Consider the following 55,279-nt stretch of genomic DNA (forward strand, 5'->3'; position numbering starts at 1 on the left):
GCATTCCTCCGCACCACACCGGGACGCCCGCATCCCGCGCGAGATCGTGGATGCGGACGGCCTCGAGATACCCGCCGACGCGACCCGCCTTGATGTTGATGATGCGGCACGAGCCGAGCGCCAAGGCGTCGGCGGCGGCCTTCGCGGAGACGATCGACTCGTCGAGGCACACCGGTGTCGACAGGCGCTTGGCGAGTGTCGCGTGGTCGACGAGGTCGTCCTCCTGCAGCGGCTGCTCGATCAGCAGCAGGTCGAACCGATCGAGCTCGGCAAGGGTGTCGGCATCCGCCAGCGTGTAGGCGGAGTTCGCGTCTACCTGCAGCGGGATGGCGCCGAAGGCGTCGCGCACGGCGGCGGTGTCGTCGACGTCGCGCCCAGGCTTGATCTTGATCTTGATCCGCACGTACCCCTCGTCGAGGTACTCGCGCACCGCGTCGACGAGGGCGGCGGGGTCGCGCTGGATGCCGACCGAGACGCCGGACGGCACCCGGTCGCGCGCGGCTCCGAGGTGCGCTCCGAGCGGCGTGCCGTCGCGGCGGAGCGCCGCATCCAGGACCGCCAGCTCAAGACCCGCCTTGACCATGCGGTGCCCCTTGAACGGCTCAAGGACCTCGGCCACGTCGGAAGGCGTCAGGATGCGGCGGTCCAGCAGCGCGGGGATCAGGAAGCGCTGCGCGACATCCCACGCTCCCTGCGTGTACTCGCTCGAGTAGAGGGGGTCGGCTCCTGTGACGATCTCGCCCCAGCCGTCGCCGTCGGACGTGAGCGCCCGCACGACGATGACCTCGCGCACCGTCTCCGTGCCGAACGACGTCGTGAACGGCGACACGAGCGGCACGTGGAGGACCCTCAGCTCGAAGCCGTCGAGGGTCACCGGGTCTGTGGGCGTCATGCCCCTCACGCTACGCGCGGCGGGCGGGAGACTCCACGAGCGGGATGAAGGTCGCGCGACGGCGCGGGCGCGAATGGCGGCGCTTCCACTCGTTCAGCGAGCGTGACAGCGAGGTGATGGTGCGGGTCATGGCGTCTCCCTTCTAGGCCTTCACCCATAGAGAGTCGGGATGACGCGTCCTATGACGCCGTTCCGGTCACGGTTGCGTAACGCTGCGGTGGAAGACCCGCCCGTCGGGGTCGTCGTGGCGGCGCGGGCGCAGGTGCGCCGGTGCCGGCCACGGCAGTTCGAAGCGCTCGACGGGCGCGTCGATCGCCCCGTAGTCGTCGGTCTGCACGACGATGCGCTCGGGGGTGACCTCCACGAGGCGCACGCGGAGGGCGCCCGCATCCGTCTCCAGCATCCAGATGTCCGCGAGCCACGAGATCCCGCGATCCTCGAGCACCGCCTCCGCGTCGAGCCAGTCCATGGGGGCGGAGACCTCGTGCCCGAACAGATCGATGGCGATCCAGTCATCACCGTCGGGTCGGATCCAGCCGACCAGTTCTCCGTCGTCGCGGCGGTGCGGGGTCCAGTCGGGGCCGATCACGCCGGGACCTCGGCGAACGCGCGCACGGGGAACGTCCCGAAGCCCTCGACGGCGGGCGGCGCCGCGGTGAAGCGCGCACCGCGCGGGGGAAGGGCCGCGAGGTTCGTCAGATGCTCGACGACGTGGACACCGGCCCCGAGAAGCAGGGTGTGCGCCGGGCGCTCTCCGCCGGATTCCGTGTCGTCGATGTTGAGCGAGTCGATGCCGACGAGGACGGCGCCCGCGTCGATGAGGTGCTGCGCGCCTTCGCGGATGAGGTACGGGGCACCGGAGGCATACGCCGGCGTGCCGAAGTGGCGGTCCCACCCGGTGTGCAGGAGGACGGCCGCGCCGCGGACATCGCGATCGGCGAGCGTCTCCGCACGGATGCCGCGTGCCCGCACGTCCTCGAGGTGGAACACCTCTGCGCGCAGTCCGACGAGCGACGAGAGCTCGAGCCCGGCGAGGTCCCGCCCGTCGGCGTAGCGGTGGAACGGCGAGTCGAGGTACGTGCCCGTATTGCCGATCATCGTGATGACGTCCATCGCGAACTCGGTGCCCGGCGCATAGCGCGCCCGCGAGTCCTCGCGGGTGAGGTGCGGTGTGATCACCGGCTCCGGAAGGCCCGGATAGGTGACGAGGCCCGCCCGGATGGGGTGACTGAGGTCGACCACGCGGGACGTCGTCCCGGCCGGTGCCACCTCGATGCCACGGCTGCCCCGATGGGGCTCCTCGACGATGCGCAGTCCATGCAGCTCGACCTCGTCGACGAGCGCGAGGCCGAGGTGCTGCACCAGCAGCCGCGCCACGGCCGCTTCGTCGAGGTCGGCGGACGGAAGATCCAGCCGGAAGCCGACACCGGTGAGTCCGCCGCCGTTCGCGAACGAGATGTCGAAGTCGACGTGTGCGCGGTATTCGGGCATCTGGTCAGCGTAACGGCCTCCCCACGCGCTCGAGGCGTCGGGAGGCCGTTCGCAGACAGGGTTCAGCGCGGCGTGCTGTCGCCGCGCGCGTCCGTGCTCGCCGACGACGCCGCCCATGCGGCGCCGTTGGACACGGTCTCCATCCCCACGACGCCGGAGAGATCGGCGAACGTGGCGGACGAGCCCACGGCGATGAACGGCATCGGAACCTCCGATCTGATCCGGCCCCACACCGGATCTTCCCCAGAACCCGCTGCCTGTCCCCACGAGCAGCGGGCGCGGACCGCCCCCAGTGACGATCCACCATTCATGATGGCCCTCCTCGCACAATTAATCAAGAGGAAAGACAAATTTCCTGGAGACACCACCTATGGGCGAACGAAGAGATACCCCTGCTCGTCATCGAATCCGTCCACGATCAGGCCTTCGCCGAGGCGTGCCCGCATCGCGTCGCGGACCCGGCGGCGCCAGGCCGCCGCATCCTGCGGTTGCGCGAGACGGATCGCCTCGATGTCGTGCGGCACTGCGACCGACGCGACCACGTCGCCGCGCGCAGGCCGCGGGGCTTTCAGATCCCACGTGACGAGGATGCGGTCGGACTCGTCGCCGCGGTTGACGCCATCATCCATCGGTCCGTAGTAGTCGACGAGGTACTCCGTGACGCGCGCGCCGAGCGACTCGAGGTTGAAGTGCGCGTTGCGCGCGACGAGCGGGTCGAATGTCCACGTGATGCGCTCAGCGCCACGCTCGAGCGCCCACTCGCGCTGATGCTCCTTAAGAGCGCGTCCGACCCCGTGCGCTCGATGCTCGGGGAGGATCCCGGTGATGTGCGAGTGCAGGACGCGGTCGGCCGGCGGACCGAAGAAGGCGACGGATGCGCCGACCATCCGCTCGCCGTCATAGACCCCGAACGCGTAGCTGCCGACGTGCTCGAGGGCTCGGAGGAGGTTCGCCGGCATCCCCGTGCGATCGCCGCCCCACACATCCGACAGGACCTGCGACGCCTCGTGCACGCTCGCGACCGTGTCGAGGGGACGGATGCTGAGTCCTGCCGCGAGCTGCACGACAGCCACGATACGCCGGGGACATGGTCGCCCAGGCGGGCATGGATCGTTCGCCCAGCGAGTGCTGATAGCGTGGAGGCGGCGGCGCGCCCGAACGCCCGCCTGCGTCGACGTCACACCGGCCTCTGGCCGCGTCAGGTCCCTGAACCTGTCGAAGGGTCGATCGGCGATGTCCGCGGGGCCCCCCGCATCCGCCATTCCCGCCGCGCATCCGCGGCCCCTTTCAGAAAGCACACCCATGCCTTCCTTCCTCGACCTCGGCGTGCCCGCACGCCTCGCCGCCGTCCTCGCTGCCGACGGCAAGACGGAGCCGTTCGCCATCCAGCGCGACACGCTGCCCGACGCACTCGCCGGCCGCGACGTGCTCGGTCGCGGCCGCACCGGCTCCGGCAAGACCATCGCGTTCTCGCTCCCGCTGGTCGCGCGCCTGTCCGACGGCGTCCGCAGCACGTCCGGCCGCCCGCGCGGTCTCGTCCTCGCGCCCACGCGCGAGCTCGCGACGCAGATCGCGGCGACCATCAAGCCGCTGGCGGATGCCTCCGGCCTCACCGTCACGACCGTCTTCGGCGGTGTCAGCCAGCGCCCGCAGGAGCAGGCGCTCAAGGCCGGCGTCGACATCGTCGTGGCCTGCCCCGGCCGCCTCGAAGACCTCATGAAGCAGGGCGTCGTCAAGCTCGACCGCGTCGAGATCACGGTCCTGGACGAGGCGGACCACATGGCCGACCTCGGCTTCCTCCCCGGGGTCACCCGCATCCTCGCGGCGACCCCGCAGGGCGGGCAGCGGATGCTGTTCAGCGCGACGCTCGACCGGGGCGTCGACACCCTCGTCAAGCGCTTCCTGCAGAACGAGGTGCTGCACGAGGTCGACGAGGCGAGCGTCCCGCAGGGCGTCATGACGCACCGCGTCTTCCTCGTCCCGACGACCGAGGAGAAGACCGAGCTGGTGCGCCACCTCGCGTCCGGCCACGGTCGCCGCATCCTCTTCACCCGCACGAAGCACCAGGCGAAGAAGCTCGCGAAGCAGCTGACCGCCTCCGGCATCCCGGCCGTCGACCTGCACGGCAACCTCGGTCAGAACGCCCGTGAGCGGAACCTCGCAGCGTTCGGCGCGGAGCCTTCGAAGGGCGGCGTGCGCGTGCTCGTGGCGACGGATGTCGCAGCCCGCGGCGTGCACGTCGACGAGGTGGAGCTCGTGGTCCACGTCGACCCGCCGATGGAGCACAAGGCGTACCTGCACCGCTCCGGCCGCACCGCACGCGCCGGCGCCGAGGGCACGGTCGTCACGGTCGCACTCGACGCTCAGCGCCGCGACGTGACGGACCTGCTGCGTCAGGCTCGCATCACCGCGCCCCTCGAGCAGGTGTCCGCGGCGTCGGCCACGGTCATCGAGCTCGTCGGCGAGCCCGCGCCGAAGGTCAAGCCGGTCGTGGTCGCTCAGCCGGCCCGCGGTGGCTCGGGTTCGCAGGGCGGTCGCGGCGGTTCGTCGCGCGGTGGCGCTTCGGGTGACTCCGGCTCTGGCGGCCGTTCCGGTTCGGCGAGCCGCTCTGGTGCTGCCGGCGGCTCAGGTTCTGCGGGCCGTTCCGGTTCTGCCGGCGGCCGTGCAGGCGCCCAGGGTGGTTCGCAGGGCGGCCGCGCCGGCGCGCCGGTCAAGGCCGGGACTCCGGCCGGTCAGACTTCCCGCGGTGGCGCGGCGAACGGCTCGAACGGGCAGAAGACGGACGGGGGCGCCCCCGCGCGTCGCCGTCGGGGCGGGCGCGGGCGCGGGGGCGCCGCATCCGGCCCCCGTCCTGCCGCGCGCTGACGCACCCGCTGCCCCTGCTGACCGGCACGGATGGCGAGACACTGAACGGATGGCGAGAGATTCCGCACGGAATCTCTCGCCATCCGTGTTTCCGCTCGCCATCCGTGCGGCGAGCGAGCGCGGCGAGTCGGAACGTGCAGAAGATGTCGGAGGCCCGTGGTTGCATCGCACGTATGAGCACTGCAACCTCTGCCGATGGCACTCCGATCGCCTTCCACGTGACAGGCGAGGGTCGCACGGTCGTCATCGTGAACGGTGCACTGTCCACCGCTGCCGACGCGAGCCCGATCGCCGAGGGGCTGGCAGCAGCAGGCTTCCGAGCCGTCACCTGGGATCGCCGCGCCCGTGGCGGCAGCGGTGACCGGCCGGGCTCGACGCCGGACGACGAGGTCGCCGACCTCGCCGCGGTGATCGACGCCGTCGGTGGCGCGGACGCGACCCTCGGCCACTCGTCCGGCGCGATCCTCGCGCTGTATGCGGCGTCACAGGGCGTGGCGACGGGCGCCCTGTTCCTCTCCGAGCCGCCGATCCTGTTCGACGACGAGGGCTACGGAGACGAGCTCGCCGGCCGGCTCCAGGCGCTCGTCGACGACGGACATCCGGAGGAGGCGGTGGCGACGTTCCAGATCGACGCAGTCGGTCTTCCTCGCGAGATGGTCGAGGCGGGCCGCGAGAACGGGATGCTGGCAGCCCTCGCCCCGCTCGGGCAGTCGACCGTCTACGACACGGCGCTGACGCTGCGTGCAAAGCGGCCGACCGCGGATCTCCTGAGCGTCGATCCTCCCGTGACCGTGCTCCGCGGGGAGCAGACATTCCCGTTCCTCATCGGCTCCTCCGACCGCCTTGCACGCGAGACCCCGGGCGCCGACCTGGTCGTGGTCCCCGAGTCCGTCATGCACCGGCCCGATCCGGCCGCCACCGCCAGGGTCATCGCCGACCGACTCTGAGCAAGCAGCGGATCCCGCTAGACCCTCACCCGCCTGTTGTCGCCGGGTACGGGATCGTGACGGTCGAATTGGGATTGAGGCCCAGCGTGGGAGCCGACCCGGTGCACTCGGGGCAGTCGTACAGGTGACCGGCTCCACGGCCGTCGGTCGAGTAGGTGACGAGAGGAGCGCCGTTCGGCCACGCGACGTAGGTGCGCGAGACTCCGGAGACCTCGTCCGTGATGACGACACCCGTTCCCGCCGCCGTCAGCGCCGCCGTCGCGTCGCACGAACTGCTCTGGTTCCCGCCGTCGTCGACGATGACGCACGTCATCTGTCCGGTCGTCCCGCCTCCCCAGACGAGCGCGCCCTGGATGTCGGCCAGCAGGCGGGGCGAGCCCGCATCCCAGTGATAGTGGTCGCTGGCAGCCTGCCAGCTCGCGAGGTACTGCGCGGGGATCGTCGCTTGCGGAGCGGGCGCTCCGGCCTCCGCGGCCACCGACGTCCCGATGCCGACGCCGACCGCGAGCGCGAGGACGACGGCCGGGATGCCGAAGCCCAGAACCGCCCGGCGCGACCACCTGCGTCCCGTCGACCGCGGAGGGTCGACCGGCTCAGGATTCGCGGCGTCGATGACAGTCGCGCCGACCGCATCGATCGTGTCGACGGCCTCCTGCCTCGACTCGACGTCCACGTCAGGTGGGGGCGGCCCCGCCGCATCCATCGACGCACGTTCGTCGCCCCCACGCGCTTTGTTCTCGAGGACCTCGAGCCGTGCCAACCCCGTCGGATCGTCGCCGAGATCCGCATCCATGCCGTACGCCCGCACGCGCAGCGCGGCGAGCTCCGCGGCCTCATCGTCGGTGAGCATGCGCCCATTCTCGCCCCGGATCGACCGCACGCAGCGGCCGCGGCCGAACGTGCGGGAGCGCTCAGGGCTCGAGCGTGAGGGATGCCGGGATCGGCACGATCTCCTCGCGAAGACGGATGATCCGCTGCGCGTGATCGGCGAGGCGCAGATCCTCGTCGGTCTCGGGGATCCAGGCCGGCACCGGCAGCGCGATCCCGTCGTCGCTCGGCACGACGAAGACGCTCATGCACCGGGTCGTCACGGTGGAGTCGTGCGGCGTGCGCGGGTCGGCGGTCGACACGCGGATGCTGATGTGCATGCTCCGCTCGGTCGTGTAGATGATGCGCGCGTCCACTTCGGCGAGGTCGCCGATCCGCGCGGGGGCGAGGAAGTGGATGCCTCCCGAGTAGACGCCGATGGCCGCGGCATCCTGGGTCCATGCCGTCGCGGCCGCCGAGGCGGCCTCGTCGATCCACCGCATCACGGTGCCGCCGTGCGCCTTGCCGCCGAAGTTCACGACGCTCGGCGGGACGGGGAACCGCAGAGTCGTATGGGGTGCGAGCGATGCCGTCGTGTAGTCCTCGTCGAGCATCAGGGTCTTGATCGCGGCGCGCGACGTGATGCGGTCGAGCGCAGCGGCGGACAGCTTGCGGTCGGAACGAGACCCTGGCTCCCATACCGGAACTTCGGCCGGGTGTCCGTCCGCGCCCTTCGCGACGAAGACGAGGATGCAGGTCGTCGCCGGCGTCATCGTCTGCCCGCTGACCTCGCCCGACGAGACGGTCGCGATGATGTGCATGCTCGTGCGGCCCGTGTGGACGATGCGCGCGCGCACCTCCACGAGACTGCCGGGCGGGATGGGGCGGCGGTGGCGGACGTTGCCGACGTACGCGGTGACGCAGTAGGCGCCGGACCAGCCCACCGCGCACGCGAATCCGGCCTTGTCGATCCACTCCATGACGCTGCCCGCCGCGACCGAACGGCCGCCCGCGGCCGTGTCCGACGGGGCGGCGAGGAACCGCAGGGTGATGCGGTCATCCCGGCCGATCAGGGGCGTCGTCGTCACCGCCCCAGCATAGGGCCGCGCTCTCGCCAGGCTCAGGGTGAAGGATGGGGGCACCCGAGGAACAGGAGCGCAGGATGCTGGCCATCGATCTCGCAGGGAAGACCGCCGTCGTCACGGGTTCGACCGGAGGCATCGGCTTCGCGATCGCACGGGGACTCGCCGAGGCCGGTGCGCGGGTCGTCGTGAACGGACGATCCGAGGACTCGGTGGACGCCGCGCTCGCGCGGCTGCGCGACGAGGTCCCCGGCGCAGATGCCGTCGGCGTAGCTGCCGACGTCACGACCGAGGTCGGGGCCGATCTGCTCGCCGCATCCGTCGACGCGGTCGACATCCTCGTCAACAACCTCGGTGTCTTCGGAGCAGAGGAGCCGCTCGCGATCTCGGACGACGAGTGGCGCCGCTACTTCGAGGTCAACGTGCTGAGCGCGGTGCGCCTCATCCGTCTGCTCCTGCCGTCGATGACCGAACGCGGCTGGGGACGCGTGCTCAACATCGCGAGCGATTCCGCCATCGTGACGCCCTCGGAGATGATCCACTACGGCGTCTCGAAGACCGCCCTCCTCGGCGTCTCGCGCGGGTTCGCGAAGGCGGCGGCCGGCACGGGAGTGACCGTCAACTCCGTGATCGCCGGTCCGACGCACACCGGCGGCGTCGAGGACTTCGTCTATCAGCTCGTCGACGAGAACCTGCCGTGGGATCAGGCGCAGCGCGAGTTCATGCGCCTGCATCGCCCGCAGTCGCTGCTCCAGCGGCTCATCGAGCCCGAAGAGATCGCCCACATGGTGGTGTACCTCGCCTCACCGCTCGCGTCCGCGACGACGGGCGGCGCCGTGCGGGTCGACGGCGGCTACGTCGACGCCATCCTGCCCTGACGGGACCTCGCAGACCTTCATCCATACGATAAGTTGTTGACCCCGACGAATACCTTGCCATCGATTCGCGCCGGGGGTATCATGCCTGTCGAAACCAGCGCCGTGGGAGCGCTGGCAGACACGGCGGACCAGCCACGGACTAAGTTCCGGATGTCGCCACCCGAAGCTCGCGATGCCTCGCGACCGCCTCCGCCGAGACTGGGGACACACACGCATCCGGGCGATCCTGCTCGATCATCCACCTTCTTGACATCCGTTTCTCCTGCGCGGGGACCTCTCCGTGCCGTCGTTCGTTGCGCTCGTTTTCCGGTCACCGACATATCCGCATGCCGGCAATGGAGCCGGTGCGCAGGGCGCACGGCGCCCGGAAAGCGAGTCACTGATGTCCAAGCAATCCCCCCTGCCGGCGCGCCGGCGGGGGCTCATCGCGATAGGCGCCGTCGGCGCATGTATCGTCGCGCTCGTCACGGCGGGCGCCGCGCACGCGAACACTACGACGCCTCTGCCCGGCAGCACGTTCGAAGGCGGCGACGGCAACATGATCGTCGACAACCCCGGCGACACCGACTGGGCCAATGCCGCAGGCGTCAACTTCAAGGACGACCTGCAGTCAGGGTCGGGCGACAACGCGTTCGGCCAAGGCACGAAGGAGGATGCGACCAACCCGACCGTCGTCTTCGGTTCGATCCCGCCCAACAAGAACGACCTGACGCGCTTCTACGAGGCGTCCGAACAGGTCTCCGGCGGGGACATCTTCCTCTACCTTGCGTGGGAGCGCGCCGTCAACATCGGTAGCGCGAACCTCGACTTCGAGATCAACCAGGCGAAGCAGACGCTGACGGACAAGTCGAGCGGGCCGGTGACGCTCAACCGGACAGCCGGCGACCTGCTGGTCTCGTACGACTTCAGTGGAAGTGGGACTCCGACTATCTCGCTCAGCACATGGATCACCACAGGGTCCGCATCGAGCTGCAACGCCAGCTCGACCCTGCCCTGTTGGGGCGGCGCGCACAACGTTCCGGCCGCCGATTACCAGGCCGCAGTGAACACCGTTGCCATCTCCGACCCGATCAAGGGCGTCAATCTGGGCGCTGGCCTGTTCGGCGAGGCGGCGATCAACCTCACCGGCGCCGGGGTGTTCAAGCCGGGCGTGTGCCAGGCCTTCGGGTCCGCGTTCATCAAGAGCCGTTCCTCGACGTCGTTCACAGCCGAGCTGAAGGACTTCATCGCGCCGACGCCCGTGAACATCACGAACTGCGGCAGCATCACGGTCAAGAAGGTCACGCAGAACGCACCCGCGAACGACGTGACGCCGTTCCCGTTCACGACGAGCAATCTGACACCGGCATCGTTCTCGCTCATGGGCGGCGGGCAGACCGTGTACAACAAGCTCGGCGCGGGCACGTACGGCGTGACCGAAGGAACCGAACCGACGGGCTGGAACCCGACCGGCGTCGCCTGCGCCGACAACGCGACCAATGCGACGGTGGGTTCGATCAGCGGGGAGACCGCAACGATCACCCTCGGTGCCGGACAGAACGTGACGTGCACGTACACGAACCACTTCACGAACAGTCCGACGATCACCACGATGCTGCCGGGAGCGGATGCGAACGGAGCGGCGACGGTGGATGTGGGCTCGAGCGTGTCGGACACGGCGACGCTGCACGGCGCGACGACGACTCCGAGCGGCACCGTGTCATACACGGTGTACTCGGACGCTCAATGCCAGAACCCGCTGCCGGGCGTGGATGCGGGTACCAAGCTCCCGCTGAACAACGGAACCGTTCCAGCATCCAACTCGGTCGCATTCAACACGGTCGGAAAGTTCTACTGGGTCGTGAGCTACTCGGGCGACGCGGACAACAACGCGGCGACGAGCACCTGCGGGTCCGAGGTCCTGACGGTCGCTCCGAAGCAACCGACGGCGTCGACGGCGCAGAACCTGGTGCCGAACGACTCGTTCACGCTTGCGGGCGGATTCAACCCGACCGGGACGATCACGTTCAACCTTTACGGGCCCGGTGACCTGACCTGCTCGAAGGCACCGGTGATCGGGCCGCTGACAGTGACGGTCAACCAAGGGAACAACACGTACACCACGAGCAACACCGCCTCGGTGAGCGCTCAAGGCACGTACCGGTGGATGTCCACCTACAGCGGTGACGGCACGAACAACCTGCCAGTCACGTCCGCGTGCGGTGTGGAGCAGTTCACGATCAACGACAACTACCCGACACCTGTCCCGTAAGGGCTGAATGACAGGCGAAGGCCGGCACGTGTCCTCCCCGTGCCGGCCTTCGCCATGCCCAGCTGTCAGGCGATGCCGCCCCCGTCGACGACGAGGGCCGAGCCCGTCACGTAGGAGGAGTCGTCGCTCGCGAGCCACAGGACCGCGGCCGCGATCTCGCTCGGCTGCCCCATGCGCTGCAGCGGACGGTCGGCGGCCTCGGCGAGGAAGCCGGCCTGGTCCTGGCCGAGCTGACGGGCCTCGTCGCGCAGCATCCCGGTGTCGACGTCGCCCGGGTTGACCGAGTTCACGCGGATGCCCTGCGGCCCGTGGTCGATCGCGAGCGCGCGGGTCATGTTGACGACGGCGCCCTTCGAGGCGCAGTACGAGATCGCCTGACCGCCGCCCTTCAGACCCCAGCCGGAACCCGTGTTGACGATCGAGCCGCCGCCGGCGGCCGCCATGATCGGCACGACGTGCTTGCACATGAGGAAGATCGCTCGGACGTTCACGCCGAACACGCGGTCCCACTCCTCGACGGAGGTCTCGACGGCCGTCGTGCGGCGGATGATGCCGGCGTTGTTGAAGACGACATCGACCCCTCCGAACTGCTCGACCGCGGTCTGCACGACGCGCTCGATGTCCGGCTCGCTCGACACATCGGCGGCGACGGCGATCGCGGTGCCGCCGGCGGCGCGGATCTCCTCGGCGACGGCCTCGGCCGCATCCCCGTTCAGGTCGACGACGGCGACCGCCGCGCCCTCCGCTGCGAATGCGAGCGACGTGGCGCGGCCGATGCCGCCCGCGCCGCCGGTGACGATGGCCTTCTTGCCTTCAAGACGCATGGTTCTCCTCCATGAGTTCGGGTGCGTGGACAGGATAAAGACTGGATGCGGCGGCCCCGGTGACGACGCGGACGAACCCCGCGAGCGCCGCATCCACCGCCAGGTCGCCGGTGTCGACGAGGAGCGCGCGTCCGCGCAGGTCGACGAGTTTCGATTCGGGGGCGACGACGAGGAGAGGCCCACGTCCGTCGGGCCCGTCGCCGAGCGCGCGCAGGACGCGCGCCGACAGCTGCTGGTTGCCGCGGCCGAGGAGGAACCCCTGGCCGCCGATCACGGAGACGACGGCCTGTGCGGGGCCCTCCGCGATCTCATCGAGGAGCTGCTGCTCCGAGGCAGCGGACAGGACCAGCTCGCCATCGAGCACGACGTCGACGCCGAGCGGGGTCTTCTCGACACCGAGCGCACGGGCGAGCTCCGCCATCGTGCCGCCGGGGCCGAGAAGGTAGCGCACGCCGGGCCGGAGCATGGATGCGGCTCCCCGCGCGGCAGCGGCGACCGCATCCTTCTCGTCCGTGGGTGTCGGGGCCTTGCGGGCCTGCGTCCGTCCCGCACGATAGGGGACGTTCATAAGCGCGTACAGCCGCGGCTCGACGCGGGCGCGCCGCATGGCCGCCTCGTCGATGTCGAGCACCTCGCGCTGCTGCCCGGGAAGGTCGCCGTCGAGCCACGCCGCCGCGAGCCCGCCCGCCGCACGCGGGCTCACCGCGAACACGGGCGAGTACATCTTGACCCCGGCGGGGATGCCGAGCGCGGCGACCGTCCCCCGCTGGTCGTTGAGCGAGGGAGCGCCTGCGCCCACGTGCCGGTCGTTGAGCGAGCGAGCAGTGCCCACGCGGCGGTCGTTGAGCGAGCGAGCAGCGCCCACGTGCCGGTCGTTGAGTGAGCGAAGCGAGTCGAAACGCAGTGAGTTTCCGAGATCGGCTTGCGACGTTTCGTCTCGCTGGCGCTCGCTCAACGGCCCGGATGGGTGCCAGAGACCGGCGGCGACGTCGCGGGCGGTCCCGTCGCCACCTGCGAAGAGAATCAGGGTCGCCCCAGCCGCGACCAACGCGCGGGTCGCAGCCGTCGTATCGGCCGAAGAGGTCGGGTCGCCCGGCTCGAAGACGACGACCGCCTCCAACCCGGCGGCGCGGACCGCATCCTCCCCCATCGCCCCCGCCGCCGTCAGCACGGTCGTGCCGACGGGCAGCGACCCGAGCGCGAGCGCGGCACGCGCCGACGCGCGCGCCGACGCACCACGGGCGAGCGCCGAGCGCTGCACGTCTGCGCCGTCGGAGCCGGCGAGGCCCGCGGGCCCGCCGACTCCGGCGATCGGGTTGACGATGAGTCCGAGCATCGGGTCAGGCCGCAGCGTCGACCGGGAGCTCGCCGAAGTACTTCCGGCGGTAGGCGCGCCACGTGATGGCCCAGCGCTCCGGGTCGTCGAGGTCGTCGTGGTGCGTGTGGTGCACGGTCTGGTTGTGCGGCGCGGTGCGCACGACCTCGGGCTCCTCCCGCGCCTCGCGGGCGACCTCGGCGAGCGCGGCGACGTATTCGTCGATCTCGGCCTTCGAGTACGACTCCGTGGGCTCGAGCGTGAACGGCTGCGGGACGACGTACGGGTGGTGGCTCGTCCAGTAGTGCATGCCGAAGTCCGTCATGCGGATGCCGATCTCCTCCGACGAGATGCCGGTCTCCTCGAACAGCTCCTGCCACGAGTAGCGCACCTGCTCGATGCGGCGGCGGCCCTCGGCGTACGGCGCGGAGGCCCCGGGGATGTCGGTGACCTTCTTCAGCAGGTAGTTGTTGTTGAGCACGGCGATCTCGGCGACCGCGCGCAGGCCCGCCGCTCCGAGCGCCATGGTCCACGCGTACGCACGGACGATGTTCGGGATGACGCCGTGGAACGGCGCCACCGACCCGATCGACAGCTCGCCGCCCTCGCGCACCGAGAACACGCCGTCCTCGTTCACGACGCGCGGCCCCGGGAGGAACGGCGCGAGCGCAGCGGACACCGCGTTCGCCCCCGCACCCGGGCCGCCGCACGCGTGCGGAGTCGAGAACGTCTTGTGCAGGTTGAAGTGGCAGACGTCGAAGCCGGCGTCGCGGGCGCGCGTGATCCCGAGGATGCCGTTCGCGTTGGCCTGGTCGTACGAGGCGAGCGCGCCGACGGCGTGCGCAGCATCCACCCACTCCTTGATCGCCGGGTTGTAGATGCCGGTGTCCTCGGGGTTCGTGACCATGATCGCCGCGGTGCGCGGGGAGAGCGCCGCCTTGAGGGCCGCGAGGTCGGGGTAGCCGTCGGCATCCGGGTACACCGTGATGACGTCGTAGCCGGCCGCCTTCGCCGCCGCCGCGTTGGAGGGGTGGCTGAAGATCGTCGTGATCACCTCGCGGCGCTGCTCGGCCTCGCCGTTCGCCTCGTGGTACGCGCGGATCATCGCGATGTTCGACCAGATGGCCGCAGACCCGCCCTGTGTGTGCAGCGACACCTCGTCCATGCCCGAGATCTCGGCGATCATGCGCTCCATGCGCCACACGATCTCGAGCACGCCCTGCGCATCGGCCGGGTCCTGGAGCGGGTGCATCGCCGTGAGCTGCGGGGTGCCGATCAGCTGGTCGTTCACCTTGGGCGAGTACTTCATGGTGCACGTGCCCTGGCCGATGTCGACGTTGAAGTCGGCACCGAGGTTCTCCTGCGACAGGCGCAGGTAGTGCTTCAGCACGCGCTGCTGACCCATCTCGGGCAGCGCGGGCGCCGACGCGCGGCGCATCCCCGCGGGAAGCGAGCCGAGCACGTCGCCGACCGCCACGCGGACGCCCGATTCGATCGGAGTGACGAGCACGCCGCGCTCGCCCGGGGTGGACAGCTCGAAGACGATCGGCTCGTCCCAGCTCGCCTGGTGGAATCGCCGGATGGCCGGCTTGGGTGCGACGGGGAGGCTCATGCGTTCTGCTCCTCAAGGATGTGCGAAGTGGATGCGGTGACCCGCTCGAGAGCGGCGGCCAGCCGGTCGATATCGGCTTGCGAGGTCATATCGGTGACGCACACGAGGAGCGTGCGCTCCCCGACCGCGACACCGGGCTCGATGCCCTCGGCGCGGAGCGCCCGGATGACGTCGGAGGCGCCGACGGGAAGAGTCACGGTGAACTCGCGCAGGTGCAGCGCGCCGTCGCCGAGCTCGACGCCGGGGATCGCCGCGAGCGCCTGCTGCGCGTAGCGGGTGCGCGCGAGCAGCAGCTCGCCGAGCTCCGCCATCCCCTGCGGCCCCATGAGGGAGAGGTAGACGCCTGCGGCGATGCCCCACAGGGCTGCGGCCGTGCCGACCCATTCCTTGCCCTCTTCGCGCAGCGCGAAGGACGTCCGCTCGTAGGCGACGTCGCCGAAGCCGTACTCGCCGGGCACGTCGGTCGAGGCGAGGCCGAACAGGCGCGACGGCATCTCCATGACGAACCGCGGGTCGTCGTGGACCGCGATGAATCCGCCGTGCGCGCCGCCGTACCACTGGTGCAGGCCGAGCGACTGGATGTCGCCGGTCACGATGTCCGCGCCGTGCAGCGACGGCGGGGTCAGCACGCCGTAGCCGATCGGGTCGGTGCCGACGACGAGGACGGCGCCGACCGCGTGGGCGGCGTCGGCGAGCTCCCGGATGCGGGTCTCCACGGCCCCCGAGAAGCTCGGCGTCTCGACCCACACCGCGGCGACATCGTCGCCGAGGCGCGCGGCGACGGCCGCCGCATCCGCCGTTCCGTCGACCGTCGGGACGATCTCGAGGTCGATGTGGTGACGGACGTAGTCGTGCACCTTCGAGTACTTCGCGGGCAGCACATCGCTCGCGACGAGCACGCGGCGGCGCCCCGTGAGGCGGCCCGACATCGTGAGCCCGGTCGAGGTGGCCTGGTAGCCGTCGTACACGGGGACGTTCACGACATCCATCGCCAGGAGCTCCGCCATGAGCGACTGGTACTGGAACAGCGCCTGGAAGCGACCGTGGTCCTCGTACGGCTCGCCCGCGTACGCGGTCAGGAACTCGCTGCGGTTGATCACCTCGTCGACGACGGCCGGCACGTAGTGGTTGTAGGTGCCCGCGCCGAGGAAGCTCAGGCGCTCGTCGGTCGACCGGTTCTTGGCGAGCACGCCGCGGACGTGCCGCGCGAGGTCCTGCTCGGCGAGCAGCGGCGCGGGCAGGTCGAGCGGACGGTCCAGGCGCAGCTCTGCCGGGACGTCCGCGTAGAACTCCTCCACGGATGCGGCGCCCACGGCCGCGAGCATCGCGGCCTTGACGTCGGGGGCGGTGTTCGGGATGTACGGGTGGACGAATGGTTCGCTCACGACAGCCTTTCCGGTGCGAGGGTGATGAACGGGGCGTGCTCGGCCCGCGCCATGGCGAGGACCGCGACGCCGAAGCGCTCGAGGGTCAGAGGAGATGCGGCGGTGCCGCCGGTGATGAGGTCGCGAGCGCCCGCGGGCACCTCGACCGAGATGGGGGCGTGCCCGTGGTTGAGCACGAACGTGTAATCGGTGTCGTCGCTGGAGCGCGTCACGGCCTCGAGGTGCACGTCGACGCGGTCGCGGGCCGGGAGCCCCGCCTCGGTGAGCGCGTCGCGCAGCACGGCGACGAGTCCGTCGTCGTCGAGCACGCAGCTGACGTACCACGCGGATCCCGCGCCGACAGGGCGCGAGGTGACCGCCGGAAGGCCGGCGAGCTCTCCGCTCGCGTACGAGCCGCGCACCTCGGTGCCGTCGAGCGCCTCGATCCACTCGCCCCAGATGGGGCTGTCGTAGGCGCGGCCGCCGTACGCGACGATCTCGGCGAGGCCGTCGTTCACCGGCCACTGCTCGTCGACCTCGACGCCGAGGAGCCCCCGGAACGGACCGGGCGCGCCGCCGTCGTGCACCTTCTCGGTGTCGTCGACGACCCCGGAGAAGGGGCCGACGACGACCGTGCCACCCGCGTCGGCGAAAGCGGTGAGGGCCGCCGCCTGGGCGGCATCCGCGATGTAGAGGTTCGGCACGACGACGACGTCGTAGCGGTCGAACGGACCGGTGGCCTTGACCGCGTCGACGGGGTGGCCGAGGAGGTAGAGCGCACGCTGCCACGCGCGGGCCTGCCGCGCCCAGTTCAGGCGCTGCGAAGGAAGCGACTCGACCGCGCTCGATCCCCACCACGAGTCCCAGTCCACGACGAGGGCGACACGCGAGCGCACGCGCGTGCCGCGCACCTCTTCGAGGCGCTGGAGCTCGAGGCCGAGGGCCTTCGTCTCCTGGAACGACCGCGAATCCTCACCGCGGTGGCCGAGCATCGAGGAGTGGAACTTCTCCTGGCCGTACTTGGCTTGGCGCCACTGGAAGAACATGACGGCATCCGATCCGTGCGCGACGGCCTGCAGGCTCTCCACGCGGATCTTGCCGGGCCCCTTCGGCACGTTGATGTCGCGCCAGCTCGTCCCGCTCGCGGACGACTCGAGCAGCAGCCAGGGCCGTCCGCCCTTGAGCGAGCGCATGAGGCCGTAGTTGAGCGCCGCACCGACGTGCGAGATCGGGTCGGCCGGGTCGGGATATGCGTCGTCGGTCACGACGTCCTCGCGCTCGGCGAACTCCCAGTAGTCGAGGTCGCGGAACATGCTCATGAAGTTCGTCGTGACCGCGATGTCGGGAGTGACGTCGCGGAGCACGTCGATCTCGAGCTGGAAGAGCTCCAGCATCGCATCCGATGAGAAGCGCTCGAAGTCGAGGAGCTGGGTCGGGTTGATCGGCCCCGGCGCCTTCCTCGGCGCCTCGATGTGGTCCCACGACGTGTAGCGCTGGCCCCACACGTTCACGCCCCACGCCTCGTTGAGGCCGTCGAGGTCGCCGTAGCGGTCCTTCAGCCACCGGCGGAAGTGCGCTGCCGACTCGGGGCACCAGCAGCGTGAGACATGGTCGCCGTACTCGTTCGAGATGTGCCACATCGCAAGACCCGGATGCTCCCCGTACCGCTCCGCCATCGCGCGGGTCATACGGGCGACGTTCTCGCGCCACACCGGCGAGCTCGGGCAGTAGACCTGGCGGGAGCCGAACTCCAGACGGTGGCCGTCCGCATCCATCGGCATCATCTCGGGATGCGCGCGCAGCAGCCAGCTCGGCGGGGTCGCCGTGGCCGTGGCCAGGTCGATCGCGATGCCGTTCTCGTGGAGGAGATCGAGGATGCGGTCGAGCCAGCCCCAGTCGTAGACGCCGGGCTCGGGCTCGAGCTGCGGCCAGCTGAAGATCGGCAGGCTCACCATGTTGACCCCGGCCTCGCGCATGAGGCGCATGTCTTCGGCCCAGACCTCTTCCGACCACTGGTCGGGGTTGTAGTCGCCGCCGTAGGCGAGCGCCTCCAGGCGGACGGCGCGGGGGGTGTCCACCGCGGGGTTGTCAGACACAGCGGCTCCTCTCCGAGTCAGGGCTGTACAAGAACACTGTCCAATGTATTCTGTATACAGTAAGCGTAAGGCTGATGCCGCACGAGGTCAAGCCCTAGGCTGACCGCACAGGTTAGGACGAATATGGCGATCGAACGCAAGAATCTGCGCTCCCAGGTGCGCGACGAGCTGCTCGCAAGGATGCGGGCGGGCGTCGTGGAGCCGGGCGAGGGCATCAACGAGGTGCAGCTCGCCGCCGAGCTGGGCGTCAGCCGCACCCCCCTCCGCGAAGCGCTCATCGCGCTCGAGAGCGAAGGGCAGATCGAGAGCGAGAACGGCAAGGGCTTCCGCTTCGTCCCGCTCTCCAAGAGCGAGTTCGAGGAGCTCGCCCCGATCATGGCGGCGCTCGAGGGCCTCGCCCTCGAGGTGACGCCCCGCCAGGCGCTGCCGGGCATCGGCGCACAGCTCGCGAAGCTCGCCGCGGAGTTCGATCAGGAGCTCGTGGAGCACTCGCTCGTCGTCACCAAGGACGACGAATGGCATCACCTCATGCTCAGCGCGTGCCCCAACGCGCGTCTGCTCGAGATGATCGAGAGCGTCCGCGGCGCCATCCATCGCTACGAGTCCCTCCTCGTCCCCAACGACGCGACGATCGAGCGGACCGCCGCCGAGCACGCTGAGGTCGCCCGCTGCCTCATCGACGGCGACATCCGCGGCGCGGTCGCCGCGCTGCGCGTCAACTGGATGCACGGCACCCAGCGCATCCTCGACAACGCATCGAGCCCCTACTTCACGGCCTGAGAGCCGGCACCGGTGAAGGGCTGACGGCAGGTCGCCGTCAGCCCTTCACCGCTCCGCCGAGGAGCCCCGCGACGAACTGCTTCTGGAACACGAGGAAGAGCACGAACAGCGGCAGCGTCGCCAGCAGCGAGCCGAGCATGAGCCCGGAGTAGTCCACGTGCGTGGCTCCGACCATCGTGTTCAGCGCCACCGGGACCGTGTACTTGTCCTCCGTGTTCAGCATGAGCAGCGGCCAGATGAACGAGTTCCACTGGCTGATGAACGTGTAGATCACGAGCGCGGCGATCTGCGGCCGCGCCACCGGCAGCACGATCCGGTAGAAGGTGCGCAGCTCCGACGCACCGTCGATGCGTGCGGCCTCGATGAGCGTCGTCGGGAAGTCCTGGAAGCCCTGCCGCATCAGGAAGATGCCGAAGGCGTTGGCGAGGAACGGGATGATGAGCGCCTGATACGTGTCGATCCATCCGGCGTTGGCCATCATCTGGAACAGCGGCACGAGCAGCACCTGCATCGGGATCATCATCGTGATGAGGATCACCGCCATCAGCACCCCGCTGCCGCGGAACCGGTAGGTCGCGAGGCCGTAGCCGCACATGATGCTCACGATCGAGCTGAAGACCGTGTAGACGATCGCGACGAGGAGGCTGTTCAGCATCACCTGGCCGAAGTTCGTCGTCTCCTGCAGGCGCGCGAGATTCACCCAGAACTCGCCGCCGGGCAGGATGGGCAGCGGGGTCGCGAACAGATCCGACGTCTTGTGCGTCGAGGCGACCACCATCCACAGGAACGGGACGAGGGCGAGGAGGCTCGCGACGACGAGCACGATGTAGACCGGCGACTGCAGGATGACGCGCCGCAGCCCGCTCTCGCGGCCCGATGCCGGCACCTCGCTCCGCCGCGAGCGACCGGTGACGATGAGCTGGGTGGTCATGCCTTCTCCCTCATCAGGCGGAACTGGATCAGCGAGATGATCGCGGTGAGGGCGACCAGCATCCAGGCGATCGCCGAGGCGTAGCCGCTGTCGAACTGCTGGAAGCCGACCTTGTACAGGTAGAGCACCGGCGTCAGGGTGGCGTTGTTGGGGCCTCCGCCGGTGAGGACGAAGTTCTCGTCGAAGAGCTGGAGGGCGCCGATCGTGGAGGTCACGATCGTGAAGATCAGCACGGGGCGCAGCTGCGGCACGACGATGTGCCAGAACGTCTGCCAGCGGCCGGCGCCGTCGATGCGCGCGGCCTCGTAGAGCTCGCCGGGGATGCTCTGCAGGCCCGCGAGGATGATGACCATGTTGTAGCCCGTCCAGCGCCACGTGATCGCGCCGATGAGGGCGACGCGCGCCCACCACTCGTTGTTCAGCCAGTCGACCGGGGCCACGCCGAAGATCCCGAGGAGCTGGTTGATCGCCCCGCCGTCGGTGGCGAGCATCACGCGGAAGACGACCGCGTAGGCCACGAGCGTCGTGATCGCCGGAAGGAAGGTCATGAGGCGGAACCCGCCCTTGAACCGCAGCCACGCCTGGTTCAGCAGGTACGCGAGCCCGACGGCGAGGCCGATCATGAGCGGCACCTGCACCACGAGGATCAGCCCGGCGTTGATGAGGCTCTGCCCGACGAGCGGATCCTCGAACAGGCGCGCGTACTGCTTCAATCCGACGAACGTCGTCTCACCGCCGCTCGTGGAGAAGAAGCTCTGCAGCAGCGAGACGGCGAGGGGATACGCGAAGAAGAGCGCGAGGAGGGCCGCCGCGGGCAGGGCGAACCACATGCCCGGCCGCTGCTGGCGCTTCGCGAGGCGGCCGCCGCGCGGCGAGCGCGGGAGGCGGGGCGCGGAGCCTCGGTCTTTCGACTCGAGGCTCCGCACCGAGGTGGCGACCGTCATCCCGCGATCTTCCGGCCGGTGGCCGTCGCGATCTGCTGCGCGGCCGAGTCGAGCGCGGCCTTCGGGTCCTGCCCGTTGAGCACAGCCGCCTGGACCGCGTTGGCGACGATGTCGCTGGCCTTCGAGTAGTCCGACGTGAAGCTGATCGGCTTGATCTTCGGGGTCAGCTCGGCGAACGCCTGGTACGCCTTCTGGCCGCCGAAGTACTCCTGCGGCTGCTCGAAGTAGGGCGTCTTGAGCGCCGGCAGGTACGCCGGGAACAGGCCCTCGTTCTTCATCATCGAGGCCTGGTTCTGCGCGTCCGCGAGGACGTACGCGAGGAACGCGGCCGCGAGCTGCGGGTTCTTCGCCTGCGTCGGGACGGCGAGGCCGGAGCCGCCGCTGTTCGAGGTCGGCGCGCTGCTCGAGTCGACGAGCGGCAGCGGGACGACGGCGTACTTGCCGGAGCTCTCGGCGGCCTCGCTCGTCAGGGTGCCGATCCACCACACGGCGTTGGGCGTCGTCGCGGAGTCGCCGGCCTTCGCCGAGCTGACCTCGGCATCCCAGCCCTTGACGTTCTTGATCAGGCCGTCCTTGTTCATCCCCTGGATGAGGGTCAGCACCTTGACGGCCTCGGGCGAGTTGACCGTGATCTCGCCGGCGTCGTTGAAGATGCCCTCGCCGTTCTGCTGCAGCATCATCGTGAACGGCCCGCCGGCCGACAGGTCGGAGGACAGGAGCGTGTGCCCCGTCTTCGCCTTGATCGTCTGGCCGAGGGCGATGAGGTCGTCCCACGTCTTCGCGGAGGAGATGTCGACGCCGGCCTGCGTCGCGTAGTCCGTGCGGTAGTACAGGGCGACAGTGCCGGAGTCCCACGGCGCGACGCGCAGGTGGCCCGAGGTGTCGTTGCCTGCGGCCCACTTGAAGGGATCGAACTCGCTCTTCATCGAGCCCATCACCGGGTTCAGGTCGGTGAACCCCTTCGGGAACTGCGTGATGTAGCCCTGGTTGTGGTCGGTCTCGAGCGTGATCAGGTCGGGAAGACCCGTGCCCGCCTGCAGGCCGACGGAGATCTTGTCGTAGGCGTTGTCGTAGCCGATGTCGACGACCTTGATCGTCGTGCCCTTGTGCGCCTTCTCGTACTGCGTCGCCAGGCGCTTGAGCGCCGTGGCCGCGACATCCCAGGACCAGACCGTGATCGCGCCGGTGGCGTCGCCGCCGGCCTTGAGCGTCTGCCCGCTCGACGGCGTCCCGCCACCGAATGCGCAGCCGGACAGTGCGACGGCTGCCGCCGCCGTCATCGCGGCGAGGACAATCCCGCGTCGCTTCATGTTGACCTCCTCGTCAAACCCCGAATGGATACTGAATACAGTACACATAACGTGTTGACGTCACCACCCCAGCTTCCGGAAGACGGGAAGAGGGATGCCGCGGCCTTTCGGCTGCGGCATCCCTCTTCGTTCGGGCTGGGCTCAGCGGGAGAGCGCGACGGCGTGGTCGACGAAGAGCGCCGCCGACCATCCGAACGCGGTGGTCGCGGTCGGCGCCTTCTCCCCCGTGAGCGGGTTGAAGTACTCGTGCGGGCCCCCGCCGTGCATCACGAGGGCGACGGTCCGCTCGACGAGTTCGCGCGCGAGGTCGGGGTGTCCGGAGTCGGCGAGCCCCTCGGCGACGAGCGTGTTCGTGTTGATCCACACCGGCCCCCGCCACATGCGGGTCGCGGAGAAGTCCGGGTCGCCCGCAGCGACGGTGGGCAGCCCCCACGGCGTGCCGTACCGGGCCGGATCCTCGAGAGCCGCCACAAGGGCGTCGACGATGTCGGCGGGGAGGCGGCCGGTCAGCAGCGGCATGAGGCCCGTTATCGCGTCCGAGGCGACGGGGACGCCCGCGGCCCGGGCGCGGAACACGCGGGAATCCGCATCCCACATCGCGAGCAGCTTCGCGAGCGTGCGCTCGGCACGTGCGAGGTGCGGAGCGGGGTCGAACCCGAACTCCTCCCCGAAGCGGGCGAGCTCGAGGTCCTGCAGCACGAGATAGGCACCGAGGTCGGGCGCGGTCGTCGGCAGCGGTCCGTCGAAGATGGGGCTGTCGTCGAGACCGGACGAGTACGGGTGGCCGTACTCGGGCATGCCGTCGCCGTCGAGATCGGATGCGGCGAACCACCAGTCCTGCGAGCGCCGGATCGTGTCCAGCTGCCGGGCGGCCCACGCCCGGACCTCATCCGTCGCCGGTGACGCCTCGAGGACCTTCCGCAGCGCCCACGCCGACAGCGGCGGCTTCGTCAGCGGAACGGGCGCATTCGGGTCGGCGATCTGGGAGCCCGCGCGCCGCAGGCGGTCGCGGTCCGCCTGCGGCAGGTCGTCGCTCGAGGCGAGCACGCCCTCCTCGTGCACGACGTCGGGCAGCTGGCCAGCGGCGGTCGGGAACCGGAAGGCGAGGTCGAGCTGTTCGCGCGCGAGCGCGGCGTCGCCGTGGCGCAGCCCGATCGCGATGAAGTACGCGTCCCACTGCCAGAGGCCGACATAGCCGATCTTCGACGGCACGATCGCGCGGACCTCACCGGAGTCCGGCGTGCGCAGCCGCGGCAGCGACACGATGTTCGCCCCGAGCACCCACCAGCAGAAGGCGGTCATCTCCTGCAGGTCGTCGCGGACGACCGGGCACGTGGCGAACCAGTCGGTCCACACCGCCTGCGCCGCCGACGCGGCCTCCGCGTGGGCGAGGGATGCGGCGACCTCGACGGCTCGGTCGTCCGCCACCGCGAACCGCAGGGCCGGATCGAGCGGCGCGATGCGCGTGCGCCCGTCGGGGGTCGTCCATTCCGCGGAGATGCCCGGGGCGCCAGCGCCGAGCGAGAGCGCGCCGACGCCGTCGAAGACGAGCGTCGCCGCTCCACCGCCGAACGTCACCGCGTGCGGCAGCACGTCCGTCACGGGAAGCACGGAGCCGGCGGCATCCCGCACGATGAGCAGGTCCAGCACCCGGCACTCGTCGAGCTGCTTCTCGTACTCGGCGGTGTGCACGCGCACTCCGCCGCCCTCCTCCGCGCGGAACACGATGATCCGCGAGGAGGGCAGCGTGAAGGGCGCGCGCACGAGGTCGAGGTGACGCCCCGCGAGCGCGGCGAGATCGGTCATCGTCCGCCGAGCCCGGATGCGGCCATGCTGCTGATGATCTTGCGCTGGCCGATGATGAACACGATCAGCATCGGGATCGTGGAGATCGCCGAGGCGGCCATCACGAGTCCGTAGTTGACCGAGCCGAACTGGCCCTGGAAGCTCTGGAGCAGCAGCGGCACCGTGAACAGGTCGGGCGTGTTCAGGAGCACGAGCGGGAACAGGAACGCGTTCCAGACGTTGATCGCCGTGATGATGCTCAGGGCGGCGATGCCGGGCCGCAGGTTCGGCAGCACGACGCTCCAGAAGATGCGGAAGCGGCCCGCGCCGTCGACGAGCGCCGCCTCCTCGAGCTCTCGCGGCAGCGCGAGGACGAACTGACGCATGAGGAACACCGCGAACGGGTTCGCGAGCAGCGCCGGGACGATGAGCGACAGGTGCGAGTCCACCCATCCGAGCTTCGACATCAGCAGGTAGAACGGGATCAGCGTGACCTGTGCCGGGATCATCTGCGTCGCGAGGAACACGATGAACAGCACGCGGCCGCCGCGGAAGCGGATGCGCGCGAACGCGTAGCCCGCCATCGACGCCGTGATGATCGTGCCGACGACGACCAGCACGCCGATGTAGATGCTGTTGAAGTACGCCTGCGCGAAGGGGACCGAGTTCCAGGCGTCGATGTAGTTCTGGATCGTGAACGGCGCCGGCAGGAACGACAGCGGGGCCTTCAGCAGCTGCGGCAGCGTCTTGAACGACGTCAGGATCATCCAGATGAACGGGAAGACGAAGAGCAGGCCGACGGCGACCAGTACGACGTGCAGCAGCGTCGAGCGCGCGCGACGCTTGCCGCGGCCGCCGCCGGGCCGGGGCGTCAGTCCGGGTGCGGTCATCGCGATCGTCGACTCGGTCGCGGGTGCGGGGGGATTCAGCGTGGTCATGCCGGGTCGTCCTCGTAGTGCACGAACTTCTTCTGCGCGCCGAACTGGATCGCCGTGATGACGAGCGTCAGGATCAGCAGGATGATGGATGCCGCGCTCGCCGGCCCGAACTCGAACCGAGTGAAGCCCAGATCGAAGATGTGGTACACGATCGTGCGGGTCGCGTTGTCGGGTCCGGCCTTCTTGACGAGGACATAGACCACGTCGAAGGTCTGCAGCGACGAGATGAACGCGATGACCGACGAGAAGAACACGATCGGCGACAGGAGCGGCAGGCGGATGCTCCAGAAGAGCCGCGTCGCGCCGGCGCCGTCGATGCGGGCCGCCTCGATGACCGACGGCGAGATGTTCTGCAGTCCGGCGAGGAAGATCACGACGTTGAGGCCGAGCGACGACCAGATCGTGACGATGCAGACGGCGAGGAGCGCGAGGTGCGGGTCTTGCAGCCAGTCCGGCGGCGTGACCCCGAACACCTTCGAGATGACGGTCGACAGGACGCCGTCCGAGCGGAACATCTGCTGCCAGATCATCGCGACCGCCACCGTCGAGGTGACGACCGGCGCGAAGAACAGGACGAGGTAGAGCGTCTTGGTCTTCAGCTTCTCCAGGGCGACCGCGATGATGACGGCGAGCCCCAGGCCGATCGGCACCGTGACGGCGGCGATGATCAGGGTGTTGGCGATGGACTTCCACAGGAGGTCGTCCTGGAACTCCTTCGTGAAGTTCTCGAAGCCGACCCACGTGAGGGTGCCGAGGCCGTCCCACTGGGAGAACGCGAGAACGAGGCTCGCCGCGAACGGGACGACGACGAACAGCAGCATGCCGAACAGCTGCGGGGCGATGAAGACGTAGCCCCAGCGGCGGTCTCGGCGGCGCCAGGCCGCTTCCTTGCGCGTGTCGATCGGGCCGCCGGGTGCTGCAAGCTCAGCCTGCAGCACCCGCTCGCCCGCGGCGATCCCGCTCACCTCACTGACCGGTCTTGCTCTTGATCAGCGCGGCGCTCTGGTCGAGCGTGTCCTTCCCGGTCGACTTGCCCTGGTAGAGCTTCAGATACAGGTCGCTGATGTCGGTGGACAGGTTCGGCACGCGCGCCTCGGTGGCGTAGTCCTCGAAGCCGATGTCGCGCATGTCGAGGAAGGTCTGGGCGTGAGCCGGGTACCCCTCGAGGACGACCTTGTCGGCGCCCTTGATCGACGGGACGGCGTTGCCCGAGCCCGACAGGCGGAAGGTCTGACCCTCGGCGCTCAGCCACTCGGTCCAGAAGGTGAACGAGGCGTCCTTCGACTTCGTCGCGCTGTTCATCGCGAGGTACGACGTCGCGACTCCGGTCGGTGCGGCCTTGCCGTCGGGTGTCGGCCACGGGGCGATGTCGTAATCCTGGGGCGTCCCGCTCTGCTGGGCGGTCGCGATGCCGTAGCGGCCCTCGATGTAGAAGCCCGTCTTGTGGCTGACGAAGATGCTGTCCGCGCCCGCGCCCTGCGGCAGCGTGTCGGCGACGACGAACTTCCCGTCCTGGAAGTACTTGCCGAGCTGGTCGACGGAGGACTGCGTCGTCGGGTCGGTGTTGCCGACGAACTTCCCGCTCTTGTCATATGCGGTGCCGCCCTGCGACGAGATCCAGCTGTAGTGCGTCGACCAGTAGTTCCAGAAGATCGAGCCGGTGAGGCCTGCGGCCTTGAGCTTGTCGTTCATCTGCAGGTACGTGGAGGTGGTCCACTTGCCCTGCGCCGCGAGATCGGCCGGGTTCTCGGTGATGCCGGCCGCCTTCAGCGCTGCGGTGTCGAACCACATGACGTCGGGGTTGGCGTCGTTCGGGGCGGCGTAGTACTTGTTGTCCTTGAGGGCGGCGCCCCACAGGCCCGGGAAGAAGTCGGACGCCTTCGACTTGCTGGCGCTCGAGTCCATGAGCGAGGTCATGTCCATCAGGCGGCCCGAGTCGACGAACTGGCCGATCTTGTCGTCGCCGACGTAGAAGACGTCGGGCGCGGTGTTGCTGGCGAGCTGGGCGAGCAGCTTCGAGTGGTAGTCGTCGTAGGAGGCGACCGGCTGGAGCTTGACCGTGATGTCGGGGTGGCGCTTCATGAAGTCCGCGTCGAACTCCTTGAACTTCTTGAGCTCGTCGGCGGAGCCCCACGTCGCGAAGACGACCGTCTTCGATCCGCTGGAGGAGCCGCCGCCACCGCTGCAGCCGGCCATGCCGAGCGCCAGCGCGGAGGCTGCGCCGATGGCGACGATGTACCTCATCTTCGGGTTGATGCGGGACATTCCCTTACCTCTTTCGTCATTGGAAGAACGCACCGGCGGTGCGAACCGGCACTCAGTATTCTGTATACAGCACGCAGGATTGTCAAGATCGGATGCGGCAGAATCTATGCATGGCCGCCCCGAACCTCCGCCCCGATCACGCCTGCCTCATCGTGCACGGGAAGGATCAGCCGGGAATCGTCGCGGCGGTCTCGGCGCTCATCACGCGCAACGGCGGCAACATCGTCGCGCTCGACCAGTACTCCGAGGAGCCCACCGGGGGCGCCTACTTCCAGCGCGTCGTGTTCCACCGCCCGAACCTCGCGGCGGCGCTGCCGGAGATCCAGGCCGACCTCGAGGCGACGCTCGGCAGCGCCTTCGACCTGCAGTGGTCGCTCACCGACCAGTCGACGCCGAAGCGCATGGCGATCCTCGCGTCGCAGCAGGACCACTGCCTCCTCGACCTGCTGTGGCGCCACCGCCGGGGCGATCTGCCCGTGACCGTGCCGATGGTCATCTCCAACCACACGTCATCGGCGGAGGACGTGCGGTCGTTCGGGGTGCCGTTCTTCCATGTGCCGTCGGTGCCGGGGCCGGACAAGTCGGCGTCGGAGGCGAAGATCCTCGAGCTCCTGAAGGGCAACGTCGACTTCGTCGTGCTCGCCCGCTACATGCAGATCCTGTCGCCGGCCTTCCTCGAGCAGCTCGGCGTGCCGGTCATCAACATCCACCACTCGTTCCTGCCGGCCTTCATCGGCGCCGAGCCGTATCGCAAGGCGAAGGAGCGCGGGGTCAAGCTCATCGGAGCGACGTCGCACTATGTGACGGGCGACCTCGACGAGGGCCCGATCATCGAGCAGGACACCATCCGTGTCACGCACGCCGACTCCGCCGCCGAGCTCGCGCGACGGGGGGCGGATGTGGAGCGCCAGGTGCTCTCGCGCGCCGTGCTGTGGCACGCCGAGGACCGCGTCATCCGGCACGGCAACCACACCATCGTCTTCTAGAGGCTCATGCTGGCGGGGCGCGCGGCGGCGCGGATCAGCCGCTCCCCCACCTCGACGAGCGCGGTCCGCACGGCGTCCCCCTCGATGACCTCGAACTCGAGGCCCGACATGCCGAGGTAGGCGGCGAACTCCTCCGGTCGCCGCGCGCCGGCCGTGAGGATGCAGGTGCCGCCCGTGTCTGCCGTCACCGTCGCGACCGTCGGGTCGAAGATGCGGGCGACCTCGGCCGCCGAGGCGTGCATGCGCACGCGCGCGCGATGCTCGTACGGCGCCGTGGTGATGCTCCGTGACGTCAGCCGCCGCAGCGCATCGTCGGGGATCTCGCGCTCCGCGAACCCCTCGCGGAGGATGACGGGGTGCTGCATCCGGTCGATCCGGAGAGTGCGCCGGGCCTCGCGTTCGGCGTCCAGGGCCACGAGATACCAGCGCCCGGACGGGCGTGCCGACGGCCGTCATCGTCTTCGCCCACGACGTGGGCCTGCGCTTCGCGGAGGAGCCGCACCACAACATCGTGCGCTGGACCGACGTCGAGGATCGCGGCGGGCACTTCGCCGCACTCGAGGAGCCGAAGGTGCTCGTCGACGACGTGCGCGCATTCTTCGGCGCACTGCGGGACGAGGAGGCGTGACGCGGCGCCGTCAGGGCAGCAGCGCCGCGCGCAGGAAGCGATGGAGCACGTCGGCGAAGTCGGCGGGCTCCCAGCCGGCGCGGTCGACGAAAGCCTCGGAGAGGTCGGCCGTCGCGACCATCAGGATGTCGCGCGCGCGTTCTGCCGTGAGCCCCTGACGAAGATGCCCGCCCTCGACCAGGTAGGCGACGTTGTGCATCATCCTCTCGGCTCGCCCGGCGTCGATCCGCTCGAGCAGGAGCCCGGCATCGGCGTCGGTGACGGCGGCGGTGCGAACGAGCCGATAGACCGGGGCAGCGAGCGGAGCGACCTCGGTCGCCATCCGGCTCCAGTGCGCGAGCAGCTCGTCCGGATTCCGCGCGGCGCGCGCCCCGTCGTCGGAGCGCGCCTCCGCGGGACGTTCGCTCTCGCCCGTGAGCGCCGAAGTCCAGATCGCTTCGACGAGGCCGGCCCGACTCCCGAACGCCTTGTAGACGGTTTCCGGCGAGACGTCGGCATCCGCCGCGATCTCGGCGATCGTCGTCGCGTGATAGCCGTCGGCGAGGAATCGCTCCCGCGCGGCATCGACGATCCGCGCGCGTCTCTGCGCCGCTGCGGCGCGGCGCCCGCTCGCGTCGTACCGCCTCTTGACATCCGGCTTCACCACGCGCACCATCATAATCAATACAGATGGCAGCATCCAATATTGGAGGTCTGTGATGGACGATGTCATCGACCGGATCTGCGCGGCGACGAACGCGCATGACCTGGATGCGCTGGTGGGATGCTTCGCCGACGACTACCGCCTCGAGATGCCTGTGCACCCCGGCCGCGACTTCCGCGGAAGCGCGCAGGTGCGCACGAACTGGGCCCAGATCTTCGCGGGCGTTCCCGATCTGCGCGCCGAGGTGCGTGCGCGCGCGTCGGACGGCCCGTCGAGATGGACCGAGTGGCGGATGTGGGGCACCCGCCGCGACGGCGTCCCGCACGACATGCGCGGCGTCGCGATCTTCGAGGTCGGGAACGAGGACGGCGTCGAGCGGGCCAGGGCGTGCCGGTTCTATCTCGAGCCCGTCGAGTACGACAGCGGAACGGTGGATGACGACATCCGCCGCCGCGTCGGGCCATGATCACGGTCGCCGGCGGCACCGGGCGCCTGGGGAGTCTCGTCGCCGCCGGCCTCCTCGAGCGCGGCGAGAGGGTGCGCGTGGTCGCGCGCCGCGCGCGACAGCTGCCGGACGGAGCAGAGTTCGTGTCCGCGGATCTGCGGGATCCTTCATCCGTCGCCGCGGCCGTCGCGGGCTCGCGGGTCGTCGTCTCCGCGATCAACGGCCTCGACCCGCAGGCGGGGGAATCGCCCGCCGAGGTGGACCGCGACGCGAACCTTCTTCTCACCGCGGCGGCGAGGGATGCGGGCGCGGACCTCGTGCTCGTGTCGATCATCGGGGCACGCCCCGGCAGCCCGATCGAGGTCGCGGCGATGAAGCACGCGGCGGAGCGCGCGACCCGCGAAGCGGCGGGCCTCGACTGGACGATCGTGCGCAGTGCCCTGTTCGCCGAACTGTGGCGGGACATCCTGCGTCAGACGGCCGCCCGCTCGAGGAGGCCGGTCGTCTTCGGCCGTGGCGAGAACCCCATCAACGTCGTGTCGGTCGCAGATGTCGCACAGGTCGTCGTGCGCGCCGCGCTCGACCGGGACCTCCGCGGCCGGGTGATCGAGATCGGCGGCCCGAGGAACGTCACCATGAACGAGCTCGCCCGGTGGGCGACGGGGTCGGAGCGGCCACGCCACATCCCGCGCGGAGTGCTCCGAGCGTCGGCCGTGGCGATGGCACCGGTACGTCCCGCGATCGCCCGACTGATGCGCCAGTCGCTCGCGATGGACACCGCCGACCTGACCTACGACGCGTCCGCAGCACGCGCCGAGTTCGCGTGGCTGCCGTGTCACGACGTCGTCGGGCAGGCCGTCAGTACACGTACTCCATGAGCTCGACGCCGAGGGCGCGGAAGGCGGCGTGCGCGCGCAGCCGGTGCATGATCGACAGGTCGTCGAAGCACACGATGAGCGCATAGGAGACACCTGCACGGGGGCCGGCGAGCACGCCGGCCTCCACGCGCACGCCGTCGTCGCGACCGGTCTTGTTGATGAACAGCAGGCCGTGGTCGTCGTTCTCGTGCGCGAACGGGTCGAGACCGGTAGCGGATGCCACGAGCGACAGATCGTGGTTGAGGCTCAGCCACTCGGCGACCTGGGCGCTGACGCCCGCCGAGATCGCCTCCGAGTTCACGAGCGACGCGAACATCGCGGCGAGCTCCTCCGCCGAACCGAGCGCGAAGTGCGGAGCGTCGTCCGGCCCGCGGTGATCGCGGAAGCGGTCGAGGAGCGCCGCGCGGGACAGCCCCATCGATTCGATGCGGGATCGGACCGCGGGCAGCCCGACCCGCTCGATGAGCGCGTTCGTCGCGATCGCGTCCCCGGTCGCGGCGGCGAGCACGGCGAGGTCGACGAGCGGCAGGGCCGGCGCCTTCAGGTGCTGCCACACCCCGCCGACCTCGACCGGCTCGAGGTCCTTGCGGTCGACGATCTCGTAGGGATGCAGCGTCCCGCGCTCGAACTGCGCGGCCACCTCGATGAGCAGGGGCACGACCCCGAGCCCGGCGATCGGCAGGGTGACGGTGTCGTCGCCGGAGAGGATGACGGTGCCGCGGTCGAGATCGACGATGCGCACCGAGACCTTCGCGCCGGTGGCGGCCAGTTCGTCGAGGGCGGCGAGGGTCGTGGGGAACGTGCCCACAGCGCCCCGGCGCGCGGGCTTGCCCGCGCTGCGGCCCGGCGTCTTCGGGACGCCGCCGCGACGCGACGGCCCGGTCCGCTGGACCTGGATGCGCCCGGTCGGCGTGCGCTCGACGCGCACCGGCCGCTCGATGCGCGCCACCCGCTCGCGCTTCTCGACGGGCTTGGACTCGGGCTTCGGTGCGTCGCGCCGGGCCGCCGCATCCCGTCTCGAGGATGACGACGAGGTCGTCGTCGGAGGCGGCGGCGCCGACCGAGACCGCCGCGACGGAGGTGCGGGGGGTCGCTCGTCACCCGTGGGGGCTGGGGGCGCCGGCACGGGTGGGACAGGCTGGGGGTCGTTGCGGGAGCGCCGCGACGCGCGGGTTTCGGACATGGGTCCCGTGGGGGGAGTCGGGGGCGGAGTGGATGCCGGGTCCGGTCGGGGGTCCGTCACGGCAGGAGGTCAGGCGCCGGTCACCAGATCGTGACGCGCTGATCGGCGGGGAGCCACAGCGCATCCGATTCGGTGACGTCGAATGCATCGTAGAACGCGTCGATGTTCCGCACGATCTGGTTGCAGCGGAACTCGTTCGGCGAGTGCGGGTCGATCGTGAGCAGGCGGATGGTCTCGGCATCGCGCCCCTTCTGCTGCCAGATCTGGCCCCAGCTGAGCAGCATCCGCTGGACGCCGGCGTAGCCGTCGACCTCCTCGGTCTCGCTCGCGCCCGTGCGCTCGAGTGCGATCGCGTACGCCTTCAGCGCGATCCCCAGCCCCCCGAGGTCGCCGATGTTCTCGCCGATCGTCAGCGCGCCGTTGACCCGGTGGTCGTCGAGCCCGCGCGGCGACAGTGCGTCGTACTGCGAGATGAGAGCCTTCGTGCGCTCCTCGAAGGCCGCGCGGTCGTCGTCGGTCCACCAGTCGCGCAGCGACCCGTCGCCGTCGTAGCGGCTCCCCTGGTCGTCGAAGCCGTGACCGATCTCGTGGCCGATGACGGCGCCGATGCCGCCGTAGTTGGCCGCCGCATCCCGATCCGCGTCGAAGAACGGGTACTGCAGGATCGCCGCGGGGAACACGATCTCGTTCATGAGCGGGTTGTAGTACGCGTTGACCGTCTGCGGGGTCATGAACCACTCGTCGCGGTCGATCGGCTTGCCGACCTTGCCGAGCTGACGGTCGTGCTCGTGGACGTGCGCACGGCGCATGTTGCCGACGAGGTCGGAAGCGTCGATCTCGAGCGTCGAGTAGTCCTTCCACTTCACCGGGTACCCGATCTTGGGCGTGAAGGCGTCGAGCTTCGCGAGCGCGCGCTCGCGCGTCTCCGCGCCCATCCACTCGAGGTCGGCGATCGAACGGCGGTAGGCCTCGACGAGGTCGGCGACGAGCTCGTCCATCGCCTCCTTCGCGGCCGGCGGGAAGTGGCGGTCGACGTAGACGCGGCCGACGGCCTCGCCCATGGCGGCCTCGACGACGCTGACCCCGCGCTTCCACCGCTCGCGGTTCACCGGGACGCCGGTGAGCTGCGTGCCGTAGAAGGAGAAGTTCTCGTCGACGAACTCGTCGGAGAGGAACGCGGCGGCACCGTGCACGATCTTGAAGCGCAGCCACGACTTCCACGCCTCGAGGCGGTCGGCGACGAGGAGGCCGCCGAGGGACTCGACGAAGCTCGGCTGGTAGACGACGACCTCCGCGAAGGCGTCGGCGCGGCCCGGTGCGATGCCGTCGAGCCACGGCTGCAGGTCGACCCCGGCGAGGGTCTGCACCTCGTCCCACGAGCGCAGGTTGTAGGTCTCGACGGCGTCGCGGCTGCGCACGTTGTCCCAGTGGTTCGTCGCCAGGTCGGTCTCGAGCGCGACGATGCGGTCAGCCTGGGCCGCCGCATCCTCGATCCCCGCGAGGCCGAGGATGCGCTCGATGTGCTCGCGGTAGACGATGCGCGTCTCGGCGAAGTTCTCGAGGCGGTAGTAGCTCTCGTCGGGCAGCGTGATGCCGCCCTGCACGAGGAACGGGACGTACCGCGTCGGGTCGCCCGGGTCGGGTTCGACGTACAGGTCGATGATGCCGCCGACGCCGTCGCGCTCCAGTTCGCCGACCGTGCGCAGGAACGCCGCGACGGAGTCGATGGCGTCGACGCTCTCCAGCTGGGCGACGAGGGGGGATGCGCCGAGCTCGGCCACGCGCGCGGTGTCCATGAAGCTCGCGTACAGGTCGCCGATCTTGCGGGCCTCGGTGCCGGCCTCGGCCGTCTGCGATTCCTCGATGATCGCGCGGACGTCCTTCTCGGCCTGCTCCGCGATGAGGTGGAAGGACCCCCAGCGCGCCTTGTCCTCCGGGATCGCGGTGCGTTCGATCCAGTTCCCGTTCACGTGACGGTAGAGGTCGTCCTGCGGGCGGATCTCGGCGCTCAGCTCATCGAGCTCGAGACCGGAACGGGGGGAGACGGTCATTGCTCCAGGATATGGGTCCGGGCTATGCGATGCGCGTCCCCGGCGGCAGTCTGCGTGCGGGGGTGCGCGTGCGGGTCCACGCCCACCACAGGAGCAGCCCCGCGAGGACGACCTGGAGGGTGATCCCGACGAACCAGCTGGGAGTCGTCTGCGCGAGGACCTGCTCCGGCGTGGGCCGCTCTTCGAACTGACTCCCCGGCTTGCACTCGTCGAACCGGTTCTCCGTCTTGGGCGGGATCTGGGCCGAGCGCACTCCGTACTTCAGCTGCCCGAACATGTCGGTCGGGCTGCCGTTCTCGTCGAACGTCGTCGGCGTCGCGTCGGCGAGGATGACGAACGGGTTGGCGGCGAGCATCCACCACACCCGATCGAAGCGTGGGGTGTCATACGTGGCCGTCTGCCAGTCTTCGCACGACACGATGGCTCCCGTGTCGTCGTACACGGCGGAGCGGGTCTCGCTGTGGACGGGGGTGCGCATCGCCGCCCCCGTGAGGGCGAAGGCGATCGGCGTCCCGACCACGAGGGCTGCGACGACCAGGTACGTGCACGCGACGGAGAAGAGCGGACGCGCCAGGACGCCGCTGAAGGCGACGCCGATCGCCACGATGACGCCGATCTCGACGATCAGGACGAGGAGCGAGATCAGGACGACGAGCGGAGACACCCCGCCGGCGAACGTCGCGATGATCATGAACGGCGCCGCCACGGCCGCGAATGCCAGGCCCGTGATCCAGCCGGCGAGGAATTTCCCCCAGATGATCTCCCCCGTCGTCGCGAGGGTGACCTGCACGGCGGCGAGGGTCGCCGACTCGCGGTCGCCGTTGATCGCATTGCCGGTCAGCGCCGGCGACACGAGGACGACCAGCAGGAGCGTGACGAAGACGACGGTCGAGTAGATCGCGCCTCCGGGCGCGTGGCTGAAGCCGAAGGCGAGGAAGGCGAGCGCCGTGACCCCGATCAGCAGGAGGGCATAGACCCCCAGCAGGACGTACCACGCGACGCTCCGTACGCGTTGACGCAGGTCGAGTCCGACGAGGGTTCGGATGCGGTCGATGCTCATGCGTCGCTCCCGTTCTCGAGGTCGAGGAACGTGTGCTCGAGCGTCCCGGCGGCCGCAGCGAACTCGGCGACGGGCAGACCCGCGTCCATCAACAGCCGGAGGGCGTCGGCCGCTGCGGCATCCGAGTCGAACATCACGACGGCGTCGCGCCGGTCGAGTGCGACCGCGCTCTGCGGGAGCGCCAGCGCCCCGGCGATCCGCGGCGCGGCGGCGGATGCGTCGATCCCCACGAGCCGAACCCGCCACGCGCGCGAACGCCCCGCGGCCGCTGCGAGCCGATCGCTGCTGACGGTCTCGCCGGCGATGAGGAACACCGCGTCGTCGACCATCTCCTCGAGCTCGGAGAGGATGTGGCTGGATACGAGGATCGTGCGCCCCTCCCCCGCGAGGCGGCGCAGCAGGATCCGCAGATCGACCCGCGCCTGCGGGTCGAGGCCCGAAGCGGGCTCGTCGAGGAGGAGGATCTGCGGGTCGTGGACGAGCGCACGGGCCAGTCCGAGTCGCTGCTTCTGGCCGCGGGAGAGCACGCGCGCGGGAGAATCGGCGAGCTGCACGAGTCCCACGTCGGCGAGGAGGACCTCGGTGCGCGCCCCCGCCTCGGGCCGCTTCATCCCGTGCAGGCGACCGGTGACGACGATCGTCTCGCGCGCCGTCAGCGAGCCCCACGCGCCGAGGGCATCGGGCATCCAGCCGAGGAGCGCCCTCGCACGCTGCGGCTCGGCGATCGGATCGACACCGCCGATGCTGAGCTCGCCGGCATCCGGCGCGAGCAGGGAGGCCAACATCAGCAGCAGCGTCGTCTTCCCGGATCCGTTCGGCCCGATGAGTCCGGTGACCCGCCCCGGAGCGGCCTCGAGAGTGATGCTGCGGACGGCTTGGACGTCGCCGAAGGCGCGCCGCACGTCTCGCGCGACGATTCCTGTGCTCCCCATGTGGCCACTCTATGGGTCCGCATTGCGCAGGGACGAGGATGTCGGCCACCCGGCGTAGCGTCGCACGCATGGCAACACTTGAGAACCGCGACGGGACGGCGCTGCTCGTCGTGGATGTGCAGAACGACGTCGTCGGCGGCGCATACGAGCGCGATGCGGTCGTGGGCCGCATCGCCGGGCTGGTCGACCGCGCCCGCGAGGCCGGGGTCCCGGTCGTGTGGGTGCAGCACAACGATCCCGAGCTCGTGCGCGGCACCGAGGGCTGGGCGCTCGTGCCCGAGCTCGTCCCCGCCGAGGGCGAAGCCCACGTCGACAAGCAGTACGGCGACTCGTTCGAGGGCACCGACCTCGAGGAGATCCTCGCGGGCCTCGGCGTCGACCGCCTCATCGTCGCCGGCGCGGAGACGGATGCGTGCATCCGATCGACGATCCACGGCGCGTTCGTGCGGGGGTACGACACGACCCTCGTAAGCGATGCGCACACGGCGGGCGACAAGACCGCGTGGGGCGCACCACCCGTCCCCGACGTCATCGCGCACACGAACCTTTACTGGCAGTTCCAGGGCGGGCCGGGCAAGACGGCGGCCGTCGTCAAGGCCGCCGACGTCGACCTCGGCTGAGCCGCCGTAGGCTCTGGGGGTGGCCGCCCGCTCGACGCTCAACCGCGACATCCTGCGGCTCGCCGTCCCCGCGCTCGGCTCGCTCATCGCCGAACCGCTCTTCCTCATCGCCGACTCGGCGATGGTCGGGCATCTCGGACCTGCACCGCTGGCTGCCCTCGGCATCGGCTCCGCGGTGCTGCAGACCATCGTCGGGCTCATGGTGTTCCTCGCGTACGCGACGACGCCGGCGGTCGCGCGGCGATTCGGCGCCGGCGATCGATCGAGCGCGGTGTCTGCAGGCATCGACGGGATGTGGCTCGCCCTCGGCATCGGCGCGCTGCTCGCCCTCCTCGGATCGCTGACGACGCCGTTCATCGTCGGGCTGTTCGGTGCGACGCCCGAAGTGTCGAGGCTGGCGGAGTCGTACCTCGGCATCTCGGTGTGGGGCCTTCCGGCGATGCTCATCGTCTTCGCCGCGACCGGGCTGCTGCGCGGGATGCAGGACACCGTCACCCCGCTGTGGATCGCCGCCTCCGGATTCGGCGCCAACATCGCGCTCAACGCGCTCTTCATCTACGGGTTCGGGTGGGGTGTGGCGGGGTCGGCGGCCGGCACCGTCGTCGCGCAATGGGCGATGGTCGCGGCCTATGTCGCCATCGTCGGGCGGCTCGCGCGGCGGCACGCCGCATCCGTCCGCCCCCAGGCAGAGGGCGTGCGCGGGTCCGCCCGTGCGGGCGGATGGCTGTTCCTGCGCACCCTGTCGCTGCGGATCGCTCTCCTGTCGACGGTCGCGGTGGCGACGGGACTCGGCACGCGAGAGCTCGCCGGCTGGCAGATCGTCTTCACGATCTTCTCGACCGCGGCCTTCGCGCTCGACGCCCTCGCGATCGCGGCGCAGGCGCTCATCGGCAAGTCGCTCGGCGCGGGCGACGTCCACGAGGTCCGCCACGTGCTCGGGCGCACCGTCGCATGGGGGGTCTGGTTCGGCGTGATCGTGGGTGTCGTCATCGGCGGGCTCTCCGGCATGATCGGCATCCTCTTCACGGGGGACGCCGCGACCGCCGCGCTCATCGTGCCCGCGCTCATCGTGCTCGCCGTCGCGCAGCCGGTGTGCGCGATCGTCTTCGTCCTCGACGGCGTGCTGATCGGCGCCGGCGACGGGCGCTACCTCGCGCTCGCGGGGCTCATCAACCTCGTCGTGTACGCACCCGCGCTGGTGCTCGTCGCGATCTTCGGCACCGGGATGGCAGGGCTCACGTGGCTCGCCGTCTCGTTCTTCGGCGTCTACATGCTCGCGCGCCTCGCGACGCTCGGCTGGCGCGTACGCGGAACCGCCTGGACAACCGTCCCCGTCTGATTCAGCCCGGTCTCACGCCCGGCGGCAGAGCCTTGCTAGCCGGCCCAGCGGCGGCACCACTCGTACATGACGACCGCGGCGGCGGCGCTCGCGTTCATCGAGCGGGTCGAGCCGTACTGGGTGATCTCGACATGACCGGATGCGGCGGCGAGCGCCTCGGCGGACAGTCCCGGCCCCTCCTGCCCGAACAGCAGCACGCAGCGCTCCGGCAGCTCCGACCGCTCGACGGGAACCGCCCCGTCGAGGTTGTCGACGGCGATGATCGGGATGCCGGCATCCTGCGCCCACGCCGCGAACGCCGCCACGTCCTCGTGGTGACGCACGTGCTGGTACCGATCGGTGACCATGGCCCCGCGCTTGTTCCAGCGGCGCTTGCCGATGATGTGGACCTCGGCGGCGAGGAACGCGTTGGCGCTGCGCACGATCGAGCCGATGTTCATGTCGTGCTGCCAGTTCTCGATCGCGACGTGGAAGGCGTGCCGGCGGGCATCGAGGTCGGCGACGATGGCGTCCATCGTCCAGTACCGGTAGGCGTCGACGACGTTGCGCCGGTCGCCGTGCGCGAGCAGCTCGCGGTCGTATCGCGGGCCGTCCGGCCAGGCGTCCGGCCCGCCGGGCCACGGTCCGACGCCGTGCTGGTCCGCATCCTCGTCGCGCCGTTCGGCCTGCTCGTCGCTCACCCGGCCAGGCTAGCGGGGCGGCCCCAGGTTTCGGCTCACCGAAAACACGCCTAGAATTTCGGCATGCCGAAAACGGCTCCCGACATCGTCACCACCCCGCCCGCGCCGACGCGGCGCGTCGCGTGGCTGATCGGGCCCGCCCTCGTCGCGGGGGTCGCGTACCTCGACCCGGGCAACGTCGCGAGCAACATGACCGCGGGGGCGCAGTTCGGCTACCTGCTCGTATGGGTGGTCGTGCTCGCGAACCTCATCGCGTGGCTCGTGCAGTACCTGTCCGCGAAGCTCGGGCTCGTCACCGGAGAGAGCCTGCCGCAGGCGCTGGGGCGCCGCATCCGTCATCCGTGGGCTCGTCGCGCCTACTGGCTGCAGGCCGAGATCGTCGCGATGGCGACCGACATCGCCGAGGTGATCGGCGGGGCGGTCGCGCTGAACCTGCTCTTCGGCATCCCCGTGCTCGCGGGCGGCGCCATCACCGGAGTCGTGTCGATGGGCCTGCTGCTCGTGCAGTCGCGGCGCGGCGCGCGCGCTTTCGAGTTCGTCGTCATCGGGCTAGTCGCGATCATCTCGTTCGGATTCGCATACGGGGTCTTCGTCGCGCCGCCCGACGCGGGCTCCGTCGTCGCCGGGCTCGTCCCGCGGTTCGAGGGGCCTGACTCGGTACTGCTGGCCGCATCCATCCTGGGTGCGACGATCATGCCGCACGCGATCTACGCGCACTCCGCGCTCGCGCGCGACCGGTTCGCGGGCACGACGATCACGCCGGGCCGGCTCCTGAAGGCGACGCGATGGGATGTCACGATCGCCATGGTGATCGCGGGGACGGTGAACCTCTGCATCCTGCTGCTGGCCGCGGCGAATCTCGCGGGCGTGCCCGGCACCGAGACGCTCGAGGGCGCGTACGCGGCCCTCCGCGACGGACTCGGCCCGGCTGTGGCGACGATCTTCGCCGTGGGTCTGCTCGCGAGCGGCCTCGCGAGCACGTCGGTCGGCGCGTACGCGGGAGCGGAGATCATGCACGGCCTGCTGCACGTGCGCGTGCCGATGATCGTGCGGCGCATCGTGACGCTCGTCCCGGCGCTGCTCATCCTCGGGCTCGGCGTCGATCCCACCTTCGCGCTCATCCTCAGCCAGGTCGTGCTGTCGTTCGGGATCCCGTTCGCCCTCATCCCGCTCGTCGTCCTCACCGCCCGGCTCGGCCGGTTCCGCAACAGCGCGACGACGTCGCTGCTGGGGGTCATCGCATCCGTCTTCCTCATCGCGCTGAACGCGGTCCTGCTGTGGCTGACCTTCGCGTGACGGGCAGCGGTGATGGCCGGCCGTGACGGGTAGCCTGGGGCGGTGCCCTCGCCCGCGGTCGACGACTATCTGAAGACGATCTACCACCACACCGAGTGGCAGGACGAGCGCATCACCCCGTCGCAGCTGGCCGCCGTGCTGGGGCTCGCGCCGTCGAGTGTCACCGAGATGGTGCAGAAGCTCGCCGCGCAGGGTCTCGTCACGCACCGTCCGTACGGGCCGATCGCGCTCAGCCCCGAGGGCGAACAGCGCGCGGCGGCGATCGTCCGCCGCCACCGGCTCGTCGAGACATGGCTCGTGCGCGAATTCGACTACACGTGGGACGAGGTGCACGACGAGGCGGAGGTCCTCGAGCACGTGCTGAGCGACCGTCTCCTCGAGCGCATCGACGAGCGCCTCGGACACCCTCGTTTCGACCCGCACGGCGACGCGATCCCGGATGCCGCCGGCCACGTGCACCGCGAGCCGTTCGTGCTGCTCGCCGACGCCGGAGTCGGGCACGAGGGACGGGTGCTGCGCGTGAGCGACCGGGATGCCGAGCTCCTTCGCGAGCTCGACCGGCTCGGGCTGACGGTCGGCCGCACCGTCCGCGTGGACGGCGACGGGATGCTCCTCGACGGCGTCGAGGTCGTGCTCCCCACGGGGGCCGCCGATGCCGTGTGGCTCACCGCCTGACGCGGGAGCGACTCAGCCCTTGGCGATGCGGCGGGCGCGCTCGAACGGCCAGCGCACGCGTGTCGCCTGCTCGCAGTAGTCCCACAGCCGGGCGCCGAGCTCTGGGCTGCGCGTGAGCTTCGACGGGGTCGCCTTGCGCGGCGCGCCCTTCACGACGGATGCGGGACCCCAGAACTCGCCGCCCTGCACGTCCGGGTCGACGAGCGCCCGCACGAGCGGCCACGCGCCGTGCTCCTTGGACTGCGCCATCCACGCCTGCAGGTTGTCGGCGAAGCGGCCGCCGAGCGAGGGCTCGTTCACTCCCCGAATACCCGGGGTGCGGCCGCTCAGCGAGTAGCCGGGGTGCGCGACGACGCTGCGGATCGGAAGCCCGGCGAGCCGCAGCCGGCGGTCGGCCTCGAGGCCGAGGGCCGTCGTCTCCACCTTCGACTGGACGTACGCGCGCCAGGGCGTGTACTCGTCGACGAGCTCGGGGTCCACGGGGTCGTAGGGCGAGATCGACGTCGCCATGCTCCCGACCCACACCATCCGGCCGCGGGTCGCCGCAAGTCCGGCCAGCAGCTCGCCGCACAGGGCGTAATGCCCGAGCGCGTTCGTCGCGAAGACCACTTCATGTCCGTCGACGGTGAGCTCGCGGCGCTTCGGCGGATGCACGACCCCGGCGTTCAGGAGGACGCCGTCGATGCGGCCGCCGGTGCGGGCCGTCGCCGCAGCGGCGCGCACGGACCCGAGGTTGCTCGTGTCCAGCAGCAGCGTCTCGACGGAGCCGAGGGGATGCACGTGCGACGTGCCCGGCGCGGGCATCGGGGCCGAGGCATCCATCCGCACGCGGCGCTCCACGGCCGCACGGGCGGAGGCGAGACGATTGGGGTTGCGACCGGTCATGACCACCCGCGCGCCGGCACGGACCAGCTGCTCGCACGCGAAGTACCCGAGGCCCCGGTTCCCTCCCGTCACGAGATAGCGGTGCCCCGCGAGGTCGGGCAGACGCGCCGGATCCCACTCGTCATCGTGTCGGGTCACCCCCCTCACGATAGCCGTGCGGGCGGGTCGCCACGCCGTCGATAGGCTTGCCGCATGCGCACTCGTGACCACATCGAATGCTGGCTCACCGACATGGACGGCGTCCTCGTGCACGAGAACGACGCCCTTCCGGGCGCGGCCGAACTGCTCGCGCAGTGGCACGAGAACGAGACGCCCTATCTCGTCCTCACGAACAACTCGATCTTCACCGCGCGCGACCTCTCCGCGCGCCTGCGCGCGTCGGGTCTGAACGTGCCGGAAGACCGCATCTGGACGTCCGCGCTCGCGACGGCGGAGTTCCTGCGATCGCAGCTGCCCGGCGGCTCCGCGTTCGTCATCGGGGAGGCCGGCATCCTCACCGCCCTGCACGAGGCGGGCTTCATCATGACCGAGACCGACCCCGACTTCGTGGTCGTCGGCGAGACCCGCAACTACTCGTTCGAGGCGATCACGAAGGCGATCCGCCTGATCGAGAAGGGCGCGCGGTTCATCGTCACGAACCCGGATGCCACGGGCCCGAGCGCCGACGGTCCCTTGCCCGCCACGGGTGCGATCGCCGCGCTCATCACGAAGGCGACGGGCAAGGATCCGTACGTCGTCGGCAAGCCGAACCCCATGATGTTCCGCTCGGCGCTCAACAAGATCGGCGCCCACTCGGAGAACACGGCGATGATCGGCGACCGCATGGACACGGACATCGTCGCGGGCATCGAGGCCGGCCTGCACACCGTGCTCGTCCTCACCGGAATCAGCGACAAGGCCGAGATCGAGAAGTATCCCTTCCGGCCCGACGAGATCGTCGAATCCGTCGCCGCGCTCGTGGAATGACCCATGGGTGCGCTCGACGACGGCGAGAGGGTGGAGGCGGCGGATGCCGCGACCTGGCGCGCGTGGCTCGCAGCCAATCATGAGACCGCCAAGGGCGCCTGGCTCGTCCGCGCGCGGCCGGGCTCCGGGCTCGAGCTGATCGAGTACGAGGACTCCATCCTGCAGGCGCTGTGCTTCGGCTGGATCGACGGGCCCGTGCGCACGTTCGACGAGGAGCGCGGAGGGCTGTGGTTCGCGCCGCGGCGCGCGTCGAGCGGTTGGGCGGCGACGAACAAGGTGCGCGTCGCGCAGCTGGAGGCGGCCGGGATGCTGGCGCCCGCCGGCATCCGCGCCATCGAGGTCGCGAAGGCGAACGGCTCGTGGACGGTGCTCGACAATGCCGAGGCGCTGCGCGAACCCGAGGACCTCGCGGCGGCACTCGACGGCGTGCCGGCGGCACGTGCGGCGTGGGACGGGTTCCCCCCTTCGAGCCGCAAGGCCGGAATCACGAGCGTCGACACGGCGAAGAGGCCGGAGACCCGCGCGGCCCGCATCGCGAAGATCGTGGCGGATGCCGCGGAGGGCCGCCGGCCCTGAGGGGTCAACGCGCGACCGCGGCCTCCGCATCCACCCGGCCGAGCTTGTCGGGGTTGGCGATCGAGTAGATCTGCGTCACACGCCCGTCCTCCACGGTCAGGCTCACGACGCCGACGAGCAGGCCGTCGAGCTCCATCCGGATGCCGGGCTGACCGTTGACCCACATCGGCGATGCGACGAACGTGCCCGGCGTCTTCTCCATGCCGCTGATGAGGTACCGCGCGAGACGCAGAGCGCCGACGACGGGATGCCGCGCCGCGCCGCGGACCTTGCCGCCGCCGTCCGCGACCGAGACGACGTCGGGCGCGAGGACGTCCATGAGCCCCTGCAGGTCGCCGCTGTTGAGCGCGGCGACGAGGCGATCGACGACCTCTTCATGTTCCGACGGCGCGACCTCGACGCGCGGCCGGCGGGCCGCGACGTGCTCCTTGGCGCGGTGCGAGATCTGCCGGACGGCCGCCGGCGTCTTGCCGACGGCATCCGCGATCTCGTCGTAGGGCACGTCGAACACCTCGCGCAGCACGAACACCGCGCGCTCGGATGGTCCGAGCGTCTCGAGCACCGTCAGCATCGCGATCGACAGGCTCTCCGCGAGCTCCACGTCGTCCGCCACGTCAGGACTCGTCAGGAGCGGCTCGGGGAGCCACTCGCCGACATAGTCCTCACGTCGCCGCGCCATCGTGCGGAGCTGATTGAGCGACTGCCGCGTCACGATGCGCACCAGGTACGCGCGCGGCTCGCGCACCTCGCTCTGATCGACGGCCGCCCACCGCAGCCACGACTCCTGCAGCACGTCCTCGGCGTCCTCGGCCGAGCCGAGGATCTCGTAGGCGACCGTGAACAGCAGATTCCGGTGCTCGACGAACGGGTCGCCGACCCGCGGCATGCTCATGCGCGGGAGCCTACGCCGCGGGACTGACAGCCGTGAGAGCCGTCGGGCGCGCGGCGAGCGGAGGCAGGCCGCACGAATCCGCGAACTGCTCCGAGTGGATGCCGAGGGCCACGTTCATACGCGCGCTCATGTTCATGAACGCGACGCGGGCCGCGAGCTCGACGAGTCCCGCCGGGCCCAGGTCTGCGAGCAGCGCGTCCGAGAGGTCGTCGGTGACGGCGGGCGGGGTCTGGCTGGCTGCCTCCGCGTACTCCATCACCCGGCGCTCGAGCGGCGAGAACACCGTCGAATCGCGCCAGCGCGGCACTTCGCGGATCTTCGCGTCGTCGAGCCCGTGGTTGTGGGCCGCGAAGTAGTTGAAGTCCAGGCAGAAGCTGCAGCCGATCGTCGCGGCCGACGCCATCGCGGCGTAGGACGCGAGGTTCGGGTCGAGCTCGTGCCAGCCCTCGACTTTGCGGCCGATGGACATCGAGTCCTTCATGACGGCGGGATGCTGCCACAGCACGCCGATCGAGTCGGGCACGCGGCCGATCATCCTCTTCGCGCCGAACTTGACGAGGGCGCCGTAGACGCCGGTGACCTCCGCCGTGGGGATGCGGGTCTGGGTGGTCATGTCTTCCTCCGTGTCGTGAATCGTTCCTTCGACATGGAGACACCGGCCGGCGCCGGCGTGTGACACCTACTGCGGGGCGAGGCCCAGATCGTCGAGGTCGATCGCGGCGAGCCACTGGAGACCCTCGGCCTCGACGGCGGCCTGGGCGCCCGTCTTGCGGTCGACGATGACGGCGACGGCGACCGGCTCGGCGCCCTCGCGGCGGAGGGCTTCCACGGCCTTGAGCGCGGACTGGCCGGTGGTCGAGGTGTCCTCGACCACGACGACGCGCTTGCCGACGATATCCGCGCCCTCGACCTGGCGGCCTCGACCGTGGTCCTTGGGCTCCTTGCGCACGACGAAGGCATCGAGCGGCGCGTCCGTGCGCGCCGATTCGTGCATGACGGCGTTCGCGATCGGGTCTGCGCCGAGCGTCAGGCCGCCGACCGCCACGATCCCGTCGACGTCGCGGATGAGGTCGAGCATGATGCGCCCGATCCCAGGAGCCGCGCGGTGGTCGAGCGTCAGGCGGCGCATGTCGACGTAGTAGGTGGCCTTCTTGCCGCTCGAGAGCGTGAAATCGCCGTGGAAGACGGCCTCGTCGGTGATGAGCCCGATGAGGGCCTGGCGGTCGGCTTCGATCTCGGGCGTGCTCGCGGCGGTCATGCCTACGAGTCTACGAGGCGACCTTCGTTCCTCCTGGCGGCTAAATGCAGAATCCGCACACGACACACATGGGTAAGAACGGCAGAACTTTCCGCCTGAGATGCAGTCATCTCTGGCCCGGGCGTCGGAGGCTCCCCTACAGTCGGGTCCAAGGGGAGCGCGCGGATGCGAGCCCGATTCGTCGAAGCCGACGAGTCCTTCCGTAATGTGAAACTTGTATTCCACATAACGGCAAACCGCGCGCATATACTCATCTCACTCATCCACCCCCCGAGCAAGGGAGGCACCTATGCGCATCGGCATCGTCACGGAGCGCGCGGGCGAGACCCGCGTGTCCGCGACACCCGACACCGTCGCGAAGATCCGCGGCCTGGGCTACGACGTCGTCGTGGAACAGGGCGCGGGCGACGCATCCTCATTCCCCGACACCGCCTACGAGACGGCCGGTGCCGCGCTCGTCGACGGTGCGACCGCGTGGTCTGCGGACGTCGTCCTCAAGGTCGACGCCCCGACGCCCACCGAGATCGCACGTCTGAAGGACGGCGCGACCGTCATCGGGCTCCTGAGCCCGGCGCTCAAGCCCGAGCTTCTCGAGGCGCTCGCGACCCGCGACCTGACGGCGCTGGCGATGGATGCGGTCCCCCGCATCTCGCGCGCGCAGTCGATGGACGTGCTCTCGTCGATGGCGAACATCGCCGGCTACCGCGCGGTCGTCGAGGCGGCGCACGAGTTCGGCCGCTTCTTCACCGGTCAGGTGACGGCCGCCGGCAAGGTGCCGCCGGCGAAGGTGCTGGTCGCGGGTGCCGGTGTCGCGGGGCTCGCGGCCATCGGCGCGGCATCCAGCCTCGGCGCCGTCGTGCGGGCGACCGATCCTCGCCCCGAGGTCGCCGATCAGGTGAAGTCGATCGGCGGCGAGTACCTCCCGGTCGACGTCGCGGTCGAGCAGTCGACCGACGGCTACGCGAAGGCGACGAGCGAGGCGTACGACAAGCGCGCCGCGGAGATCTACTCCGAACAGGCCGCCGACGTCGACATCATCATCACGACCGCGCTGATCCCGGGCCGCGCAGCTCCCCGCCTCATCACGGCGGAGGATGTCGCGTCGATGAAGCCGGGATCGGTCATCGTCGACATGGCCGCCGCCCAGGGCGGCAATGTCGCGGGCTCGGTCGCCGGCGCGCGCACGGTCACCGACAACGGCGTCATCATCCTCGGCTACACGGATCTCGCCGGACGCCTGCCCGCGCAGGCGTCGCAGCTGTACGGCACGAACCTCCTCAACCTGATCAAGCTCCTCACCCCCGGCAAGGACGGCGAGCTCACGATCGACTTCGACGACGTCGTGCAGCGCGCGGTCACGGTCGTGCAGCACGGCGCCGTGACGTGGCCGCCGCCGCCCGTGCAGGTCTCGGCCGCGCCCGCAGCCAAGGCTGTCGCGGTCGTGGACCCGCCGGAGCCCAAGAAGCCCATGTCCGCGGGTGCGAAGACGGGGCTCGTCGCCCTCGGCATCGCGGCCCTGTTCGCGGTGTGCGCCTTCGCGCCACCGCCCCTGCCGCAGCACTTCCTGGTGCTGACACTCGCGGTCGTGGTCGGGTTCTACGTCATCGGGCACGTCGCGCACGCGCTGCACACGCCGCTGATGAGCGTGACGAACGCGATCTCGGGCATCATCGTCGTCGGGGCCATGCTGCAGATCGTCGCACCGTCGCCGATCGTGCAGATCCTCGCCGCCGTCGCCGTCCTGCTGGCATCCATCAACGTCTTCGGCGGTTTCTCCGTCACGCGCCGGATGCTCGCCATGTTCTCGAAGGCTGGTGACCGATGACCGTCGTCCCCATCTCCGCCGGCGCCTCCATCGCCGGGTCCGTGGCCACCGCGGCCTACATCGTCGCGGCGCTGCTGTTCATCATGAGCCTCGCGGGGCTCAGCAAGCACGAGACCGCCCGCCGCGGCGTCGTCTACGGCATCGTCGGCATGACGATCGCGCTCCTCGCGACCGTCGGCGTCATCGTCGCTGGAGCCTGGGGGCAGCCGCAGGCGACCCTCGGCCTGAGCCTGCTCGTGGTGGCCGTCGTCATCGGCGCGATCATCGGCCTGTGGCGCGCCCGCGTCGTCGAGATGACCGGGATGCCGCAGCTGATCGCACTCTTCCACAGCTTCGTCGGCGCCGCCGCCGTGCTCGTGGGCTGGAACGGCGCGCTGTACACCGAGGGCATCCCCGCGAACCTCGAGGGGATCCACCACGCCGAGGTGTTCATCGGCGTGTTCATCGGCGCCGTGACCCTCACCGGTTCGATCGTCGCCTTCCTGAAGCTGTCGGCGCGCATGTCGTCGAAGCCGCTGATGCTGCCCGGCAAGAACTTCCTGAACCTCGGCTCACTCGTCGTCTTCGTGGCTCTCACGGTCTGGTACGTCATCACGCCGGAGCTGTGGCTGCTCATCGTCGTGACCGTCCTCGCGCTCGCGCTCGGCTGGCACCTCGTCGCCTCGATCGGCGGCGGCGACATGCCCGTCGTCATCTCGATGCTCAACAGCTACTCGGGTTGGGCCGCGGCCGCCGCGGGCTTCCTGCTCAACAACGACTTGCTCATCGTCACGGGCGCGCTCGTCGGCTCGTCCGGTGCGTACCTGTCGTACATCATGTGCAAGGCGATGAACCGCTCGTTCATCTCCGTCATCGCGGGCGGCTTCGGCATCGAAGCGCCCAAGGGCGGCGACGAGGAGGAGCACGGCGAGCACCGCGAGATCGACGCCGCCGGCGCCGCGTCGATGCTGTCCGGCGCGACCTCTGTCGTCATCACGCCCGGCTACGGCATGGCCGTCGCACAGGCGCAGTACCCGGTCGCGGAGCTCGCGAAGCAGCTGCGGGATCGCGGCGTCGAGGTCCGCTTCGGCATCCACCCGGTAGCCGGGCGCCTCCCCGGGCACATGAACGTGCTGCTCGCCGAGGCGAAGGTGCCGTACGACATCGTGCTCGAGATGGACGAGATCAACGACGACCTGGCGTCGACGTCGGTCGTGCTCGTCATCGGCGCGAACGACACCGTCAACCCCGCCGCCGCGGAGGACCCGGGCTCGCCCATCGCGGGCATGCCGGTCCTGCGCGCATGGGAGGCGGAGAACGTCATCGTGTTCAAGCGGTCGATGGCCGCCGGCTACGCCGGCGTCGCGAACCCGCTGTTCTACCGCGACAACGCGCAGATGCTGTTCGGCGACGCCAAGGAGCGCGTGGAGGACATCCTCAAGGCGCTCTGACCCGCACCATCGAAGCGAGCCCGCATCCGATCATCCGGATGCGGGCTCGCTTCATGTCGGGAGAGCATCAGAGGGCGAGATGGAGACGCAGGGCGTCGTCGATCGCTCCGAGCAACTCGGCAGGGACCCATCCGACGATCCCCCCGATCCGCGAGACGGACAGCGCGCGCACCTGCTCCGCCTGAGCCTTCGAGTCCTGCGGAAGCCCGGTCTGCCCCACCGGGAGGAGCACCTGGAACGGAAAGACGCGGGCCGTGTTCGAGGTCAACGGAACGACGGTGACGACACCATCCGCACGCAGCGCCGCCGCGTTCGCCGTGTTGTTGCTCACGATGACGACAGGCCGGGTCTTCGCGGCCACAGCTCCGACGACCGGATCGAGGGATGCGACGACGATCTGCCCGCGGCGCAGATACGGGATGACCTCGTTCATGCGATGCCGTCAAGGCTGGTCGGGGCCCAGGCCTCCGCTTCACCCGACTCATTCCATTCGCCGTATGCCTCGGCGTAGGCATCTGCGAGCCTGCTCTCACGCAGCAGGCGCACGGCAGCCTGGACTGCGGCCGAACGGCTCGGGAAGTGACCATCCGCTGTCTCAGCGTCGAGGAAAGCCACATCATGCTCGTCGAGGCTCAGACTGACCTTCGTGAACGACATGCTTTGATCCTACTCCGGTAGGAAGAGAAGTAGGATGTCGGCGGGCCCGAATAGGCTGGATGTCATGCGCCTGGCCACCTGGAACGTCAACTCGATCCGCGCCCGTGTCGAGAGGACGGTGGCCTTCGCGGTGCGCGAGCACATCGACGTGCTGGCCATGCAGGAGATCAAGTGCAAGCCCGAGCAGTTCCCTTTCGCGGAGTTCGAAGAGGCGGGCTATCACGTGCAGGCGCACGGCCTGAACCAGTGGAACGGCGTCGCGATCGCGAGCCGTGAGCCGATCACCGACGTCGAGCTCGCCTTCCCCGGCATGCCCGGCTTCGCGAAGGGCCACGAGGGTCCCGATCAGCCGCAGGAGGCCCGCGCGATGGGCGCCACGATCGGGGGCGTGAAGGTGTGGAGCCTGTACGTGCCGAACGGCCGCTCGCTCGACGACCCGCACTACATGTACAAGCTCGACTGGCTCTCCGCGCTGGCCGACTACACGCGCGCGACGCTCGAGCAGAACCCCGACCTGCCGATGGCGCTCGTCGGCGACTACAACATCGCGCCGACCGATGCCGACAACGGCGACCCCACGGTCGTCGTCGGGGCATCCACCCACGTCTCACCGCCGGAGCGCGAGGCGTTCGCCGCGCTGCTCTCCGCCGGCCTCTCCGACACCGTGCGCCCGATCATCCCGACCGGCTACACCTACTGGGACTACAAGCAGCTGCGCTTCCCGCGCAACGAGGGCATGCGCATCGACTTCATCCTCGGCTCGCACGCGCTCGCCGACGCGGTGAAGGGCGCCACCATCCACCGCGACGAGCGCAAGGGCGAGATCCCGAGCGACCACGTCCCGGTCGTCGTCGACCTCGACCTCACCGGCCCGGACGACGACGACCGTCCGATGGTGTTCTGACTCAGGTCATGTCGCCGGTCGTCGGCCGACCGTTCGGCGCATAGCGCAGGTCGACGGCCCCGCTCGGGCCCGCGAGCGGCTGGCCCACCAGGCGCAGCGCCACGGCCTCGGACCCCTCAGGGAAGACCTTCTTCCCCTGCCCGAGCACGATCGGGTACGTCCACAGCACGAGCTCGTCGTACAGCTCCCCCGCGATCAGCGTGTGCGCGAAGTCGACGCTGCCGATGACGTGGATGTCATCGTGCCGCTTCCGCAGAGCCGCGACCTCGGCCGCGATGTCGGTGCCGAGAAGGGTCGACCCCTCCCACTCGAGCGCGGGCGTGCCGCGGGATGCCACGTACTTCGGCACCGCGTTGAACTTCCGCCCGATCGACCCTTCCGGGCCGTCGGTGTGCTGCGGCCAGTACCCCGCGAAGATGTCGTAGGTGCGGCGGCCGAGCACGAGCGCATCGAGCCGTTCGATGCCGCTCATGATGCGCTCGCCGATCACGGGGTCGGCGAAGGGCGCCTGCCATCCGCCCCACGGGAATCCGTCCGACGGATCCTCCTCCGGCCCGCCGGGAGCCTGCGCGACGCCGTCGAGCGTCGTGAAGAGGTCGATCGTGATGCGACCGGTCATTGTCGTTCCTCCTTCAGGTGCCCACAGCTGTGGGCGTACGAATCGAGAACACCGCGGCGAAGCGCTCGAGGAGCGTCGCGTCGCCGGAGACGACGGTGAGGATGCCGGCATCCATCGCCTCGCCCACATCCATCGTGCCTCCGATGACGTGACGGATGCCAGGGTCCGCGGTGAAGACGAGGTCGGGGTCGCCCTCTGGGAGCGCTCCGCCGACCGGAGGCGCCGGCGGGGCGAGCTGGGCGGTGCGCAGGGCGCCTGCATCGACCTGCACGCGCAGCGCGACCGGCCCGATGCGCACCTCGACGTCGAGCGGCTCGAGACCCGCGGCGACCTCCGGCTGAAAGGCGGTGCGCAGCGCCATCGTGAACGAGTCGGCAGTGACGACGTCGCCCTCGCCGGGCTCCCCCATCCGCTGGAAGCCCCAGCGCCCGAGCGCGAGCACGATCGGCTCGAGCTCGCGACCGTAGTCGGTGAGCTCGTATACGAGACCGCAGTTGTGCAGCGGGACGCGGCGCACGACGCCGCCCTCCTGCAGCTCTTTCAGGCGAGCGGTGAGGATGTTGGTCGGGATGCGGGGCAGCCCCTGCCTGAGGTCCGTGAAGCGCCGCGGGCCGACGAGCAGATCGCGGATGATGAGCAGCGCCCACCGCTCCGCGATCAGCTCGACGGCCGTCGTGACCCCGCAGTACTGCCCGTAACTGCGGGCGGCCACTACGCGAGCGCCTCCGCGCGGTCGGTCGCGGCCTCGGCGGGCACGGCGTAGAGGAACCCGAGCGAGTTGCCGTCCGGGTCGTCGAGGTCACGCGAGTACATGAACCCGTAGTCCTGCGCCGGGCGCGGCTCGGCGCCGCCCGCCGCCACGCCGGCGGCGACGACAGCATCGACGTCCTCCCGCGAGGGGCGGCTGAACGCGACCGAGGTCTGCAGCGTCACGTTCGGGTCGGCGATCGGCTTGTCCGTGAACGTCGCGAAGAACTCGCGCTTGATCAGCATCAGGAAGATGTTGTCGTCCCACGCGATGCAGATGCCGTTGTCATCGCTGAGCTCGGGACGGAACGTCGTGCCGAGCGCCAGATAGAACTCCTTCGCGCGGTCGAGGTCATCGGACGGCAGGTTGACGTAGACGTCGGTGGACATGAGAACCCCTTTCGGTCGATCAGGCAACACTTGCAAATAACAACAATGGTTGTCAATAGCAAGTAACGAATCCGTCCCGCGGCGGAGGCGCCCGCCATCCCGATTCCCTACCGTGGAGGGATGAGCACCGTCCAGCGCAATGACATCGCGCTCGCCGTCGCCGTGTGCGTCGGAGCGCTGATCAGCGTCGGTCTGTCGACCGTCGCGGGCGTCTACGGCGCCGAGCAGGCGCCGCTCCCCCTCGCCATCGCCTACTGCTTCGTGCTGTCCGCCCCCTTGGCGCTCCGACGCCGCTATCCCGCGACGGTCGCGGTGATCGTCTGCACCGCGTACTTCATCGCCGTGACGATGCGCATCCCCGAGGTCTACGCCGGCAACATCGCCATGTTCATCGCCATCTACACGGTCGGCGCATGGTCGACGGATCGGCGGCGCGCGTTCATCGTGCGGATCGCGATCATCCTGGGGATGTTCGTGTGGCTTCTCGTCGTCACGTTCCAGGCGGCCGCGCATCCGTCGCCGCACGGCCCCTCGCATGCGGGCGCCTTCTCGCCGTTCGTCGCCACGATGCTGCTGAACCTCCTGTTCAACGCGCTCTTCTTCGGCGGGGCGTACTGGTTCGGCGAGCGTGCGTACGCGTCGATCCAGCAGCGGCGCGCGCTCGAGGAGCGCACCGCGGAGCTGGAGCGCGAACGCGAGCGCAGCGCCGAGCAGGCGGTCGCCCTCGACCGGATGCGGATCGCCCGAGAGCTGCACGACATCGTCGCCCACCACGTCTCGCTGATGGGCGTGCAGGCGGGCGCCGCCCGCGCGGTCATGGACTCGGATCCGGATGCGGCACGCGCGACGCTCACGGCCGTCGAGACCTCCGCGCGCACGGCGCTCGACGAACTGCGCCGCCTGCTGCAGACGCTGCGCACGAGCGACGGCGACGATGCGGATGCCTCGACGGTGGGCCTCTCCGGCATCCCCGCGCTCGTGGAAGCGGCGACCGCGGCTGGACTTCCGACCGTCATGCAGATCGCCGGCGAGCCGATCCCCGTGCGGGCGACCGCGCAGCTGACGCTGTACCGCGTCGCCCAGGAGGCGCTCACGAACGCCCGACGGCACGGGGGCTCGGGCGCCACCGCCGACCTGCGCCTGCGCTACGGCGCCGACTGGGCGGAGATCGAGGTCGCCAACACCGGGCGGCAGGTCGCCGTGGTCGAGGCAGGTCTCGGGCTGCAGGGGATGCGGGAGCGCACCGCGGCCGCCGGCGGCACGATCGAGTTCGGGCCGCGCCCGGGCGGGGGCTTCCTCGTCCGCGTCCGGGTTCCGGCCGGCGCCGGTGTGGCCGCGGTGTCGGCGGCTGCCGGTGGACGCGTCGACGGCGCCGAGGTCGCGCATGCCTGACCCGATCCGCGTCCTCCTCGTCGACGACCACGCCATGATGCGCGCCGGATTCCGGCTGATCCTCGAGGCGCAGCCCGACATCGTCGTCGTGGGCGAGGCGTCCACCGGCGCCGAGGGGGTGGCCGCCGCATCCCGGCTCCGCCCCGACGTCATCTGCATGGACGTCCAGATGCCCGACATGGACGGGATCGCCGCGACCCGGCTCATCGTCGCCGACCGCGCCGTCGAGGCCGGCGTCGTGATCGTGACGACGTTCGACCGCGACGACTATCTGTTCGCCGCCCTCGCCGCCGGTGCCAGCGGATTCCTCCTCAAGAATGCGGGGCCGGAGGCCCTCGTCGACGCGGTGCGGGTCGTCGCAGGCGGCGACGCGCTCCTCGCGCCGGAGGTCACCCGCCGCGTGATCGACCGGTTCGCAGGTGCGGACGGGGGCTCCGGCGCGGATGCGGATGGCCCGGCCCCCGCATCCCCGCTCTCCGTCGGGCTGACCGACCGCGAGGCGGAGGTCCTCCGTCTCATGGCGGAGGCGCTCAGCAACGCGGAGATCGCGCAGCAGCTCTACATCGGCGAGGCGACCGTGAAGACGCACGTGTCGAACGTGCTGCAGAAGCTCGGCGCGCGCGACCGCGTGCAGGCGATCGTCCTCGCCTATCGCCGCGGCCTCGCGTAGGACGAGTCCGTCGGCCGCTGCCGGGGTCGGCCACGATCAGACGACGTCGCGGAACGCCCCCCGCGGGTTCGGACGGTCGCACCGGAACGACTGCGCACCGCGGCGCCCGTGATAGTGCAGCTCACGTCCGCCGACGCGGAGCACGATCCGGTAGCCCTCGACCAGGGCCTGCGTGTACATGAGTCCCGGCCTCGGGCACCCCAGGCTGCCGTCGCGCCACGTGACGTCGTCGTACGACACGACGACCACGTCTTCGATATCGACGCCCGAGAACTGCGCCGCGTCGGCGCGTGCGAGCTCCAGGCACTCCTCGCGGTCCATCGCCGCCTCCTCGTCGCCTGCCGGCATCGCGGCGGCCCTCAGCCCCCGCAAGGGAATCGTCCCCCGCGAGCACGAGGCGCGCAATCCGCCTCCCGGGGGAGGCGCGCCGCATCCCCCGGCCGTAACGTCGGAGTCATGCTCGAACTGCACGGGATCACCAAGTCCTACACGGACCGGAAGGCGCTCGACGACGTCGGGTTCGACGTGCGCCCGGGCCGGCTCACCGGGTTCGTCGGCGGAAACGGCGCCGGCAAGACCACGACGATGCGCATCGCGCTCGGGGTCCTCGAGGCCGACGCCGGCGAGGTCATCCTCGACGGCGCGCCCGTCACGGCGGAGGACCGTCGGCGCTTCGGGTACATGCCCGAGGAGCGCGGCCTGTACCCGAAGATGAAGATCGGCGAGCACATCGCCTACCTCGCGCGCCTGCACGGCTACTCGAAGACGGATGCGGCGACTGCCGCATCCTCCCTCCTCGATCGGCTCGGCCTCGGCGAGCGACTCGAGGACCGTGTCGAGACCCTGTCGCTCGGCAACCAGCAGCGCGCGCAGATCGCGGCCGCGCTCGTCCACGAGCCGGAGGTGCTGATCCTCGACGAGCCGTTCTCCGGGCTCGATCCGCTCGCCGTCGACGTCGTCGCCGGCGTCCTCCAGGAGCGGGCCGCCCAGGGCGCCGCCGTCCTCTTCTCGTCGCACCAGCTCGACGTCGTCGAGCGTCTGTGCGACGACCTCGTCATCATCGCGGGCGGCACGATCCGCGCGGCCGGCTCGCGCGAGCAGCTGCGCGCCCAGCACGCGAAGCGGCGGTTCGAACTCGTCACGACAGGAGACGCCGGCTGGGTGCGGGACGAGCCGGGGATCGACGTCCTCGATCTCGTCGGCGGCACGGTCCTCTTCGACGCCGCATCCGACGCCGATGCGCAGCACGTCCTCGAGACGGCCATCGCACGCGGA

The 55,279-nt window shown here is 70.2% G+C and carries 57 protein-coding genes and 1 pseudogene (2 of these 58 only partly in view); 21 read left to right on the forward strand and 37 right to left on the reverse strand.

The annotated features are described in order from the left end of the window. The 5 genes from menC to QSV35_RS08780 form a co-directional block, all read right to left on the reverse strand. A protein-coding gene (menC, locus tag QSV35_RS08760; RefSeq protein ID WP_286288298.1) for an o-succinylbenzoate synthase crosses the window boundary here: on the reverse strand, window positions 1–892 show its 5' portion. Its footprint begins 233 nt before the window's first position; 892 of the gene's 1,125 nt are visible here — the first part of the coding sequence; its start codon is at window positions 890–892; the stop codon falls past the left edge of the window. Between the two features lie 196 nt (window positions 893–1,088). Continuing rightward, the gene (locus QSV35_RS08765) at window positions 1,089–1,481 is read right to left on the reverse strand and encodes a hypothetical protein (RefSeq protein ID WP_286288299.1); all 393 of its coding nucleotides are present in this window, start codon (window positions 1,479–1,481) and stop codon (window positions 1,089–1,091) included. Next, a complete protein-coding gene (locus tag QSV35_RS08770; RefSeq protein ID WP_286288302.1) occupies window positions 1,478–2,383 on the reverse strand; it encodes a cyclase family protein in 906 nt (301 codons plus the stop codon). The genes QSV35_RS08765 and QSV35_RS08770 overlap by 4 nt, the downstream gene beginning before the upstream one ends. A 62-nt stretch (window positions 2,384–2,445) precedes the next feature. After that, window positions 2,446–2,586: a hypothetical protein gene (locus tag QSV35_RS08775; protein WP_286288303.1), complete on the reverse strand. Its 141-nt coding sequence runs from the start codon at window positions 2,584–2,586 to the stop codon at window positions 2,446–2,448. A gap of 165 nt (window positions 2,587–2,751) precedes the next feature. Further along, window positions 2,752–3,456 carry a GNAT family N-acetyltransferase gene (locus tag QSV35_RS08780; RefSeq protein WP_419956825.1) on the reverse strand — a complete coding sequence of 235 codons (705 nt, stop codon included), beginning with the start codon at window positions 3,454–3,456 and terminating at the stop codon, window positions 2,752–2,754. 229 nt (window positions 3,457–3,685) lie between these two features. Between QSV35_RS08780 and QSV35_RS08785 the strand changes: the two genes are divergently transcribed. Beyond that, window positions 3,686–5,248, forward strand: coding sequence for a DEAD/DEAH box helicase (locus QSV35_RS08785; RefSeq protein WP_286288305.1), 1,563 nt, complete (start codon window positions 3,686–3,688; stop codon window positions 5,246–5,248). A gap of 173 nt (window positions 5,249–5,421) precedes the next feature. Beyond that, window positions 5,422–6,195, forward strand: coding sequence for an alpha/beta fold hydrolase (locus QSV35_RS08790; RefSeq protein ID WP_286288307.1), 774 nt, complete (start codon window positions 5,422–5,424; stop codon window positions 6,193–6,195). A 25-nt stretch (window positions 6,196–6,220) separates the two neighbouring features. Here the strand turns inward: QSV35_RS08790 and QSV35_RS08795 are convergent, their stop codons facing one another. Together QSV35_RS08795 and QSV35_RS08800 are read right to left on the reverse strand one after the other, a co-directional pair. Beyond that, the gene (locus QSV35_RS08795; RefSeq protein ID WP_286288309.1) at window positions 6,221–7,045 is read right to left on the reverse strand and encodes a hypothetical protein; all 825 of its coding nucleotides are present in this window, start codon (window positions 7,043–7,045) and stop codon (window positions 6,221–6,223) included. Between the two features lie 61 nt (window positions 7,046–7,106). After that, window positions 7,107–8,090 carry an acyl-CoA thioesterase gene (locus QSV35_RS08800; RefSeq protein WP_286288310.1) on the reverse strand — a complete coding sequence of 328 codons (984 nt, stop codon included), beginning with the start codon at window positions 8,088–8,090 and terminating at the stop codon, window positions 7,107–7,109. Window positions 8,091–8,167: 77 nt separating this feature from the next. On the opposite strand from QSV35_RS08800, the gene QSV35_RS08805 reads away from it, so the two are divergent. Further along, entirely contained in the window at window positions 8,168–8,962 is a 795-nt protein-coding gene (locus QSV35_RS08805; protein WP_286288476.1) for an SDR family NAD(P)-dependent oxidoreductase, read from the forward strand. A gap of 382 nt (window positions 8,963–9,344) precedes the next feature. Further along, window positions 9,345–11,213 carry a hypothetical protein gene (locus QSV35_RS08810; protein ID WP_286288311.1) on the forward strand — a complete coding sequence of 623 codons (1,869 nt, stop codon included), beginning with the start codon at window positions 9,345–9,347 and terminating at the stop codon, window positions 11,211–11,213. A gap of 65 nt (window positions 11,214–11,278) precedes the next feature. On the opposite strand, the gene QSV35_RS08815 is transcribed toward QSV35_RS08810, so the two are convergent. Genes QSV35_RS08815 through QSV35_RS08835 form a run of 5 tightly spaced genes read right to left on the reverse strand, consistent with a single transcriptional unit; the run spans window position 11,279 to window position 18,424 of the window. Then, the gene (locus QSV35_RS08815) at window positions 11,279–12,037 is read right to left on the reverse strand and encodes an SDR family NAD(P)-dependent oxidoreductase (protein ID WP_286288313.1); all 759 of its coding nucleotides are present in this window, start codon (window positions 12,035–12,037) and stop codon (window positions 11,279–11,281) included. Next, window positions 12,027–13,373: an ATP-NAD kinase family protein gene (locus QSV35_RS08820; protein ID WP_286288315.1), complete on the reverse strand. Its 1,347-nt coding sequence runs from the start codon at window positions 13,371–13,373 to the stop codon at window positions 12,027–12,029. Before QSV35_RS08820 ends, QSV35_RS08815 begins: the two co-directional genes overlap by 11 nt. A 4-nt stretch (window positions 13,374–13,377) precedes the next feature. Then, a complete protein-coding gene (gcvPB, locus tag QSV35_RS08825) occupies window positions 13,378–14,964 on the reverse strand; it encodes an aminomethyl-transferring glycine dehydrogenase subunit GcvPB (protein ID WP_286288317.1) in 1,587 nt (528 codons plus the stop codon). Then, window positions 14,961–16,349: an aminomethyl-transferring glycine dehydrogenase subunit GcvPA gene (gcvPA, locus tag QSV35_RS08830; protein ID WP_286288318.1), complete on the reverse strand. Its 1,389-nt coding sequence runs from the start codon at window positions 16,347–16,349 to the stop codon at window positions 14,961–14,963. The genes gcvPB and gcvPA overlap by 4 nt, the downstream gene beginning before the upstream one ends. Continuing rightward, window positions 16,346–18,424 carry a beta-galactosidase gene (locus QSV35_RS08835; RefSeq protein WP_286288319.1) on the reverse strand — a complete coding sequence of 693 codons (2,079 nt, stop codon included), beginning with the start codon at window positions 18,422–18,424 and terminating at the stop codon, window positions 16,346–16,348. The genes gcvPA and QSV35_RS08835 overlap by 4 nt, the downstream gene beginning before the upstream one ends. Window positions 18,425–18,547: 123 nt before the next feature. Here QSV35_RS08835 and QSV35_RS08840 point away from each other — a divergent pair, with 123 nt between their 5' ends. Next, window positions 18,548–19,204 carry a GntR family transcriptional regulator gene (locus QSV35_RS08840; protein ID WP_286288320.1) on the forward strand — a complete coding sequence of 219 codons (657 nt, stop codon included), beginning with the start codon at window positions 18,548–18,550 and terminating at the stop codon, window positions 19,202–19,204. A 37-nt stretch (window positions 19,205–19,241) separates the two neighbouring features. On the opposite strand, the gene QSV35_RS08845 is transcribed toward QSV35_RS08840, so the two are convergent. From QSV35_RS08845 to QSV35_RS08875, 7 genes are all read right to left on the reverse strand, one after another. After that, on the reverse strand, window positions 19,242–20,135 hold the full coding sequence (locus QSV35_RS08845) for a carbohydrate ABC transporter permease (protein WP_286288321.1): 894 nt from the start codon (window positions 20,133–20,135) through the stop codon (window positions 19,242–19,244). Next, window positions 20,132–21,079: a carbohydrate ABC transporter permease gene (locus QSV35_RS08850; RefSeq protein WP_286288322.1), complete on the reverse strand. Its 948-nt coding sequence runs from the start codon at window positions 21,077–21,079 to the stop codon at window positions 20,132–20,134. Before QSV35_RS08850 ends, QSV35_RS08845 begins: the two co-directional genes overlap by 4 nt. Beyond that, window positions 21,076–22,389 (reverse strand): sugar ABC transporter substrate-binding protein, encoded by a 1,314-nt coding sequence (locus QSV35_RS08855; RefSeq protein ID WP_286288323.1) that lies wholly within the window; start codon window positions 22,387–22,389, stop codon window positions 21,076–21,078. The genes QSV35_RS08850 and QSV35_RS08855 overlap by 4 nt, the downstream gene beginning before the upstream one ends. 141 nt (window positions 22,390–22,530) lie before the next feature. Continuing rightward, the gene (locus QSV35_RS08860) at window positions 22,531–24,195 is read right to left on the reverse strand and encodes an amylo-alpha-1,6-glucosidase (protein ID WP_286288324.1); all 1,665 of its coding nucleotides are present in this window, start codon (window positions 24,193–24,195) and stop codon (window positions 22,531–22,533) included. After that, a complete protein-coding gene (locus QSV35_RS08865; RefSeq protein WP_286288325.1) occupies window positions 24,192–25,112 on the reverse strand; it encodes a carbohydrate ABC transporter permease in 921 nt (306 codons plus the stop codon). Before QSV35_RS08865 ends, QSV35_RS08860 begins: the two co-directional genes overlap by 4 nt. Then, window positions 25,109–26,077, reverse strand: a complete 969-nt coding sequence (locus tag QSV35_RS08870; protein WP_286288326.1) for a carbohydrate ABC transporter permease — start codon at window positions 26,075–26,077, stop codon at window positions 25,109–25,111. The genes QSV35_RS08865 and QSV35_RS08870 overlap by 4 nt, the downstream gene beginning before the upstream one ends. Before the next feature lies 1 nt (window position 26,078). Next, window positions 26,079–27,377, reverse strand: coding sequence for an extracellular solute-binding protein (locus tag QSV35_RS08875; RefSeq protein WP_286288328.1), 1,299 nt, complete (start codon window positions 27,375–27,377; stop codon window positions 26,079–26,081). A gap of 110 nt (window positions 27,378–27,487) precedes the next feature. Here QSV35_RS08875 and purU point away from each other — a divergent pair, with 110 nt between their 5' ends. Then, complete coding sequence (purU, locus tag QSV35_RS08880; protein ID WP_286288329.1) at window positions 27,488–28,363, forward strand: formyltetrahydrofolate deformylase; 876 nt, start codon at window positions 27,488–27,490, stop codon at window positions 28,361–28,363. On the opposite strand, the gene QSV35_RS08885 is transcribed toward purU, so the two are convergent. Both QSV35_RS08885 and QSV35_RS20070 read right to left on the reverse strand, forming a co-directional pair. Continuing rightward, on the reverse strand, window positions 28,360–28,728 hold the full coding sequence (locus QSV35_RS08885; RefSeq protein ID WP_474098943.1) for a WYL domain-containing protein: 369 nt from the start codon (window positions 28,726–28,728) through the stop codon (window positions 28,360–28,362). The genes purU and QSV35_RS08885 overlap by 4 nt on opposite strands. Next, a pseudogene (locus QSV35_RS20070) lies at window positions 28,729–28,785 on the reverse strand (hypothetical protein); the annotation flags it as partial. Window positions 28,786–28,802: 17 nt separating this feature from the next. Here QSV35_RS20070 and QSV35_RS08890 point away from each other — a divergent pair. Further along, window positions 28,803–28,991, forward strand: a complete 189-nt coding sequence (locus QSV35_RS08890) for a hypothetical protein (protein WP_286288331.1) — start codon at window positions 28,803–28,805, stop codon at window positions 28,989–28,991. Window positions 28,992–29,001: 10 nt separating this feature from the next. Here QSV35_RS08890 and QSV35_RS08895 read toward each other — a convergent pair whose 3' ends face one another. After that, on the reverse strand, window positions 29,002–29,637 hold the full coding sequence (locus tag QSV35_RS08895; RefSeq protein WP_286288332.1) for a TetR/AcrR family transcriptional regulator: 636 nt from the start codon (window positions 29,635–29,637) through the stop codon (window positions 29,002–29,004). Between the two features lie 52 nt (window positions 29,638–29,689). On the opposite strand from QSV35_RS08895, the gene QSV35_RS08900 reads away from it, so the two are divergent. Both QSV35_RS08900 and QSV35_RS08905 read left to right on the forward strand, forming a co-directional pair. Beyond that, a complete protein-coding gene (locus tag QSV35_RS08900; RefSeq protein ID WP_286288333.1) occupies window positions 29,690–30,100 on the forward strand; it encodes a nuclear transport factor 2 family protein in 411 nt (136 codons plus the stop codon). Then, window positions 30,097–30,957 (forward strand): SDR family oxidoreductase, encoded by an 861-nt coding sequence (locus tag QSV35_RS08905; protein ID WP_286288334.1) that lies wholly within the window; start codon window positions 30,097–30,099, stop codon window positions 30,955–30,957. Before QSV35_RS08900 ends, QSV35_RS08905 begins: the two co-directional genes overlap by 4 nt. On the opposite strand, the gene QSV35_RS08910 is transcribed toward QSV35_RS08905, so the two are convergent. The 4 genes from QSV35_RS08910 to QSV35_RS08925 all read right to left on the reverse strand — a co-directional run bounded on the left by QSV35_RS08910 (window position 30,938) and on the right by QSV35_RS08925 (window position 36,183). Further along, the gene (locus tag QSV35_RS08910) at window positions 30,938–31,906 is read right to left on the reverse strand and encodes a serine hydrolase (protein ID WP_286288335.1); all 969 of its coding nucleotides are present in this window, start codon (window positions 31,904–31,906) and stop codon (window positions 30,938–30,940) included. The two genes, QSV35_RS08905 and QSV35_RS08910, sit on opposite strands and share 20 nt — an antisense overlap. 314 nt (window positions 31,907–32,220) lie before the next feature. Continuing rightward, window positions 32,221–34,191 carry a M13 family metallopeptidase gene (locus QSV35_RS08915; protein ID WP_286288336.1) on the reverse strand — a complete coding sequence of 657 codons (1,971 nt, stop codon included), beginning with the start codon at window positions 34,189–34,191 and terminating at the stop codon, window positions 32,221–32,223. A 22-nt stretch (window positions 34,192–34,213) separates the two neighbouring features. Then, window positions 34,214–35,251: an ABC transporter permease gene (locus tag QSV35_RS08920; RefSeq protein ID WP_286288337.1), complete on the reverse strand. Its 1,038-nt coding sequence runs from the start codon at window positions 35,249–35,251 to the stop codon at window positions 34,214–34,216. Then, window positions 35,248–36,183, reverse strand: a complete 936-nt coding sequence (locus QSV35_RS08925; protein ID WP_286288338.1) for an ABC transporter ATP-binding protein — start codon at window positions 36,181–36,183, stop codon at window positions 35,248–35,250. The genes QSV35_RS08920 and QSV35_RS08925 overlap by 4 nt, the downstream gene beginning before the upstream one ends. A gap of 68 nt (window positions 36,184–36,251) precedes the next feature. On the opposite strand from QSV35_RS08925, the gene QSV35_RS08930 reads away from it, so the two are divergent. Both QSV35_RS08930 and QSV35_RS08935 read left to right on the forward strand, forming a co-directional pair. Continuing rightward, complete coding sequence (locus QSV35_RS08930; protein ID WP_286288340.1) at window positions 36,252–36,803, forward strand: cysteine hydrolase family protein; 552 nt, start codon at window positions 36,252–36,254, stop codon at window positions 36,801–36,803. A 19-nt stretch (window positions 36,804–36,822) separates the two neighbouring features. Continuing rightward, window positions 36,823–38,142 (forward strand): MATE family efflux transporter, encoded by a 1,320-nt coding sequence (locus QSV35_RS08935; RefSeq protein ID WP_286288341.1) that lies wholly within the window; start codon window positions 36,823–36,825, stop codon window positions 38,140–38,142. Between the two features lie 35 nt (window positions 38,143–38,177). Here the strand turns inward: QSV35_RS08935 and QSV35_RS08940 are convergent, their stop codons facing one another. Further along, complete coding sequence (locus QSV35_RS08940; protein WP_286288342.1) at window positions 38,178–38,822, reverse strand: TrmH family RNA methyltransferase; 645 nt, start codon at window positions 38,820–38,822, stop codon at window positions 38,178–38,180. 63 nt (window positions 38,823–38,885) lie between these two features. On the opposite strand from QSV35_RS08940, the gene QSV35_RS08945 reads away from it, so the two are divergent. After that, window positions 38,886–40,118, forward strand: a complete 1,233-nt coding sequence (locus QSV35_RS08945) for an Nramp family divalent metal transporter (protein WP_286288343.1) — start codon at window positions 38,886–38,888, stop codon at window positions 40,116–40,118. 42 nt (window positions 40,119–40,160) lie between these two features. Beyond that, window positions 40,161–40,793 carry a metal-dependent transcriptional regulator gene (locus tag QSV35_RS08950; protein WP_286288344.1) on the forward strand — a complete coding sequence of 211 codons (633 nt, stop codon included), beginning with the start codon at window positions 40,161–40,163 and terminating at the stop codon, window positions 40,791–40,793. A 12-nt stretch (window positions 40,794–40,805) separates the two neighbouring features. Here the strand turns inward: QSV35_RS08950 and QSV35_RS08955 are convergent, their stop codons facing one another. Then, window positions 40,806–41,816, reverse strand: a complete 1,011-nt coding sequence (locus tag QSV35_RS08955) for an SDR family NAD(P)-dependent oxidoreductase (RefSeq protein ID WP_286288345.1) — start codon at window positions 41,814–41,816, stop codon at window positions 40,806–40,808. A 54-nt stretch (window positions 41,817–41,870) separates the two neighbouring features. On the opposite strand from QSV35_RS08955, the gene QSV35_RS08960 reads away from it, so the two are divergent. Beyond that, window positions 41,871–42,644, forward strand: coding sequence for an HAD-IIA family hydrolase (locus tag QSV35_RS08960; RefSeq protein ID WP_286288346.1), 774 nt, complete (start codon window positions 41,871–41,873; stop codon window positions 42,642–42,644). A 3-nt stretch (window positions 42,645–42,647) separates the two neighbouring features. Then, window positions 42,648–43,220: a YdeI/OmpD-associated family protein gene (locus QSV35_RS08965; protein ID WP_286288347.1), complete on the forward strand. Its 573-nt coding sequence runs from the start codon at window positions 42,648–42,650 to the stop codon at window positions 43,218–43,220. Between the two features lie 4 nt (window positions 43,221–43,224). Here QSV35_RS08965 and QSV35_RS08970 read toward each other — a convergent pair whose 3' ends face one another. The 3 genes from QSV35_RS08970 to pyrE form a co-directional block, all read right to left on the reverse strand. After that, window positions 43,225–44,112 carry an RNA polymerase sigma-70 factor gene (locus QSV35_RS08970; protein WP_419956826.1) on the reverse strand — a complete coding sequence of 296 codons (888 nt, stop codon included), beginning with the start codon at window positions 44,110–44,112 and terminating at the stop codon, window positions 43,225–43,227. A 10-nt stretch (window positions 44,113–44,122) separates the two neighbouring features. Then, on the reverse strand, window positions 44,123–44,725 hold the full coding sequence (locus QSV35_RS08975; protein WP_286288348.1) for a carboxymuconolactone decarboxylase family protein: 603 nt from the start codon (window positions 44,723–44,725) through the stop codon (window positions 44,123–44,125). Between the two features lie 66 nt (window positions 44,726–44,791). After that, window positions 44,792–45,370, reverse strand: coding sequence for an orotate phosphoribosyltransferase (gene pyrE, locus QSV35_RS08980; protein WP_286288349.1), 579 nt, complete (start codon window positions 45,368–45,370; stop codon window positions 44,792–44,794). Between the two features lie 289 nt (window positions 45,371–45,659). Between pyrE and QSV35_RS08985 the strand changes: the two genes are divergently transcribed. Both QSV35_RS08985 and pntB read left to right on the forward strand, forming a co-directional pair. After that, window positions 45,660–47,195 carry a Re/Si-specific NAD(P)(+) transhydrogenase subunit alpha gene (locus QSV35_RS08985; RefSeq protein ID WP_286288351.1) on the forward strand — a complete coding sequence of 512 codons (1,536 nt, stop codon included), beginning with the start codon at window positions 45,660–45,662 and terminating at the stop codon, window positions 47,193–47,195. Next, complete coding sequence (gene pntB, locus QSV35_RS08990; protein WP_286288352.1) at window positions 47,192–48,625, forward strand: Re/Si-specific NAD(P)(+) transhydrogenase subunit beta; 1,434 nt, start codon at window positions 47,192–47,194, stop codon at window positions 48,623–48,625. Before QSV35_RS08985 ends, pntB begins: the two co-directional genes overlap by 4 nt. Window positions 48,626–48,692: 67 nt before the next feature. Here the strand turns inward: pntB and QSV35_RS08995 are convergent, their stop codons facing one another. Next, a complete protein-coding gene (locus tag QSV35_RS08995) occupies window positions 48,693–49,058 on the reverse strand; it encodes a type II toxin-antitoxin system PemK/MazF family toxin (protein ID WP_286288353.1) in 366 nt (121 codons plus the stop codon). Beyond that, a complete protein-coding gene (locus QSV35_RS09000; RefSeq protein WP_286288354.1) occupies window positions 49,055–49,282 on the reverse strand; it encodes a ribbon-helix-helix domain-containing protein in 228 nt (75 codons plus the stop codon). Before QSV35_RS09000 ends, QSV35_RS08995 begins: the two co-directional genes overlap by 4 nt. Window positions 49,283–49,346: 64 nt before the next feature. On the opposite strand from QSV35_RS09000, the gene QSV35_RS09005 reads away from it, so the two are divergent. Next, entirely contained in the window at window positions 49,347–50,186 is an 840-nt protein-coding gene (locus QSV35_RS09005; RefSeq protein WP_286288355.1) for an exodeoxyribonuclease III, read from the forward strand. Between the two features lies 1 nt (window position 50,187). Here QSV35_RS09005 and QSV35_RS09010 read toward each other — a convergent pair whose 3' ends face one another. Genes QSV35_RS09010 through QSV35_RS09020 form a run of 3 tightly spaced genes read right to left on the reverse strand, consistent with a single transcriptional unit; the run spans window position 50,188 to window position 51,942 of the window. Beyond that, complete coding sequence (locus tag QSV35_RS09010; RefSeq protein WP_286288356.1) at window positions 50,188–50,805, reverse strand: dihydrofolate reductase family protein; 618 nt, start codon at window positions 50,803–50,805, stop codon at window positions 50,188–50,190. A 13-nt stretch (window positions 50,806–50,818) separates the two neighbouring features. Further along, the gene (locus QSV35_RS09015) at window positions 50,819–51,517 is read right to left on the reverse strand and encodes a winged helix-turn-helix transcriptional regulator (protein WP_286288357.1); all 699 of its coding nucleotides are present in this window, start codon (window positions 51,515–51,517) and stop codon (window positions 50,819–50,821) included. Next, window positions 51,517–51,942 carry a VOC family protein gene (locus QSV35_RS09020; RefSeq protein WP_286288358.1) on the reverse strand — a complete coding sequence of 142 codons (426 nt, stop codon included), beginning with the start codon at window positions 51,940–51,942 and terminating at the stop codon, window positions 51,517–51,519. Before QSV35_RS09020 ends, QSV35_RS09015 begins: the two co-directional genes overlap by 1 nt. 120 nt (window positions 51,943–52,062) lie before the next feature. Between QSV35_RS09020 and QSV35_RS09025 the strand changes: the two genes are divergently transcribed. Further along, window positions 52,063–53,334: a sensor histidine kinase gene (locus QSV35_RS09025; protein WP_286288359.1), complete on the forward strand. Its 1,272-nt coding sequence runs from the start codon at window positions 52,063–52,065 to the stop codon at window positions 53,332–53,334. After that, window positions 53,327–54,004, forward strand: coding sequence for a response regulator (locus QSV35_RS09030; protein WP_286288360.1), 678 nt, complete (start codon window positions 53,327–53,329; stop codon window positions 54,002–54,004). The genes QSV35_RS09025 and QSV35_RS09030 overlap by 8 nt, the downstream gene beginning before the upstream one ends. A 36-nt stretch (window positions 54,005–54,040) precedes the next feature. On the opposite strand, the gene QSV35_RS09035 is transcribed toward QSV35_RS09030, so the two are convergent. Then, window positions 54,041–54,352, reverse strand: a complete 312-nt coding sequence (locus QSV35_RS09035) for a hypothetical protein (RefSeq protein WP_286288361.1) — start codon at window positions 54,350–54,352, stop codon at window positions 54,041–54,043. A 108-nt stretch (window positions 54,353–54,460) separates the two neighbouring features. Between QSV35_RS09035 and QSV35_RS09040 the strand changes: the two genes are divergently transcribed. Next, window positions 54,461–55,279 carry the 5' portion of an ABC transporter ATP-binding protein gene (locus tag QSV35_RS09040; RefSeq protein ID WP_286288362.1) on the forward strand. 66 nt of this gene lie beyond the right edge of the window, so only the first 819 of its 885 coding nucleotides appear in the window; it begins with the start codon at window positions 54,461–54,463; its stop codon lies off the right edge, out of view.

Source organism: Microbacterium candidum (assembly GCF_030315975.1).
Classification (GTDB): Bacteria; Actinomycetota; Actinomycetes; order Actinomycetales; family Microbacteriaceae; genus Microbacterium; species Microbacterium candidum.

Bases quoted from the DNA above. Each gene is read 5' to 3' on its own strand.
- QSV35_RS08885 (WP_474098943.1), bottom strand. From the start codon at position 28,728: ATGCAGCACCCCGTCATCCTCCGCGAGGGGTTCGCGGAGCGCGAGATC.
- QSV35_RS08960 (WP_286288346.1), top strand. From the start codon at position 41,871: ATGCGCACTCGTGACCACATCGAATGCTGGCTCACCGACATGGACGGC.
- gcvPB (WP_286288317.1), bottom strand. From the start codon at position 14,964: ATGAGCCTCCCCGTCGCACCCAAGCCGGCCATCCGGCGATTCCACCAG.
- QSV35_RS08975 (WP_286288348.1), bottom strand. From the start codon at position 44,725: ATGACCACCCAGACCCGCATCCCCACGGCGGAGGTCACCGGCGTCTAC.
- QSV35_RS08815 (WP_286288313.1), bottom strand. From the start codon at position 12,037: ATGCGTCTTGAAGGCAAGAAGGCCATCGTCACCGGCGGCGCGGGCGGC.
- QSV35_RS09035 (WP_286288361.1), bottom strand. From the start codon at position 54,352: ATGCCGGCAGGCGACGAGGAGGCGGCGATGGACCGCGAGGAGTGCCTG.
- QSV35_RS09030 (WP_286288360.1), top strand. From the start codon at position 53,327: ATGCCTGACCCGATCCGCGTCCTCCTCGTCGACGACCACGCCATGATG.
- QSV35_RS08945 (WP_286288343.1), top strand. From the start codon at position 38,886: ATGCCGAAAACGGCTCCCGACATCGTCACCACCCCGCCCGCGCCGACG.
- QSV35_RS09000 (WP_286288354.1), bottom strand. From the start codon at position 49,282: ATGTCGTTCACGAAGGTCAGTCTGAGCCTCGACGAGCATGATGTGGCT.
- QSV35_RS08965 (WP_286288347.1), top strand. From the start codon at position 42,648: ATGGGTGCGCTCGACGACGGCGAGAGGGTGGAGGCGGCGGATGCCGCG.
- QSV35_RS08970 (WP_419956826.1), bottom strand. From the start codon at position 44,112: ATGAGCATGCCGCGGGTCGGCGACCCGTTCGTCGAGCACCGGAATCTG.
- QSV35_RS08820 (WP_286288315.1), bottom strand. From the start codon at position 13,373: ATGCTCGGACTCATCGTCAACCCGATCGCCGGAGTCGGCGGGCCCGCG.
- QSV35_RS08925 (WP_286288338.1), bottom strand. From the start codon at position 36,183: ATGGGGAGCACAGGAATCGTCGCGCGAGACGTGCGGCGCGCCTTCGGC.
- QSV35_RS08985 (WP_286288351.1), top strand. From the start codon at position 45,660: ATGCGCATCGGCATCGTCACGGAGCGCGCGGGCGAGACCCGCGTGTCC.
- QSV35_RS08930 (WP_286288340.1), top strand. From the start codon at position 36,252: ATGGCAACACTTGAGAACCGCGACGGGACGGCGCTGCTCGTCGTGGAT.
- QSV35_RS08860 (WP_286288324.1), bottom strand. From the start codon at position 24,195: ATGACCGATCTCGCCGCGCTCGCGGGGCGTCACCTCGACCTCGTGCGC.
- QSV35_RS08855 (WP_286288323.1), bottom strand. From the start codon at position 22,389: ATGAAGCGACGCGGGATTGTCCTCGCCGCGATGACGGCGGCGGCAGCC.
- QSV35_RS08795 (WP_286288309.1), bottom strand. From the start codon at position 7,045: ATGCTCACCGACGATGAGGCCGCGGAGCTCGCCGCGCTGCGCGTGCGG.
- QSV35_RS08770 (WP_286288302.1), bottom strand. From the start codon at position 2,383: ATGCCCGAATACCGCGCACACGTCGACTTCGACATCTCGTTCGCGAAC.
- QSV35_RS09005 (WP_286288355.1), top strand. From the start codon at position 49,347: ATGCGCCTGGCCACCTGGAACGTCAACTCGATCCGCGCCCGTGTCGAG.
- QSV35_RS09020 (WP_286288358.1), bottom strand. From the start codon at position 51,942: ATGTCCACCGACGTCTACGTCAACCTGCCGTCCGATGACCTCGACCGC.
- QSV35_RS08810 (WP_286288311.1), top strand. From the start codon at position 9,345: ATGTCCAAGCAATCCCCCCTGCCGGCGCGCCGGCGGGGGCTCATCGCG.
- QSV35_RS08775 (WP_286288303.1), bottom strand. From the start codon at position 2,586: ATGCCGTTCATCGCCGTGGGCTCGTCCGCCACGTTCGCCGATCTCTCC.
- QSV35_RS08840 (WP_286288320.1), top strand. From the start codon at position 18,548: ATGGCGATCGAACGCAAGAATCTGCGCTCCCAGGTGCGCGACGAGCTG.
- QSV35_RS08875 (WP_286288328.1), bottom strand. From the start codon at position 27,377: ATGTCCCGCATCAACCCGAAGATGAGGTACATCGTCGCCATCGGCGCA.
- QSV35_RS08865 (WP_286288325.1), bottom strand. From the start codon at position 25,112: ATGACCACGCTGAATCCCCCCGCACCCGCGACCGAGTCGACGATCGCG.
- pyrE (WP_286288349.1), bottom strand. From the start codon at position 45,370: ATGACCGCCGCGAGCACGCCCGAGATCGAAGCCGACCGCCAGGCCCTC.
- QSV35_RS08900 (WP_286288333.1), top strand. From the start codon at position 29,690: ATGGACGATGTCATCGACCGGATCTGCGCGGCGACGAACGCGCATGAC.
- pntB (WP_286288352.1), top strand. From the start codon at position 47,192: ATGACCGTCGTCCCCATCTCCGCCGGCGCCTCCATCGCCGGGTCCGTG.
- QSV35_RS08905 (WP_286288334.1), top strand. From the start codon at position 30,097: ATGATCACGGTCGCCGGCGGCACCGGGCGCCTGGGGAGTCTCGTCGCC.
- purU (WP_286288329.1), top strand. From the start codon at position 27,488: ATGGCCGCCCCGAACCTCCGCCCCGATCACGCCTGCCTCATCGTGCAC.
- QSV35_RS08850 (WP_286288322.1), bottom strand. From the start codon at position 21,079: ATGACGGTCGCCACCTCGGTGCGGAGCCTCGAGTCGAAAGACCGAGGC.
- QSV35_RS08995 (WP_286288353.1), bottom strand. From the start codon at position 49,058: ATGAACGAGGTCATCCCGTATCTGCGCCGCGGGCAGATCGTCGTCGCA.
- QSV35_RS09010 (WP_286288356.1), bottom strand. From the start codon at position 50,805: ATGACCGGTCGCATCACGATCGACCTCTTCACGACGCTCGACGGCGTC.
- QSV35_RS08915 (WP_286288336.1), bottom strand. From the start codon at position 34,191: ATGACCGTCTCCCCCCGTTCCGGTCTCGAGCTCGATGAGCTGAGCGCC.
- QSV35_RS08790 (WP_286288307.1), top strand. From the start codon at position 5,422: ATGAGCACTGCAACCTCTGCCGATGGCACTCCGATCGCCTTCCACGTG.
- QSV35_RS09025 (WP_286288359.1), top strand. From the start codon at position 52,063: ATGAGCACCGTCCAGCGCAATGACATCGCGCTCGCCGTCGCCGTGTGC.
- QSV35_RS08920 (WP_286288337.1), bottom strand. From the start codon at position 35,251: ATGAGCATCGACCGCATCCGAACCCTCGTCGGACTCGACCTGCGTCAA.
- QSV35_RS08845 (WP_286288321.1), bottom strand. From the start codon at position 20,135: ATGACCACCCAGCTCATCGTCACCGGTCGCTCGCGGCGGAGCGAGGTG.
- QSV35_RS08785 (WP_286288305.1), top strand. From the start codon at position 3,686: ATGCCTTCCTTCCTCGACCTCGGCGTGCCCGCACGCCTCGCCGCCGTC.